Consider the following 56,148-nt stretch of genomic DNA (forward strand, 5'->3'; position numbering starts at 1 on the left):
GCCCGTGACCACTTCCCAGCCCCCCGCCGCCGCCCCGTTGACCTACCGCGACGCCGGCGTCGACATCGATGCCGGCAACGCCGTCGTCGAACGCATCAAGCCCCTGGTCAAGCGCAGTTTCCGCCCCGAGGTGATGGGCGGGCTGGGCGGCTTCGGCGCACTGTTCGACCTGTCCGGCAAGTACCGCGAGCCGGTGCTGGTGTCCGGCACCGACGGCGTCGGCACCAAGCTGAAGCTGGCGCAGCAGCTCGGCCGCCACGACACCATCGGCATCGACCTGGTGGGCATGTGCGTCAACGACGTGCTGGTGCAGGGCGCCGAGCCGCTGTTCTTCCTGGACTACTTCGCCACCGGCAAGCTCGACGTGGAGACCACCGTGGCGGTGGTCGGCGGCATCGCCCGCGGCTGCGAACTTGCCGGCTGCGCGCTGATCGGCGGCGAGACCGCAGAAATGCCCGACATGTACCCGCCGGGCGAGTACGACCTGGCCGGCTTCACCGTCGGCGCGGTGGAGAAGTCGCAGCTGCTCGACGGCGCCCGCGTGCGCCAGGGCGACGTGCTGATCGGCATCGCCTCCTCCGGCCCGCATTCCAACGGCTACTCGCTGATCCGCCGCATCTATGACCGCGCCGGGCGCCCGGCCGACCTGCAGGTCGGCGGCGTGGCCCTGACCGACGCGCTGATGGCGCCGACCGCGCTGTACGTCAAGCCGATCCTGTCGCTGCTGCGCGAACAGGGCGAAGCCATCCATGCCATGGCGCACATCACCGGCGGCGGCCTGACCGAGAACATCATCCGCGTCATCCCGGACGGCCTGGGCCTGGACATCCGCGCCAGTGCCTGGACCCTGCCGCCGGTGTTCGAGTGGCTGCAGCGCGAAGGCGCGGTGGCCGACAGCGAGATGTGGCGCACCTTCAACTGCGGCATCGGCTTCGTGCTGGTCGCCGCGCCGGAGCAGGTGGCCGCGCTGGAGCGCAGCCTGGACACCCTGGGCCTGGCGCACTGGCAGATCGGCGCGGTGGTGGCCGCCGCGGACGCCGGCGAACGCGTGCACATCGGCTGAGTCGCATGGCGGCGGCCAACCGCGCCTGGCTGACGCTGGCGCTGGCGGTGTTCGCCGCCAGTTGGCTGCGGCCGCTGTGGCCGGCGGAACAGGCCATGCACAGCTCCCTGGCAGTGCTGGGCCTGGTCTGGCTGGTCTGGCACGACCGGCGATGGCCGCTGCGCACCGGCCACTTCGCGGCTATCTGCCTCTTCATCAGCGTGCACAACGTCGCCGCGCACTGGCTGTATTCCAATGTGCCCTACGATCAATGGCTGCGCGCGCTGACCGGTGGCTGGTCGCCGAGTGCGGCGTTCGGCTGGCAGCGCAATCACACCGACCGGCTGATCCACCTGCTGTTCGGGGCGTGCTTCGCGCCGGCATTGCGCGATCACGCGCGCCAGCGCTGGCCGGCGCTGTCGGCGCGGCAGGCCTTCGTTTTGGCGACGATGGCGATCATGTGCGTCAGCCTGGTCTACGAATGGCTGGAATGGCTGATCGCGCTGCTGCTGTCGCCGGAGCAGGCCGAGTCCTACAACGGCCAGCAGGGCGATCCCTGGGATGCGCACATGGACATGCTGCTGGCCACGCTGGGCTGCGCCAGCGCCTGGCCGTGGCGGCGCACCCCGCGCCCGCTTCCCTCCACCCCGCGCTGAGACCGACGATGTCGCTGCCACCGCCTCTTCCCGCCCCCGGCGGCCATGTCGCCGACGTGGTGCGTGCCACCTCCGACCTGAACACCCTGGCGACGCTGTATGCCGTCATGGCGGGGCTGCAGGTCGTCGTGGTGCTACTGGTGGGCGCTTTGCTGGCCTACGGCGTGCACGAGGAGGCGCAGCTCAACGCCGTCGGCCAGAGCCCGGACCAGGCGCAGAGCGGCGTCATTGCGATCGTGATGCTGTCGATCCTGCTCGGCTTCGGCCTGCTCGCGCTGCTGCTCAAGGTGCTGGTTGCGCGCGCCTTGCGCCACCGCCGCCAGTTGGGGCTGTGCTACGCCGGCGCCGTGATCACCTGCTTCGGCTTCCCGCTGGGCACTGCGCTGGGCATCGCCACCTTGCTGACGCTGCAACGCCCCGCGGTGGACGCCCTGTTCCGGAATCCTGTCCGATGACGCTTCGCCTTGCCGTGCTCGCCTCCGGGCGCGGCTCCAACCTGCAGGCCATCCTCGCCGCGATCGCCGCCGGCACCCTCGATGCCGAGGTGGTCGGCGTGTTCGGCGATCGTCCGGAGGCGCCGGCGCTGGCGATGGTGGCGCCGGACCGGCGCTGGTCGGCGCGGCCCAAGGACTTCCCCGATCGCGTCGCCTTCGAGCAGGCGCTGGGCGACGCGGTCGTCGCGGCACGGCCGGACTGGGTGGTCTGCGCCGGCTACATGCGCATTCTCGGCGCCGGCTTCGTGCAGCGCTTCGGCGGGCGCCTGCTCAACATCCACCCCTCGCTGCTGCCCAAGTACCGCGGCCTGCACACCCATGCCCAGGCCTTGGCGGCCGGCGACGCCGAACACGGCGCCAGCGTGCATTTCGTGGTGCCGGAACTGGACGCCGGCGCGGTGATCGCGCAGGTGCGGGTGCCGGTGCAGCCCGGCGACGGTCCCGACGACCTGGCGCAGCGCCTGCTGCCGCGCGAACACCGGCTGCTGTGCGCGGTGCTGCGGCTGGCCGCGGCGGGCCGCCTGGCTGAACGGGACGGCAAGGTCTGGCTGGACGGTCAGTGCCGGTTTAGTCCGCTGCGCCTAGATTGCGACGACGTGCTGCTTCCCTGAATGCGCTGCCGCACTTTCCGCGGCCCCTCCCTCCCCCTCTTCCCTCCCGCTCACGCCAGCCGATCCCATGAAGCTCGCTCCGCGTCCGTTCGCCTTCCTCGTCGCGTCCGGCCTCGGCCTGCTGGCGCCCATCGTCGCTGCGCAGGTCGCGCCGGCGCCCGCCGCGCAGCCGGCGCCGCAGACCGCCCCCGCCCCGACCACGCCCGCCACCGCTGCCCCGGCACCGGCACCGGCCGCAGCAGCGGCGCCAGCGCTGCCGGCGGAGGCCTGGACGCCGCCGCCGCTGCAGCCGTTCGTGGCCACCTACGACGCCCTGTACAAGGGCAAGCCGGCCGGCGACGCGCGCATGGACGTGGTGCATACCGGCGGCGACCAGTGGCGGGTCGACCTGGGCGTGCATGGCCGCAGCGGCTTCGCCAGCATCCTCGGCCTCAACATCGAACAGAGCACGGTGTTCACCGTGCAGGACGGCCGCTACGTCCCGCAAAGCCAGAGCACGGTCAAGAAGGCGGTGTTCTTCGGCAAGAAGGTCACCGGCGTGTACGACTGGAAACAGGGCGTGGCGCGCTGGGACGGCGACCTGAAGAAGGACCGGCAGGCGCCGATCCCGCTGCAGCCCGGCGACCAGAGCGCGCTGCTGCTCAACCTCTCGCTGATGCGCGACGCACAACCCGGCAAGACCATGACCTACCGCTTCGTCGACGTCGGCCGGGTGCGCGAACATGTCTACCGCGCCGCCGACCAGACCGAGACCGTGCAGGTCGGCGACATCAGCTACGACGCATTGCGGGTGTCGCGCACCAATGGCGGCCGCAATGAGACCATCCTGTGGATCGCCAACGGCGTGCCGGTGCCGGTGCGCATCCTGCAGCGCGAGAACGGCCAGGACGCGCTGGACCTGACGATCAAGGCGTTGCGCTGAGAAGCCGGGATTGGGGAATGGGGATTCGGGAATCGTGAAAGCGGCTTCGCCGCGGGAATTGGGAATCGGGAGTGGGGAATCGTGAAAGCGGTTTCCCGCGCTTGATCGTTCCCGTGTGTGGGCTGGGATTGGGGAATCGCAACAGCAATTCCCTGCCCGTGGTGCTTCCCATGTGGGAGGGGCTTCAGCCCCGACGCGCTGAGCCGGGATTGGGATTTGGGATTTGGGAAAGCGCGGCAGCAGTTCCCAACGCAGCGCGTGGCGTCCCATGTGGGAGGGGCTTCAGCCCCGACGCGAGTACGCGAATCGCCCTGCGGAAACCGGCGAGCGATTGCAGAAGCTCCGAACGGCGCGAGTCAACGCCCATCCATGGAACATGCAACGAGGCGACAGGTAGCGCTCTCCCTTGGTGCACAGCCTAGGCGGGCGCCGCTCAGGCAGCGCCCTGCCCCACGCCGTTACTTCTTCTCCGCCGGCGCGGCCTTGAAGGTGGTGCGGCAATCCACGCGGATCTGCGCGCCGGTGCTGCGCCAGTAGAACGTGCTGCACTCGCGCGGGCCGTTCTGGGTGCGGCTGACGCCGACCGCGTAGAACGACTGCCAGATCTCGTCGCGGGTGACCTGGCCATCGCCGTTCCAGTCCATGTCGCGCTCCTCGATGCCCTGGGTGATGGCGATGCCGGTGTACCAGGCATAGCCGACCCAGGCCAGCAGCACCACCACGATCGCCAGCAACACCTTGCGCCGGCGGCTGAAGCGGCCGCTGAGGATCATGCGACGCGCCGGATGGACGCGCCCAGCGCCCCCAGCTTCTCCTCGATGTTCTCGTACCCTCGGTCCAGGTGGTAGATGCGGTCGATGGTGGTGTCGCCGTCGGCGACCAGGCCGGCCAGGATCAGCGAGGCCGAGGCGCGCAGGTCGGTGGCCATCACCGGTGCGCCGCTGAGCCGCTCGGCGCCGCGCACGATCGCGGTATGCCCTTCGATCTGGATGTCCGCGCCCAGGCGCAGCAGTTCGTTGACGTGCATGAAACGGTTCTCGAAGATCGTTTCGTTGATCACGCCGACGCCATCGGCCACGCAGTTGAGCGCCATGAACTGCGCCTGCATGTCGGTGGGGAACGCCGGATACGGCGCGGTGGTCAGGCTGACCGCGCGCGGGCGCTTGCCGTGCATGTCCAGGCGGATCCAGTCCTCGCCGGTCTCGATGCTGGCGCCGGCCTCGGTGAGCTTGTCCAGCACCGCGTCGAGGGTGTCGGCGCGCGCGCGGCGCACGGTCACGCTGCCGCCGGTCATCGCCGCGGCGACCAGGAAGGTGCCGGTCTCGATGCGGTCCGGCAGCACCGCGTGGCGACCGCCGGACAGGCGCTCCACGCCGTGCACGACGATGCGCGAAGTGCCGGCGCCTTCGATCTTCGCGCCCAGCGCGATCAGGCAGTCGGCCAGGTCGCTGACCTCCGGTTCCATCGCCGCGTTTTCCAGCACGGTGGTGCCGTCGGCCAGGGCCGCGGCCATCAGCACGTTCTCGGTGCCGGTGACGCTGACCATGTCGAACACGTAGCGGCCGCCCTTGAGCCGGCCGTTGCTGCTGGCCTTGATGTAGCCGTTCTCGACGCTGATCTCCGCGCCCAGCGCCTGCAGGCCCTTGATGTGCTGGTCGACCGGCCGCGAGCCGATCGCGCAACCGCCCGGCAGCGACACTTCGGCCGCACCGAACTTGGCCAGCAGCGGGCCCAGCACCAGGATCGAGGCGCGCATGGTGCGCACCAGCTCGTACGGGGCGACGTGCTGGTGGACCTTGCGCGGGTCGACGGTGATCGCGCTGCCGCGCGACAGCGTGCCTTCGTCGATGGTGACTTCCGCGCCCAGCTCGCCGAGCAGCTTCACCGTGGTGATCACGTCGTGCAGCTGCGGCACGTTGGTGATCTCCACCGGCGCATCGGCCAGCAGGGTCGCGCAGAGGATCGGCAGCACGGCGTTCTTGGCGCCGGAAATATTGACTTCACCGTGCAGCGCGTTGCCGCCGGTCACTACGATTTTGGCCATGGGTCTCGTGGGGGGAATTGAAAGGGGAGAAACGGGCGCGCGGCGGCTCAGCCGGCGGCGCGCCCGGCCTGCTCGGGGGTCAGGGTGGTCAGGGCCAGCGCGTGGATCGCCCCGCCCATCAGCTCGCCCAGGGTGGCGTAGACCATGCGGTGGCGGGCCAGCGGCAGCTTGCCGGCGAAGGCGGCGCTGACCACGGTGGCCTCGAAGTGCACGCCGTCGTCGCCCTGCACCTGCACCTGCGCGTCCGGTAGGCCGGCCTCGATGAGTTTACGGATGGTTTCGGCGTCCACCGGGCTTTCCTAATAAAATGATCGGCCATTCTACCCTCCGACCGGCACCCGCATGGATGTATCGCCCCTGTCTCCCACGATGCCCGACGACGCCGGCCTGGTCGCCAGCGGCCGTCGCGTGGTCGAGATCGAGCAGGCCGCGCTGGCGGCGGTCGGCGCGCGCATCGGCGCCGAGTTCGCGGCCGCCTGCCGGCTGATCCTGGGTTCGCGCGGGCGCGTGGTCGCCACCGGCATGGGCAAGTCCGGCCATGTGGCGCGCAAGATCGCCGCCACTCTCGCCTCCACCGGCACCCCGGCGTTCTTCGTGCACCCGGGCGAGGCCGGACATGGCGACCTGGGCATGATCACCGATGCCGATGTGGTCCTGGCGCTGTCCTACTCCGGCGAGTCCGACGAGATCCTGATGCTGCTGCCGGTGCTCAAGCGCCAGGGCAACGCGGTGATCGCGATGACCGGGCGCGCGCAGTCCACGCTGGCGCGCGAGGCCGACCTGCACCTGGACGTCAGCGTGCCGGCCGAGGCCTGCCCGCTGGACCTGGCGCCGACCTCCAGCACCACCGCCTCGCTGGCGCTGGGCGATGCGCTGGCGGTGGCGCTGCTGGACGCGCGTGGCTTCACCGCCGACGACTTCGCCCGCTCGCACCCGGCCGGCAGCCTCGGTCGCCGCCTGCTGCTGCACATCACCGACGTCATGCATCGCGGCGACGAACTGCCCAAGGTCCGCGAGGACGCCAGCCTCAGCGAAGCGCTGGTGGAGATGAGCCGCAAGCGCCTGGGCATGACCGCGGTGGTGGACGCCGACGACCGCCTGCTCGGGCTGTTCACCGACGGCGACCTGCGCCGGACGCTGGACAGCGCGCTGGACGTGCGCCAGACCCGCATCGCCGAGGTGATGACCCGGCAGCCGCGCACCATCGGCGCCGACCAGCTCGCCGCCGAGGCCGCCCGGCTGATGGAGACGCACCAGATCAACGGCCTGATCGTGGTCGACGCGGCCGGCCGCGCGGTCGGCGCGCTCAACATTCACGACCTGTTGCGCGCCAGAGTGGTTTAACAGGCTGAACCCGTTCACCGCCAGTGGCGCTCCACGCCGCTGGCCCTGGCCGCTGGAAAGCCGGCCTCCCCGCCCCGATATCCCGAACATGCCCTATTCCCCGCTGGCCGACCTTCCCGCCGACCTGATCGACCGCGCCGCCCGGATCCGCCTGGCGTGCTTCGACGTGGACGGCACACTGACCGACGGCCGCCTGTACTACGACCGCGACGGCAACGAGAGCAAGGCCTTCAACGTGCTCGACGGCCAGGGCCTGGTGCAGTTGCGCCGGCACGGCATCGACGTGGCGCTGATCACCGCGCGGCCCAGCCTGGCCGCGGAGAAGCGCGGCCAGGAACTGGGCCTGCTGGTGCAGATCGGGGTCAAGGACAAGCGCGCCGGGGTGCAGGCGCTGTGCGACGAGCGCGGCATCGGCCTGGAGCAGGTCTGCTTCATGGGCGACGACCTGCCCGACCTGGCGCCGCTGCGCGTGGTCGGCCTGGCGGTGGCACCGGCCAACGCCCATCCCTGGACCGCCGAACACGTGCACTGGACCACCCGCGCCCGCGGCGGCGAAGGCGCCGCACGCGAACTGTGCGACGTGCTGCTGGCGGCGCAAGGCCACGTCCCGTCCCTGCTGCAGGAGCATGGCGCATGAACTGGCGTACCACTCTCGGCGGCCTGCTGCTGGTCGGCGCCCTGATCAGCGGCTGGTCGGCCTGGAACCAGCGCAGCAAGCCCAGCCGCAATCCGTCCGACGAAGCCAGCGTGGACTACATCGCCCGCGACTTCGAGATCGTCAGCCTGGACAAGCAGGGCAAGGAAGCGATGACCCTGCGCGCGCCGCAGATGGAACGCAGCCGCACCGACCAGACCATGTCGATCGTGACTCCGCTGTTCCTGCTGCCCGACGCCAACGGCCAGCACTGGGAAATGCGCAGCAAGACCGGCTGGGTCAGCGCCAACGGCGACGAACTGCGCCTGCGCGACGACGTCGCCGGCGACAGCCCCAAGGTGCCCAGCATCCCGCCCACCACCTTCCGTACCCAGAGCCTGGACGTCTTCCCGCAGACCAACAGCGCACGCACCGCCGACCCGGTCACCATGACCCGGCCCGGTATGATGCAGACCGGCGTCGGCTTCCAGGTCGACTTGAAATCCCGGCAGTACAAGCTCCTTTCACAGGTCAAGTCCCGTTATGAACCGAATGCTGCCCGCTAAGCTCGCCCTGCTCGCCCTGCTGCTGCCGACCCTGGCGCTGGCCAAGTCGACCGACCGCAACCAGCCGATGGACATCAATTCTGACGCCAGCGATTGCAACCTGATTGACGATAACGGCAAGTGTCACTTGTCCGGGAACGTCGTCATCACCCAAGGCACGCTGGAAGTGCACGCCGATAGCGCCGACATCTTCCGCAAGAATGGGGAGATCGACCGCGTGCTACTCAAGGGCAAGCAGGCAACACTCAAACAAGAAATGGATGATGGTTCACCAATAGACGGTGTCGCCGACAATATTGACTACACGGTCTCCAACGACACCGTGATCCTGACGGGGAACTACCGCATGACCTCACCGAAGGGAACCAACGCTGGCCAGCGCATGGTCTACAACACTAAGACCGGAAACATGCAGGGTGGCGGTGACGGTACGCGTGTACATACAGTGATCCAGCCGAAGAACCCCGTCCCAGCCAATGGCGCCAAATCCGCCGCCAAGCCAGTTCCGGCAGCAGGCAAGCCGAAGCAAGGAGGCCAGTGATGTTACTCGTCGAAGGCCTGCGCAAGCGCTACAAGCAACGCGAAGTGGTGCGTGACTTCGCACTGACCCTGGAGGCCGGCGAAGTTGTTGGCTTGCTTGGCCCCAACGGTGCCGGCAAGACCACCTGCTTCTACATGATTGTCGGCCTGGTCGACGCCGATGCCGGGCGCATCGTGCTTGACGGCAACGACATCACGGCATTACCGATGTACAAGCGCGCCAAACTCGGCGTCGGCTACCTGCCGCAGGAACCGTCAGTGTTCCGCAAGCTCAGCGTCGCCGACAATATCCGCCTGGTGCTGGAACTGCGCGAGGATTTGGACGCCGCCGGCCAGGAACGCGAACTGGTGGCGCTGCTGGACGAACTTCAGATCAGCCACGTCGCCGACCAACTCGGCGCCAGCCTCTCCGGCGGCGAGCGCCGTCGTTGCGAGATCGCCCGCGCACTGGCGGCCAAGCCGCGGCTGATGTTGCTCGACGAGCCCTTCGCCGGCGTCGACCCGATCTCGGTCGGCGAAATCCAGCGCATCGTCACCCACCTCAAGCAGCGCGGCATCGGCGTATTGATCACCGATCACAATGTTCGCGAAACCTTGGGAATCTGCGACCGGGCTTATATTCTCAATGACGGCAGCGTATTGGCGCAAGGCTCTCCAGAGACCCTACTCGCAAATTCTGAAGTGCGCCGAGTATACCTCGGAGAAACCTTTAAGCTTTAGTTTCCACGATCATTGAACTTAATACCGGCTAATTTGAAGAAATCGAATTTACCTTAGGATCCACAGAGAAGGAAAATCTTTTTTCTATGACATCCCCAACTGCATCCGAAGTCTCCATAAGGCCATAGACTGGATTTGTTTTTCCAAGTGTAGATTCAACGAGATTAGGATCATCAACCCCGCCTTTCAGGCGCAGCGCCCCAATACACACCGTAGTTCCGCACTCAAAATCAACTCCACTTATATCACTACGCCCTGACAACTGACGCTTCATATCGGAGAAATACAACCTCTTCAAAGCTTGAGCCTCAGGATCGCCAGAGTATTTCCTCTCAAATCCATTCAGCAGGGACGGAAAATTTTCCCTATCGAAAAGAATCTTAGCTTTACCCAGCGACATACTATCCCCGCTCAGTAATACAGCTTCACCAGCAAAAGGTCCCGATCCAGTCTTCAGACCGCGCAAGGACGTCTTTGTTACATCCGCAACCTCTCCAGCACTCTCCCCATCATTGCCGCCTACGTTAACAGCTGTTTCGGTGGAACTCTTACCACTGGCGATGGGAGAACTCCTGAGCTGCGCACCATCTAATTTGCGCACACTAAAGTGCCCCTCCCCCACATAAAACGATGCCGCCACCACAATCAAAAGGGCTGCAATAAAGACACCAATTAACCTTAGATGACCAATCTTCATTGCAACCCCGATACAAAAATTAAATTATTGGAAGTTAAGCGCCAGGCTTGGTGCGCGGCATAATAACAGTTTCAATTCTCCCGCCACAGCAATCAGTAATCGAATAGCCGCCATTTCCAGTCAGAGTTACAACACAACTGTTCTCGCAAGTTGTGGTTGTACCGCCAATGGTTACAGAACTGCTAGCGGAAGCAGAATTACTGAAGGCCAGAAGAGCAAAAAAGGGGAGAACTTTGATGAAATTCTTGACACCGGGAACGACGAAAGCCATAGCACAAACTCCTTTTGTAATTTAGCCGTAGTTTTTGCGCCAACCTGAAAGAGCCGGCACCGGGATACTTATCACAAAAATTAACAAATCGTCAAGATGCACTATTGAGACGTCGCTTTGCCTGTTCCGCCAAGAGCAAGCAAGTAACCTCTGCCATACAGCGCTAAGATTCAGGGCCGTTTCCCTAATCACTTAAGACGGATGAAAGCACGGCTGCAGACATCGCTGGGACAGCACCTGGTCATGACGCCGCAGTTGCGGCAGGCGATCAAGCTGTTGCAGATGTCCAGCGCCGAGCTGGAGGTGGAGATCGCCGAGGCAGTGGAGAGCAATCCGCTGCTGGAGTGGTCCGAAGACGCTGCACCGGCGTTCGAACGCAACGAAGGCGCCGACCACGGCCTTGACCGCGACCACGCGGCAGGCGAGACACGTAGCAACGGCGATGGCGACCGCGGCGAAGCCACGCAGGCCAGCGACGGCGCCGACTGGGCCGACGCCGAGCCGGCCTGGGCCGGCGGCAGCGGCGGGTCGTTCGACGACGACGACCTGGGCAGCGCGGCCGAGCGCGTGGCCGAGCCGGATACCCTGATCGATCACCTGCTGTGGCAGTTGCACCTGTCGCCGCTGTCGGCGCGCGACCGCAGCATCGGCGCGGCGCTGATCGACGCCTTGGACGACGACGGCTATCTGCGCGAGCCGCTGGCCGCGATCGCCGAGACGCTGCGCCCGGACATCGCCGCCGAGGAGGACGAGATCCTCACCGTGCTGCACCAGATCCAGCGCTTCGACCCGGCCGGCATCGCCGCGCGCAGCCTGGGCGAGTGCCTGACCCTGCAGTTGGACACCCTGCCCGAGGACACGCCGGGGCTGGCGCTGGCCCGCATCATCGCCAACGGTCCGCTGGAGCGGTTGCCGCGCAGCGGCGTGGCCGGGCTGGCCCACGAACTCAAGCGCCCGGCCGCCGAGGTCGACACCGCGGTCGCGCTGCTGCGCTCGCTGGACCCGCGCCCGGGCAAGCAGATCGGCGAACTGGGCAGCGACACCTACGTGGTGCCCGATTGCGTGGTCTGGCGCCAGCGCGGGGTCTGGCATGCGGCGCTGTCCGCGCACGCGCAACCTAAGGTCACCATCCACCGTGGCTACGAGCGGCTGATCCGCCAATGCGGCGAAAGCGACGCCGGCTACCTGCGCGGGCAACTGCAGGAAGCGCGCTGGCTGCTGAAGAGCCTGGAGGCGCGCGGCGAGACCCTGCTCAAGGTGACCCGCTGCCTGCTCAAGCAGCAAGCCGGCTTCCTGGAGTTCGGCGAACAGGCGCTGCGGCCGCTGACCCTGCGCGAGATCGCCGGCGAACTGGGCCTGCACGAGAGCACCATCTCGCGCGCCATCGCCCGCAAGTACGTGCGCACCCCGCGCGGCACCATCCCGCTGCGCGCCTTCTTCGCCTCGGGCATCGACACCGACAGCGGCGGTGAGGCGTCCAGCACGGCGATCCAGGCGATGATCCGGCGGCTGATCGAGGCGGAAAATCCGCGCAAGCCGCTTTCTGACGCCAAGCTGGCCGACCTGCTGAAAAGTGCCGGCGTGCCTGTAGCGCGCCGCACCGTAGCGAAGTATCGTGAGGCCATGAACATTTCCGCCTCCCACGAACGCGTTCGAATCGGCTAGCGGCGGCGGCGATGGTTCATAGGTGTGAAACCCGAACCAAGGAGTATCCGATGCGTATCGAGACCTACGGCCAGCAGATCGAAGTCACCCCCGCCCTGCGCGAGTATGTGGAGACCAAGCTGCAACGGCTGAAGCGACACTACGAGGAAACCATCGAGGTCCGCGCCCAGCTGGCGCTGCGCAAGCCCGACCATCACGTCGAGGCCACGGTCAATGTCCCCGGCCGCACCCTGCACGCCGACGCCAGCGCGCAGACCATGTACGCGGCGATCGACCTGCTCGCCGACAAGCTGGACCGGCTGATCATCAAGCACAAGGAAAAGAAGCACGACCACCACGCGGCCGAGGTGCGCGACAATCTCGCGTGATCCTCCCCACGTTGCGCCGCCATGCCCTTGACCGATCTGATGGCGGCCGTCAGCACCCAGGTGCTTCCGGCCGCCGATCGCGACACCCTGCTGCACACCGCCGCCGGTCTGCTGGCCTGCCAGCAGGCCGGCGCCGATGAACTCTTCGCCAGCCTGCGAGAGCGCGAGCAGCTCGGCAGCACCGCCATCGGCCACGGCATCGCCATCCCGCACGGCCGCGCGCCGGACCTGGACGCCCCACGTGGCGCGCTGCTGCGCCTGCAACAGCCGATCGATTTCGACGGCCAGGGCACCCTGGTCGACCTGATCTTCGCCATGGCCGTCCCGGCGCACTACACCCACCAACACCTGATGCTGCTGTCCGAACTGGCCGAGCAGTTCTCCATCGAGGAATTCCGCGACGCCCTGCGCAATGCGCCGGACGCCGCCGCACTGTATGCGCTGCTCGGCGGCGCGCCACGGGCCGCCGCATGAACACCAGCATCGACGCACGCGAGCTGTTCGACCAGCAGCGCGACCGCCTGGGCCTGCGCTGGATCGCCGGGCACAAGGGCGAACACCGGGTGCTGGAGGCCGGCAATGCGGTCTCCCGGCGCCCGTCGCTGGCCGGCTATCTCAACACCATCTACCCCAACAAGGTGCAGATCCTCGGCACCGAGGAACTGGCCTGGCTGGACTCGCTGGACGCGCGCCAGCGCTGGGAGACCATCGAGAAGATCGTGCAGGTGCGGCCGCTGGCGCTGGTGGTCACCAAGAACCAGTCGTGCCCGGAAGACCTGCGCGCGGCCGCCGACGAATCCGACACGCCGCTGTGGGTCTCGCCCAAGCGCGGCCACGAACTGCTCAATCACCTGTCCTACCACCTGGCACGCACGCTGGCGCCGCGGGTGATCCTGCATGGCGTGTTCATGGAGATCTACTCGATCGGCGTGCTGATCACCGGCGAGGCGGGTTCGGGCAAGAGCGAACTGGCGCTGGAACTGCTCAGCCGCGGCCACCGCCTGGTCGCCGACGACGCCCCCGAATTCACCCAGATCGCCCCCGACGTGCTCGACGGCACCTGCCCGGAACTGCTGCAGGACCTGCTGGAAGTGCGCGGGCTCGGCGTGCTCAACGTGCGCGAGATGTTCGGCGACACGGCTGTAAAGAAGAACAAGTACCTTCGGCTCATCGTGCACCTGACCCGGCCCATGACCGAGCCCACGCCCCATGGCTACGAGCGCCTCACCGGCGATTCCGGGACCCGCCACGTGCTGGACCTGGACGTGCCGCTGATCACCCTGCCGGTGATGCCCGGCCGCAACCTGGCGGTGCTGACCGAGGCCGCCACGCGCCTGCACATCCTGCGCACCAAGGGCATCGATCCGGCGGCGATGTTCATCGCCCGCCACAGCAACCTGCTGGAGCGGCGCAGCCCATGACCGACGGCGCCCCCACCTCCACCCTGGTCATCGTCAGCGGCCTGTCCGGCTCCGGCAAGTCGGTGGCGCTGAAGACCTTCGAGGACCTGGACTACTACTGCGTCGACAACCTGCCGGTGGAACTGCTGCCGGCCTTCGTCAAGAGCCTGGTGCGCGAGGATGCCGGCCCCAGCAAGCTGGCGGTGGGCATCGACGTGCGCAGCCGCCACAGCGACCTGAGTCAGCTCTCGCGCTGGCGCGAGGCGGTGGCGCAGTTCGGCCTGGATGCGCGACTGCTGTTCTTCGACGCCAACGACGAGGCGCTGATCAAGCGCTACGCCGACACCCGCCGGCGCCATCCGCTGTCGCGCCAGGGCCTGTCGCTGCCGGAAGCGATCGAGCGCGAGCGCGCCCTCACCGAGCCGCTGCGCGAGGCGGCCGATGCGGTGATCGACACCAGCACGCTCAACGTGCACCAGTTGCGCCGGCGGGTCACCACCGAGTTCGCGCTGTCCAGCGAGAACACCCTGTCGCTGCTGTTCGAGTCCTTCGCCTACAAGCGCGGGGTGCCGGCCGAGGCGGATTTCGTGTTCGACGCGCGGGTGCTGCCGAATCCGCACTGGGACCCGGAACTGCGGCCGATGACCGGCCGCGACAGCGGCGTGCGCGAGTACCTGGACGCGCAACCGGACGTGCAGCGCTACACCGCGCAACTGATCGACTTCCTCGACACCTGGCTGCCGCGGCTGCGCAACGACACCCGCAGCTACGTGACCATCGCCTTCGGCTGCACCGGCGGCAAGCACCGCTCGGTCTACCTGGCCGAACGCCTGGCCCGCCACGCTCGCGAACAGGGCTGGCCGGAAGTGGCGACCTTCCATCGCGAGCAGGATTGATCGAAAAGCCGGGATTCGGGATCGGGGATTCGGGATTGGCAAAAGCGGCATTGCTCTGGCTCTTGCGAATCCCCAATCCCGAATCCCCAATCTCCGCTCCCCACAGGCATTCCCTGCGCCCTGCCTGACCTGTTAACGTTCTCCCATGGCCTGTGGCATTCTCCTCATCACCCACCCTGGGATCGGCGCCGCGCTGCTGAGCGTGGCGACCCGGCTGTTGCGGCAATTGCCGCTGAAAACCGAAGCCTTCGAGGTGCCGTTCGACGCCGACCTCGACGCGCTGCTACCGAACGCATCTGCCGCGTTGCGGCGGGTGGACGACGGCGATGGCGTGCTGGTGGTGACGGATCTGTACGGCGCCAGCCCGAGCAACCTCGCCGCGCGGCTGGCGCGCCTGGGCACGCCGGTGCGGCGCGTGTCGGCGTTGAGCCTGCCGATGTTGTTGCGGATCATGAACTATCCCGAACAAGGACTGGAGCAGTTGCCCGCGACCGCCGCCGCCGGCTCGCGCAACGGCGTGGTGATCGACGATGCTTGAACGCGAACTGCTGGTCTCCAACCGCCTCGGCCTGCACGCCCGCGCCACTGCCAAGCTGGTGCAGACGCTGTCCTCGTTCCGCTGCAACGCCACGCTGGCGGCCAAGGGCCGCGAGGTCAATGCCAAGAGCATCATGGGCGTGATGCTGCTGGCCGCCGCACAGGGCACGCCGGTGACGGTGCGGGTGGACGGCGCCGACGAAGCCGAGGCGCTCAAGGCCGTGGTCGACCTGTTCGAGCGGCGCTTCGACGAGGACAGCTGAGCATGCGCCGCCGGCGGCCGCAGGCAGGGACGCGGTGCCGCCGCACGGGGCACGCGCGGTGAGCGTGCGTATCGCCGGCCATGGCGCCTCGCGCGGCAATGCCCTGGGCCGGGCGCGGGTGCGCCTGCCGCATGCACTTGAGGTGGCCGAGCAACGCATCGGCGCCGCGCAGATCCCCGAAGAACTCGACCGCCTGCACCGCGCGGTGGACGCCGCGCGCGAGGAGATGCACGGCCTGCGCCAGCGCCTGCACGGCGCCCTGGCCAAGGAGGTCGGCGAATTCCTCGACCTGCACGCGCTGCTGCTCGACGACCCGGAACTGCTGCACGGCCTGGACGAACTGATCCGCACCGGCCGCTACAGCGCCGACTACGCGCTGCGCCTGCAGCGCGACCGCCTGGCGACCGTGTTCGACGACATGGAAGACGCCTACCTCAAGAGCCGCATGGACGATCTGGACCATGTGATCGGGCGGATCCATGCGTTCCTGCAGAAGCGCCAGCCGGACAGCGAAGGCCTGGCCGGCGAGATCCTGGTGTGCGAGAACGTGGCACCCTCGGAACTTGCGCAACTGCAGGCACAGGGCGTGGTCGGCATCGTCACCAGCGCCGGTAGCACGTTGTCGCACAGCGCGATCCTGGCGCGCAGCCTGCACCTGCCGCTGGTGGTCGGCGTCGCCGACGCGCTGCAGAAGATCAACGACGGCGACGTGCTGATCATCGACGGCACCCAGGGCGCGGTGCTGGTCGACCCGACCCCGGACGACCTGCGCGACTACCGCAGCCGCGTGCGCGAGCAGGCCAAGCTGCAGCGCAGCCTGGGCAAGCTGCGCTCCAAGCCCAGCCGCACCCGCGACGGCGTGGACATCACCCTGCTGGCCAATGCCGAGTCGCGCGACGACGTCACCCGCGCGCATGCGCTCGGCGCCGACGGCCTGGGCCTGTACCGCACCGAATTCCTGTTCCTGCAGCGCGACGCGCTGCCCGACGAGGAAGAGCAGTTCCACACCTACCGCGACGCGGTGCTGGGCATGAGCGGGCGGCCGGTGACCATCCGTACCCTGGACCTGGGCGCGGACAAGGCCGATCGCACCGGCCTGACCATGAGCAACGAAGAAAACCCGGCGCTGGGGCTGCGCGGCGTGCGCCTGTCGCTGGCCCGGCCCAAGGTCTCCGACACCCAGTTGCGCGCGCTGCTGCGCGCCTCCGCCTACGGCCCGGTGCGGGTGCTGGTACCGATGGTCAGCACGCGCGAGGAACTGCTGGCGATGCGCCGCCACCTCAAGCGCATCGCCGCGCAGTTGCGCCGCGACGGTCATGCCATCGCCGAACAGGTGCAACTCGGCGCGATGATCGAGGTGCCGGCCGCAGCACTGGCCCTGGATACCTTCATCGACACGATCGACTTCCTGTCGATCGGCACCAACGACCTGGTGCAGTACCTGCTCGCCGCCGACCGCAACAACGAAGCAGTGGCCGCACTGTATTCGCCGCTGCATCCGGCGGTGCTGCGGCTGATCGCGCAGGTGATCGCCACCGGCCAGGCCCATGGCAAGCCGGTGGCGGTGTGCGGCGAGATCGCCGGCGACCCGGCACTGACGCCGATGCTGCTGGCGCTGGGGCTGCGCGAGTTCAGCCTGCACCCGGCGACGATGCTGGAAGTACGCCAGGTGATCCGCGACACCGACCTGCAGACCCTGCGCCAGCGCGGCGCCAGACTGCTGCAGGCGCGCGATCGCAAGGGCATCGAGCGCTGGCTGGGCTGCGCGATCGGGTAGTTCCCGTGCGTGTTGCGGCATTGCCTTGTGGGAGGGACTTCAGTCCCGACGCCCGAACCCTTATCGCGTCGGGACTGAAGTCCCTCCCACAAAAAAACCGTCGCCCGCGTGCCGGCGTAGATGCGTCATTCCCATCGACATCCCTCTCCCTGGCTTTCTGCCTTCTTTTTTCCTGGCTTCTGCACTGCTCTCTGCTTCCTTCTCGGTGCTACCCATTCCCCTGCTCCCCTGTTCCTGCCCCCTGCCATTTGCCTCTCGCCCCCTTCCCCGAGAGCAGTTTTTCGCTTGCTACCCCGTCGCTTTTCTCCCCGCGCACTGACGCTGCTTCGCTCTGCACTTGCGATTCCCGATTCCCCATTCCCCACTCCCGGCTCCACCAACACTGTGCTTCCCGCAACATGCAGGCGATAATGTTGGGATGAACATCTGACCGACCGCGTTTCTCCGGAGCGCGGCCTCACCCGAAGGGAGCAGCGCATGGCCGACGCCGTCCGCCACGACAAGACCGCGCGGCAGCTGCGCATGCTGTCCGATGCGCTGGACAGCGGGCGCCTGGGCCCGGTGCGGCGCCTGGTCAATACGCTGGCGCCGGCCGAGATCGGCAACCTGCTGGAGTCGTTGCCGCCGGGCAAGCGCGAGGTGGTCTGGGGGCTGGTCGATCCGGAGGACGACGGCGAGGTGCTGGTCCACGTCGGCGAGGAAGTGCGCGAGAGCCTGCTCGCGGACATGGACCCGGACGAAATCGTCGCCGCGGTCGAAGACCTGGACATCGACGACCTGGCGAACCTGGTCGAGGACTTGCCGGACACGGTCATCGACGAAGTGCTCAAGTCGATGGACCGCGAGAACCGCGAGCGGCTCGAGCAGGTGCTGTCGTATCCCGAGGACAGCGCCGGCCGCCTGATGAATCCGGACGTGGTCACCGTGCGCGCCGACGTCAACGTCGACGTGGTGCTGCGCTACCTGCGACTGCGCGGCGAACTGCCGGACCACACCGACCACCTGTTCGTGGTCAGCCGCCGCCACCAGTACCTGGGGCGGGTGTCGCTGGCGGCGCTGGTCACCCACGAGGACTCCACCCCGATCAACCGGCTGATCGACGACGAGCAGCCGGCGATCGACGTCGGCGAAGGCGCCGACGAGGTCGCGCGGCAGTTCTCCGACCACGACTGGATCTCCGCGCCGGTGGTGGACGACAACAACATCCTGCTCGGCCGCATCACCATCGACGACGTGGTCGACATCATCCGCGACCAGGCCGAGCACCAGGCGATGAGCGCCGCCGGCCTGGACGAGGACGAAGACCTGTTCAGCCCGGTGCGGCGCGCGTTCCGGCGCCGCCTGCTGTGGCTGACGATCAACCTCGGCACCGCCTTCATCGCCTCCAGCGTGGTCGGCCAGTTCGAGGGCACCATCGCCAAGCTGGTGGCGCTGGCCGCGCTGATGCCGATCGTGGCCGGCATGGGCGGCAACGCCGGCACCCAGGTGCTGGCGCTGATGGTGCGCGGCCTGGCCCTGGGCCAGATCGGCGCCTCCAACGTGATCGTGCTGCTGCGCAAGGAACTGTCGGTGGCGCTGATCAACGGCCTGGCGCTGGGCATCGGCCTGGGCCTGATCGTGCTGCTGTGGTTCAAGCAGCCGCTGCTGTCGCTGGTGATCGGCTCGGCGCTGACCATCAACCTGCTCACCGCCGCGCTGGGCGGCGTGCTGGTGCCGCTGACGCTCAAGCGCCTGGGCTTCGATCCCGCGCTGGCCGGCGGGGTGATCCTGACCACGCTGACCGACGTGATGGGCTTCCTCAGCTTCCTCGGCCTGGCCACGCTGGTTCTGCTGTAGGGCGTGTGCGTACGGCGGGCGCGGTTCCCGCCGGCGCGCCGCACGGAGCGGCAGCAGCGCGCGTCGCCGCATCCACCGGTGCACGACGGGCACGCCACGCCAGCACGCGCCTTGGCCGCCGGCTGACTGGCGCATGTCCGCCGCCCCTGCCCGGGTTGTCGTGGAGACGTTCCGCCCACGATACTGCGGCCTTCCCATCCGAGGGCCGGCCATGTCGATGCGTTCGTTGCTGCTTCTGCTGTGCCTGTCGATGGTCGGCTGCAGCAGTCTGCCAAGCGACCCGGCCACCGGCCACTTCGTCAGCCGCCAGCTCAGCCTCGACGGACGCATCTACCGCTACCAGGTGTTCGTGCCGGCGCCGGCGCATCGCCAGGGCCCGGTGCCGGTGGTGCTGTTCCTGCACGGCTCCGGCGAACGCGGCGACGATGGCCGCGACCAGACCACGGCCGGCCTGGGCCCGTACCTGCGCCGCCACCTGGCCGATTTCCCGGCCCTGGTGGTGATGCCGCAGGCACCCGACGGCGAGGAATGGAACGGCGCCAACGCGACCATGGCGCTGCAGGCGCTGGACGACAGCAGTGCCGAGTTCAACGGCGACCCGCAGCGCACCTACCTGACCGGCATGTCGATGGGCGGCTACGGCACCTGGGAGATCGCCCTGAAGCAGCCGCAGCGCTTCGCTGCGCTGGTACCGATCTGCGGCGCGATCCTCTCCCCGCACGAAGACCGCGAGTACCTGGTGGTGACGCCGGTGGCCTATCTGGCCGATCCCTACAGCGCCCTGGCGCAGCGCCTGCGGCACGTGCCGGTGTGGATCTTCCACGGCGCCCAGGACGACGTGGTGCTGCCGCACGACGACCGCAAGATCGTCCGTGCATTCAAGAACCTCGACGCCGACGTGCGCTACACCGAATACCCGCAGGGCAACCACAACGCCTGGGATGCCACCTACCGCGATCCGAAGATGTGGCAGTGGCTGTTCGCGCAGAAGCGCAGCGACGCCGCCACGCAGACGACCGCCGACAACTGAGCGCGGCCCGCCCTGCGCCGCGCGCACCTGCGCGGCGGCGTAGCCGGCCTGTCCGCGCACTGCCGATCTTCGATCACCGTTCGATGCAGGGGGATGCATGCGACACAAGGGGATGCTGTGCGCCATCGTGTGCGCGCTGTTGGCCTGCGCCGGCCACGGCGCGACGGCACAGGCGCTGACCGAACCGGTCACCACCTACCTGCAGAGCAAGGCGGCGACCGCCCGCCCCGGCGTGGAATACCGCAAGGACATCGCCGCGCTGCAGACACGCTTGGACAGCATGGATGCGGCGGACATCGCCCTGCTGGACCGGATCATCGCCCATTGCAGCAGCTGGCAACGGCCCGGCCTGCGCGTGATCAGCGTCGCCGACGTGCACGAGTACGAGGCCTACATGGCCGCCCATGACGACGGCCAGCCGACCGAATGGATCGACCTCAGTTGCGCCAACGCACTGCAGATGCGTGGCTTTGCCGCCGCCGCACAACGGCAGTGGTCGGAGGCGCTGGCATGGCTTGATCAGGCCATCGCGCTCGGGCCGTATCTGTTCTCCGCCTACACCGAACGCGGCTATGCGTTGCGCAACCTCGGGCGCACGGACGAAGCGCTCGCCAGCTATCGGCAGGCGCTGGCCCTGGCCGACGTCTCGCCGCGGGCGCGGGCAGGCCGCGCGATCGCGCTACGCGGCATCGGCTCGCTGTTGATCGACACCCCGGACAAGGCCGGCGCCCGCGCGGCCCTGCAGCAGTCGCTGGAGCTTGAACCCGGCAATGCTGTCGCCCTGCACGAACTGCGGTATCTCGACCAGATGGAGGCGGCAGCGTCGCAAGCGCATTAGGCCCTGCCCACGCTTCCGCGCATGCCGCGCCGAGGTGATGCACGCCTCCGGCAGCGGCACCGCCACAGGCCTGTGTGCATGGGTCCACTGCCACGCCGATCGGCGCGGGCCTGGCAGGTGCGTCGCGGACACGCGCAGCGTACGTCGACGGCCGGCAACACCGACGGTGCGATCGGGTCCAACGCGGCGAACATGGCCGCTGCGCTGCAGGCAGTGCGCAGCGGCAGCGGCCCCGCGTGACGCGTCCGGTCGACGACGACAGTTCCAGCTGCGCGACGCCATCGGCTGTGCGGCGACGCGCCAAACCGCGTACAGTCCGCGCTTTCGTGCATAGGCCCGGCATGGCGACCGCCCCCTCTTCATCGCAGACCGCGTTCCACGCCCGCCTGCGCGCCCTGCAACCGAGCGCAGCGGTGGTCGCCGGCGCGGCGATTCCGCCACTGCTGGTGCCGGCACACGACGACGCCGCTGCGTTGCAGCTCAGCGACAGCGGACGCTGGCTGTTGCAGGTGCTGGATGCGCTGGACGCCCTGCATCAGGCAAGCCACGCCAGCCGCCTGTCCGCCGATGCGCTGCGCCGCGATCAGAAGTTCGCACCGCCCGGACGGCCGTCGCTGCATCTGGTGCAGTTGCGCCAGCAGCAGGCGACCGCGCAGCAGGCCGTGCGTCGTGCCAACCAGACGCTGGCGCAGGCCGCCGCCGGCTTCGTGCGCAGCGCCGGGCTGACGCCACCGCCGCGGACCGGGCCGGTGGCGTTCGTGCAAGGATGGCTCGCACGCCATCTGGGGTAGCGGCACCGCGGTGCCGCGCGGCCCGGGCGTGCATCGATATACGGCCCGCCACGCCGCGCGTGTCTACGCAAGCTAAACCGCGGGCGCCAGAGCGCCCATGCCTGCCCGGCTTGCACCTGCCCCGCTGCTATCCTGCACGCCCCTCGCACTCCGCTGCCCGACGCCCCATGCCCGTGCCCGCTCTCGTTGCCCTCCCCTGCCCTGCCACGGCGGCCTGCTCGCGCACGCGCCTCGGCGCCCGTGCCACGGCGGCGGCATGAGCATGCCCGGCGCGCACACGGCCAATTTCGCCACCTGGGGCATCTGCGCGCTGGCCACGGCCGGCGTGATCGCGCGGCCGTTCAAGCTGCCCGAGGCGTGCTGGGCGGTGGGCGGCGCGCTGCTGCTGATGGTGCTGGGGCTGATGCCCGGCGGCGAGGCCTGGCAGGCGGTGCTCAAAGGCCTGGACGTGTACCTGTTCCTGATCGGCATGATGCTGCTGTCGGAAACCGCGCGCGCCGAAGGCCTGTTCGACTGGGTGGCGATGCATGCGGTGAACCTGGCCAAGGGCTCGACCCAGCGCCTGTTCGCGCTGGTGTTCGGCGTCGGCATCGTGGTCACCGCGTTCCTGTCCAACGACGCCACCGCGGTGGTGCTGACCCCGGCGGTGTACGCGGCCGCGCGCAAGGCCGGCGCCAAGCCGCTGCCGCTGCTGTTCGCCTGCGCGCTGATCGCCAACGCCGCCAGCTTCGTGTTGCCGATCTCCAACCCCGCCAATCTGGTGCTGTACGGCGGCAAGATGCCGACCCTTGGCGCGTGGATGGCCGCGTTCGCGCTGCCGTCGCTGCTGGCGATCGGGGTGACCTTCGTGATGCTGCGCTGGGCCGAGCGCAAGGACCTGACCGGCCGCTGCGCCGCGCGCGTGGACACGGTGCCGCTGACCCGCGGCGGCACCTTCGCCCTGGTCGGCATCCTCGCCACCGCCGCGCTGCTGGTCGGCGTCTCCGCGCTCGGCCTGGACCTGGGCCTGCCGACCTGTCTGGCCGGCCTGGCGACGCTGGGCGTGGTGTGCCTGGGTGGCCGCCAGTCGCCGCTGCCGATGGCCAAGGCGGTGTCGTGGTCGGTGCTGCCGCTGGTGGCCGGCCTGTTCGTGCTGGTGGAGGCGCTGTCGCGCACCGGCGTGATCGGCCTGCTCGCGCGTACCCTGGCCGACGCCGCTGCGCACTCGCCGCAGGCCACCGCCGGCATCGCCGGCACCCTGCTGGCGTTCGGCTGCAACCTGATGAACAACCTGCCCGCCGGCCTGATCGCCAGCACCACCGTCGCCCAGGCGCAGCCGCCGCAACTGGTGGTGGACGCGCTGCTGATCGGCGTGGATCTGGGCCCGAACCTGTCGATCACCGGCTCGCTGGCGACCATCCTGTGGCTGACCGCGATCCGCCGCGAAGGCGAGGACGTGGGCTTCTGGCGCTTCCTTAAGGTCGGCGCGCTGGTGATGCCGCCGGCGCTGCTGTGCGCGCTGGGTGCGCGCCTGCTGCTGGGCTGAGTCGCGCGCGCCCACTTCGCGGATTGCCCATGGCGGCCAAGCCCGCGGGATGGGCACCCAGGCTCGGCCTGCAGCGACCGCTGGTCGGCCGCGGCGGCTTCTACCGCACCGCGTCGCGGCCGAAGCCGCTGCTACGAGGAAGTCTGCGAGCTGTCGGTGCCGTCATAGGAGCGGCTTCAGCCGCGACAGGCTTACCACGGCAACTGCCGCGGTTGATCCATGAAAAGCAACGAGCGCCGCTGTTACGGCAGCAGACATGACGCGTGCGGAGCCCCCGCCTGTGAGAGCGACGTCAGTCGCCACGAGCGAAGCCCGACGCCGTCCGACACCCTCGCGCGCCGCGAAGGAAGTCCCTCCCACAACGGCATGCCGCCACCGCTGGAGCGCGCGCCCTACCCCGCGCGCAGCCGCCGCGCCACGCCGCTGACCACGGCAATGACCGCGGTCAGCGCCGCCATCGACAGGAACTGCGTACGGGTGTCCGGCGAGGCCACCAGCAGGCCGAAGATCAGCGCCAGGATCGCCAGCGCCAGCACGGTGAGCACCGGATAGCCGCGCATGCGGAACGGCAGGCGGGTGCCGGCACGGTCGGCGCGCGCACGCAGGATCAGCTGCGACAGCAGCGAGATCGTCCACACCAGCAGGCAGGTGGCGCCGACGATGTTCAGCAGCACCGGCAGCACGCGGTTGGGATACAGCAGCTCCAGCACCGCAGCGACGAAGCCGAACAGCACGCTGGCCAGCACAGCCATCCACGGCACCTGCTGGCGGCTGGACGCGGCCAGCGCGCGCGGCGCTTCGCCGCGCTGGGCCAGCGAGAAGATCATCCGCGAGGCACCGTACAGATTGGCGTTGAGCGCCGACAGCAGCGCAATCACCGCGATCAGGGTGATGCCGGTGGCGGCGCCGGGAATCCGGGCCACCTGCAGCACCGCGGCGAACGGCGAACTCAGCGCCTCGCTCTGCCACGGCACCACCGCGATGATCACGCTCAGCGAGCCGATGTAGAACACCAGGATGCGCCAGGCGACGGTGCGGATGGCGCGGGCGATGCTGCGCTCCGGATCGGCGGTCTCGGCCGCTGCCACCGCCACGATCTCGGTGCCGCCGAACGCGAACACCACCACCAGCAGCGCCGCGCCGATGCCAGCCAGGCCCTTCGGCGCGAAGCCGCCGTTGCCGGTGACGTTGGACAGACCCGGCGAGGCCACCCCGGGCAGCCAGCCGGCCAGCAAGGCGATGCCGACCAGGATGAAGCCGACGATCGCCGCGACCTTGAGGATGGCGAACCAGAATTCGAACTCGCCGAAATTGCGCACGCCCAGCAGGTTGATCGCGGTGAACGCGGCCATGAACGCGATCGCGGCCAACGGCACCGGCAAGCCCGGCCACACCGTCGCCAGCAGGCCGGCGGCACCCACGGCCTCGGCGGCGATCACGATCACCAACTGCAGCCACCACAGCCAGCCCACGGTGGCGCCGGCAGTCGGACCCATCGCGTCGGCGGCGTACACCGAGAACGCACCGCTGGCCGGCTTGGCCGCCGCCATCTCGCCCAGCGCGTTCATCACGATGATCACCAGCGCGCCGGCGACCAGATAGGAAATCAGCACCGCGGGCCCTGCCGCGTGCACGCCGACGCCGGAGCCCAGGAACAGGCCGGCACCGATCGCGCTGCCCAATCCCATCATGATCAGTTGCCGCGGTTTCAGCGCATGGCGCAAGGCGGGTGCGGCGGCAGGCGGGACAGGCGCGGACGGATGCGGCATCGGCTCGGTCGGGTGCGGAAAACGCGACACGATACAGGCTGGCGACGATGCCGTGCGGCTGCGCGCGCGTTTGGCCGCCTGCGAGCGCGGATCGGCGCACAGCGGCGGCATGGCTGCTGCAACGCAGCGCGGATCCGCGCACGCGGCCGCGATGCACACCGCCGCGGCGGACGGCGAGCGCCTTGCTGGCGGCCCTCCCACGTCCTGCAAGACGACGGCACCGCTCGATGCTCGACAGGTACGGATTTGCCTTACCCGCAGCCATCGCCGACTTTTGCCCCATCTCGTTGATTTTGCGTATTGACAGCGATACTAACGTCAGAAATACTGAACTCGACGCCCACCGAATCTCCTATCTCCGTACCAGCCGATGAGGGCATGCACGCGGAGCCAGGAGGACGGCAGGCGACGACGGACCGGGAGACGGCCCGTTGCGGGCGCTCAGGCCGGAAAGGACCACGGCTGCCGCTCGTCCCATGGCGTACAGGTCCGTACCATCCAGACAAGGAGAGACACCATGATCAAACCGTTGCTGACCCTGACGGTGCTGGCGGCCGCGCTGGCCGTGCCCTGCCTGCAGGCCGCCGAGCGCGCCCCGCTCAACGCCGCCGATGCCATCCAGGGCATGGGCGAACGCCTGCCCATCGGCAAGAAGAACGTCAGCCTGTCGCCGCTGTTCAAGGTCTACACGTTCGAGAAGGCCGGCCTGCGCTTCGTACAGATCAACTCGTTGCGGGACGAGGTCATCACCGTGCTCACCGCCACGCCGGGCACCGAGGCACGGCTGCCGATCGGCAGCGCCGCCGAGGAGCAGATGATCGCGGTCAACGACGCGAAGAACCAGCCGCTGGGCATGGTCACCGCCGCAGCGAGTTGCCCGTGCAACGCCACCGTGGTCTACCGCGACGCCAACACCACCATCGTGGTGGTCTACGGCTCCAACGGCGAGTACATCACCTCGTACGTGATCAAGAGCCCGCAGACCAAGCCGCCGCAGTAAGTGCCGACCGCGCTGCGGCCGCGCCCGGCGGCCGCAGCGTGACCCATCGCCGTCGATCGGCGGACGCGGGTGCCCTGATCGGCCCCGTCGCCCGGCGAGCGATCGGCAAACGCGTGCGGCCGCCTTCCGAGGAAGGCGGCCGCACCAACGACAGTCCGGCGACCGGACCGCAGCGACTCAGAACTCCTGCCAGTCCTTGTCCAGCGCCACCGCAGCCGCGAACGACGGCGCGCGGCGTGCCGGTGCGACCGCGGCCTGCGGGCGCGGACTGCGCGTCATCGTCTGCGTCGCGTGCCTGCCGCGCGGCAACGGAGCCGGCATCGGCGCCGCAGCCGGCGCGCCGTCCAGCTTGAACAGCGCCACGGCCTGGGTCAGCTCCACCGACTGCTGCTCCATCGAGCGCGCCGCCGCCGTGGCTTCTTCCACCAGCGCCGCGTTCTGCTGCGTGCTTTCGTCCATCTGGGTGACGGTCTGGTTGACCTGCTCGATGCCGGCCGACTGCTCCTGCGAGGCCGCCGAGATCTCGCCCATGATGTCGGTCACCCGCTGCACCGACGCCACGATCTCCTGCATGGTGCTGCCGGCCCGGTCGACCAGCGCCGAGCCTTCGGCGACGCGGGTCACCGAATCGTCGATCAGCGTCTTGATCTCCTTGGCGGCATTGGCCGAACGCTGCGCCAGGGTGCGCACTTCGCTGGCAACGACCGCGAACCCGCGGCCCTGCTCGCCGGCACGCGCCGCTTCCACCGCCGCGTTGAGCGCCAGGATATTGGTCTGGAAGGCGATGCCGTCGATGACCGAGATGATGTCGGCGATCCTCTTCGACGAGGCCTCGATGCCGCTCATGGTCTCGACCACCTGACCGACCACGGCACCGCCCTGGGACGCGACCGACGCCGCGCCGCTGGCGAGCTGGTTGGCCTGGCGCGCGTGCTCGGCGTTCTGCTTGACCGTGGAGGTCAATTCCTCCATCGACGCGGCGGTTTCTTCCAGACTGGCGGCCTGCTGCTCGGTGCGGCGCGACAGGTCGTCGTTGCCGGTGGCGATTTCGCTGGCGGCGGCATTGATGCTGACCGCGGCGGTCTGGATGCGGCCGACGATGCCGGTCAACTGGTCGGCGGTGGCGTTGGCGTCGTCGCGCATCCGCGCGAACACGCCGTGGAAGTCGCCGTGCATGCGTGCGGTGAGGTCGCCGGCGGCGATCGCCTGCAGCAGGGCGGACAGCTTGCCCAGGTTGCGGTCGCTGACCTCCATCATCGCGTTGAGGTCCTGCACCATCAGCCGGAAGTCGTGCTGGAAACTGGCCGCATCGCCGCGGGCGCTGAAGTCGCCGGCCGCAGCAGCCGCCGCCAGGCGCTTGATCTCGGTATTGATCGCCAGCAGGCTGGCCTTGGCCGCATCCATCGACTCGTGCAGCACCGCACGGCTGCCGGGCAGCCGGCGCGCATCGCGGCGCAGATCGCCGTTGGCGTATTCGTTGAGGATCTCGACCGCCTCGACGATGGCGTCCAGGTGCTCGAACATCATGGTGTTGATGCCCTTGCTCAGTTCGCCGTACACGCCGGGGAAGTCCTGCGGCATGCGGTGGCTGATGTCCTTGTCGGCGTGCAGCTCGATCATCAACGCGGTTTCGCGGGAGAAGCGCTGCAACTGCGTCTGCATCCCACCCATCGCCAGCAGCAGGCGGCCGGGTTCGTCACGCGCGTCGGTGGCCACGTCGTTGTCCAGGCGGCCGGCTGCGATGGCCTCGGCGGCACGGGTGGCGCGATTCAGCGGCACGGTCAGGCTGCGGGTGATCAGCCACGCCAGCAGGCTGCTGACCAGCACCACCGCCAGTCCGCCGGCGATGAGCATGGCGCGCCCACGCGCCATCGCCGCCGTCGCTTCCGCATAGGCCTCGTTGCTGCGGGTGGCCTGCAGATCGGCATAGCGGGCGATGGCGTCCTGCCATTTCTGCGTCAGCGGCGCGGACTCCCGCATCAGCAGGGCCAGGGCCTCGTCCGGCTTGTCGTGCATGCCCAGATCCATCACCCGGTTGTTGACGTCCACGGTCATCTGCCGGGCGCGATCGACGTCCTCCAGCACGGCCTGGCTCTGCGCACCGCTGGGGATGGCGCCCGCCCGCTTGCGCGCCTCCTGGTAGCGTGCGCGCTGCTCGACGACGACCTTGGCGAAGCGGATGTTGTCTTCCTGGGAGGTCGGCAACACGATGTTGCGGACATTGATGGCCACGACCGAACTGGCGTTGAGCATGTCGCTGGACGCGCGGATGGCGGCGATGTTGCGGTTGACGATGCCGTCCAGTCGCTGGCGCGCCTGGAACAGGGTCAGCAGCCCGGCGACGACCAGCGCCGAGGACAACAGGATGAGGATGCCGAACGCGGTGGCGAGCCGGGCACCGACGTTGTAGCGCTGAAGGAATGCAATCATGGAATGGCCTTTGGGGGAATGAGAGGGGCGATGGAACGCCGCGGACCACGCACGCCGACCAGCCGCCGTTGTGCACGCCCGCATCGAACGAGATGAATGAGTCGTGAAAAAGCGTTTTGAATCAGACGCCTGATGACGCATCCCGCTCGATGTGCGGGCGATGTAACGGCGCCCCGCGCGGGGACTTGAGAGGCGATTGCACGGAATTTATTGAACACCCTCAGGCACATCACAGGGATGTGGAGAGGCCATTCGCACTGCGTCCGGATCGGCGTTTTCGCGTGAATACCGCGTGCACGTCATGTTGCAACGGCCGGCACGACGCTTGCTTGCGGCGCGAGGTCGCAGCGAGGAAAAAGTTTTCCGATTGGCCACACGGCGGCGACCTCAACACGCGGTGCGAAGACCAGGAACGCGATCGCCGTCACTTCGCAGCGTCGGCCGGCAACCCGCGGCCGCAGCCACGGCGGCAGCGATGCTGTCGTACAAGGGACGCGTCGCATCACGCGCACGGCGTCTGCCGCACAGCGGCGGCGCACGTGACGACGTGCTGGATGCTCACGCGGGCAACACGCGCGTAAGCCCCAGGCAGGCGTGAGGACGGAGCAGGACGCCCACGCGCGCGGCGTGGGCGTCGGTCAGAAACAGCGTGCCGCGCCAAGGCAGGCACGGCATCGCGACCGCAGTGGAACATCCTCGGATCTGCGGAATGCGGCACCGGCAGCCGCAAGGCAACCGCCACGCGACAGGCGAGCGACGCGCATTGCGCCGCTCGCCGATGACAAGCGCCGTGCGGCTCAGAACTCCTGCCAATCCTTGTCCAGCACCATCGCCGCCGCCGGCTGCGCCGCACGCCGCGCAGGTGCGGCCTTGGCCGCTGCCGGAAGGACGTTGCGCTTGCCCGCGGGCGTCGCGGTGGCCTGGTGCCGCGGCGCCTGCGCTACCGGCGTGGCCGCGGATGCGTCGAGCTTGAACAGCGCCACCGCCTGGCTCAGTTCCACCGCCTGCTGCTCCATCGAGCGCGCCGCCGCACTGGCCTCTTCCACCAAGGCCGCGTTCTGCTGGGTGCTCTCGTCCATCTGCGTCACGGTCTGGTTGACCTGCTCGATGCCGGCCGACTGCTCCTGCGAGGCGGCGGAGATTTCTCCCATGATGTCGGTGACACGCTGCACCGAGGTCACGATCTCGGTCATGGTCTTGCCGGCCTGGTCGACCAGGACCGAACCTTCGGCGACGCGGCTCACCGAATCGTCGATCAAGCTCTTGATCTCCTTGGCCGCGCTGGCCGAGCGCTGCGCCAGGGTGCGCACCTCGCTGGCGACCACGGCGAAACCGCGCCCCTGGTCGCCGGCACGCGCGGCTTCCACCGCCGCGTTGAGGGCCAGGATGTTGGTCTGGAAGGCGATGCCGTCGATCACCGAGATGATGTCGGCGATGCGCCGCGATGCATCCTCGATGCCGCTCATGGTGGTCACCACCTGGCCGACCACGTCGCCGCCCTGCGAGGCCACCGCGGCCGCGCCGGCGGCGAGCTGATTGGCCTGGCGCGCGTGCTCGGCGTTCTGGCGAACGGTGGAAGTCAGTTCCTCCATCGAGGCTGCGGTTTCTTCCAGGCTGGCGGCCTGCTGCTCGGTGCGGCGCGACAGATCGTCGTTGCCGGCGGCGATCTCGCTGGCCGCGGCATTGATCGACACCGCCGAGTGCTTGATGCGTCCGACGATGCCGGCCAGCTGCTCGGCGGTGGCATTGGCGTCGTCGCGCATCTGCGCGAACACGCCGCGGAAATCGCCGTGCATGCGCGCGGTCAGATCGCCCGCGGCGATCGCCTGCAGCAGGGTCGACAGTGCCTGCAGGTTGCCATCGGCGGTGGCCATCAGCTGGTTGAGGCTGTCCACCATCACCCGGAAGTCGTACTGGAAGCGCTCGGCGTCGCCGCGCGCGCTGAAGTCGCCGTCGGCCGCGGACGTCGCCAGCTGCTTGATCTGCCCGTTCATCGCCGACAGGTTGGCCTTGACCTCGTCCATGGTCTGGCTCAGCACCGCCTCCTCGCCGGGCAGGCGGTCCATGTCCTGCGACAGGTCGCCGATCGCGTAGCGGCCCATGATCTGCGCCAGGCGCGTCTTCACCGCCAGGTGCGAGGCCACCAGCGCATTGGTCTCGGCCGCCATGCGCCCGTAGTCGCCCGGGAAGGCCTGCGCTTCGATGCGGTGGCTGACTTCGCCCGCGTCGTGGCGCTTGGCCATTTCCAACTGCGCGCCGATCAGGTTGCTGACCTGTTGCTGCATGCCCTGCATCGCGACCAGCAGACGTCCGGTTTCGTCGCGGGCGTCGGTGCGTACGTCGTTGTCGAGCTTGCCGCTGGCGATGGCCTCGGCGACACGCGTGGCGCGGGTCAGCGGCACGGTCAGGCTGCGGGTGATCAGCCAGGCCAGCAGGCCGCTGACCAGCACCACCAGCACGCCACCGGCCACCAGCAGGCTGCGGCCGCGGTCCATCGCGACGTTTGCGCCGGCGTAGGCCTCGGCACCGCGCGTGCGCTGCCGGTTGGCATAGGTATTGATCGCCTCCTGCCATTGCTGCGTCGCCGGTCCGGCCTCCGCCATCAGGACTTTCAATGCCTCATCGGCCTTGTTGGCCATGCCCAGGTCCAGGACCTTCTGGTTGGCGAGACGGGTCCGATCGTAGGCGTCGTCGATGGCCTTGCGCATCTGCGCGCCGGTGGCATCGCTGACCGGGATCGCATAGAGCTTGTCGTGGACCTCGCCGTAGTAGCGGCGCTGCTGGTCGACGGCCTTGGCGAACCGCTCGTTCTCTTCCTGCGTCGTCGGCAGCACGATGTTGCGCAGATTGACCGCCACCTGTGCGCTGGCATTGCGCATTTCGCCGGTGTAATCGAGGATCTGCATGCGCCGGTTGACGATGGTGTCCATCATCTCGCGCGCCTGTTTCAGCGTCAGCAGCCCGGCGACGACGAGCGCACAGGAGAGCAGGATGAGGACGCCGAAGGCGGACGCGAGCCGCGTCCCGACGTTGTAGCGTTGCAGGATTCCGATCATGAGGGGCCACCAAGTAAGAAAAGGAGAGCAGCCCGCGCCACGACCTGGATCGCGCAGGACACCCTCGGGCCAACGGCCTGGGCGCGATGCGACGGAGAAGAAGGAAAAGACACTTCCAGCACCGGCCGCATCGGGGGTGTCCCATGCGGGTACTCGTACTAGGTAACGGCGACCCGCCCGGAATCTTGATGCGCAACTGCGCACAGTTTCCTGAATTTCCTCAGCATCGTGACTACGATGTACACGTTGCGCGTCTCCCTCACGCCACCGTTGCGCACCCGTAAATTCCATGTGAAACAAGGATTAGAAGACGCCCTATCGGCGCCGGCGCACGTCACACTTACCGCCACAGGCGTCGCCACGCGCACACCAAGAATGTCGTAAACGGCACATATCCGCGACCGCCCGGGCGACCGGCCTCCGCGCCGTCGGGCGCGGAGGCGGCGTGCCTCACTCGGCCAGGTTGGTGCCGGCACCGGCGGTGGCGATGACCTTGGCCTTGACCTGCGCGGCAGGGATCGCCGTGTACATGTAACCCAGCGACTCGGGATAGGTCTTGGAGGAGATCCAGGTGGTGGCGTTGGCGTAGGGCTTGCTGGTGCTCTCCGGCACCGTCCAGGTGATGCCGCTGCCGACGTAGTTGTTGATCAGGTCCCAATAGCCGATCTCGCTGCTGTCGCGCGAGGTCACCGGGTTCTTGATGTTCTCGAAGTAGTTGGCTTCGATCAGCGCCACCCCGCCCATGCGCACGTTGATGCCGGAGGTGAAGACGTTGTTGAAGTAGTTGTTGTAGATGTGGCTCAACCCGCGCCGCTGCAGCGGCAGGCGCGATTCCACGTTCTCGAAGCGGTTGTGATGGTAGGTGGTGCGCGCCGCGGCGTTCTGGGTATCGCTGTCGCTGTAGCCGTTGAGCGCGACCTTCTGGTAGTCGTGGATGTAGTTGTACGACACGGTGACGTGGTTGACGCCCTTCTTCATGTCGATGCCGCCGTCGAAGGACGCGTCGCCGGCGCCGGGGCATTTGGTCAGCGAGGCGAAGATGGTGTTGTGGTCCACCCAGATGTTGGACGGCTGGCCGCTGGAATTGCCTTCCAGCGAGATCGAATCGGCGTCCTCGCCGCCGGGCAGCAGGCCGATGGTCATGTTGCGGATGATGACGTTGTGCGCATTGCCGACCACGCGCACGCCGAAGTTGGCCGAGGAGCCGTTCGCCCCCTTGATGGTGATGTCGCGCTTGTTCTTGATCTGCACGGTCTTGGCCGGCAGCTTCCATTGCGTGCATACGTCGGTGATGCTGGCGTAGTTGAAGCTGCCGGTGTAGTTGAGCACCAGGCCGCCGGAGCCGGCGTAGTTGTCGATCGCCGCCTGCATCGCCTCCATAGTGGCGACGTTGACCGGAATGGCGTTGCCGCCACCGGTGGTGTTGGCGCCGTAGCCGACCGGGCCGGCGAAGGCCGGGGCGGCGCCGACGGCCAGAGCGAGCGCCAGTGCGCCCCTGCGGAACTGCTGCTGCATGATGTTTCTCCCATCTGTCGCGATGAGTGCAGGACGCATGACAGTGCATGCATGCGCCGGCACGGGGCGTGGGGGCCGGCGGCATTCTTGGAATGCACGCGGCGGCCCGCGCAATCGCCGCGACGCAGAACTGGAACCCTGCGCTCCGTTCGCCGCGCGGGACAGGACAAGCGGACACGCACGGTCCGCAGGAGACAGACAGCGACAGCCGGGGACAGGCTTCCCGCACGCACGCTGCCTTGGACGCACCTCGCCGGCAACGACGGCGAACGGCCGTGCATCGCGCGCATCGCCATCGCCGTCGGCACACCGCGCAGGGACAAGCGCACGCCGGCGCTGCGCGGCCGCGAATGTTGCGGCCGCAGCACGTTTGCGCGGGCCATCCGACGCCGAACAGGCGCCGGATGGCCGCAACGCGCTCAGCTCACCGTGTCCAGGCGGTTGTCGCTGCGGTCGGCGTCGGGCAGCACATGGTCCGGATCCAGGGTCACGTGCAGCACCTTCTGCGTACTCGGCACCCGGATCTGCGGCTGGGTCTGCTGCATCCAGGTCTCCACCGGCACGCGCTGATCGAGATGGCTGCCGTCGGCGAAGTCGATGCGCAAGGTCGCCGGCATCACCAGCTTCTGGCGGCTGCCCAAGGTCACCAGCAGGCCCTTGGCCGGATCATGGTCGACGTAAGCGGCGGCGCGCACGCCCATGTCCAACTGCCAGTTGTTGAAATACCAGCCGCGCCACCACCAGCTCAGGTCCTCGCCGGCCTCGCTCTCCATCAGCCGGAAGAAATCCGACGGCGTGGGGTGCTTGTAGGCCCAGGCGGCGATGTACTTGCGGAACGCCGGATCGAAGCGCGCCGGGCCGAGGATCTGTTCGCGCAGCAGCACCAGGCCCAGCGCGCCCTTGAAGTAGGTCAGCGGATGCCGGTATTTCTCGCTGGTGGCGTCGGCGCGATCGAGCAGGGTCGGCGCCTGCGCGTCGGCCAGCAGCGGCAGGATCTCGTCCACCGGGTTGCCGCCGCCGGGCGCGTACTCGCCATCGCGCTTGGGCGCGAATTCGCCATGGTTGATCGCGTCGGAGGCGTAGACGTCGATGAAGGTGTTGAAGCCCTCGTCCATGAAGGCGTGGCGGCGCTCGTTGGAGCCGACGATCATCGGGAACCAGCCGTGGCCCAGTTCGTGCGCGGTGATCCAGAACAGTTGCTTGCCGCCGTCCTCCATGTCGTCGAAGACGATGCCTGGGTACTCCATGCCGGCGCCGTGGCCGCCCAGGTTCACCGCCGCCGGCCACGGGTACGGATACCACTGCGAGAAGTGTTCGATCGAGGCTTTGACGAACTCGGTGGAGCGGCCCCACTTGTCGCTGCCGACCGCGCTGCGCGGATACACCGACATCGCCAGCGCATGCTTGCCCTCGGGCAGGTTGATCCGCGCCGCATCCCAGACGAACGCCGGCGAAGCGGCAAACGCGACGTCGCGGGTGTGGTCCATGTGGAAGCGCCAGGTCTGGGTGCCGCTGGCGCTGGGCCGACTGGCCGGCGTGCCCACCTCATCGGCGCCGCGGATGGTCACCGTGCTGTCGCTGGCGGCGGCTTGCGCGAGGCGCTGGCGCTGGGTGGCGGTGAGCACCTGCGCCGGGTTCACCAGCTCGCCGGACCCGGCCACCAGGTAGTCCCACGGCACCGTCACCGCGTAGTCGAAATCGCCGTACTCCAGGTAGAACTCCGCACCCAGGTAGGGCTGGGTGTCCCAGCCGCGCAGGTCGTCGTACACCGCCATGCGCGGATACCACTGCGCGATCTCGTAGATGTCGCCATCGGCGGTGGGCGTGACCGCGGTGCGGCCGCCCCAGGTACCGGGCACGGTGTAGGCGTAGTCGATGTGCAGCTTGAGCGCCTTGCCGCTGGCCAGCGGCTGCGGCAGATCCACGCGCATGCGTGTGTCGTCGATCAGGAAGGTCGCCGCCACGCGCTTGCCGCCCTGCTCCAGTTCCACCTTGGCGATGCGGTAGCCCTCGGTGCTCTGCGGCGCGGGCCGGTCGGCACGCGCGGCGCGCAAGTTGCGGGCGCGGGCATCGCTGCGGTACAGGTTCTGGTCCAGCTGCAGCCACAGCACGTCCAGCGTGTCCGGGCTGCGGTTGCTGTAGGTGATGGTCTCCTGGCCGCGCAGCGTGTGCGTGGCCGGTTCCAGGGTGGCGTGCAGGTCGTAGTCGGCGCGGTTCTGCCAGTACTGCGGGCCGGGCACGCCGCCGGCGCTGCGGTAGGCGTTGGCCGGCTGCGGCAACTGCAGCGGTGCGAACAGCGCCTGCGGATCGTAGGTGCCGGCACCATCCGCGGCGGCGGCAGTGGCGGCATCGGCCTGGGCGGCGGCGACAAGGGAAACACAAGCCGCGGCGAACGCAGCGCGGCGCAGGACAAGGATCATGGTGGCGTCCGTGGGGAGGATCGCCGCCGATGGTAGGCCGATTGGGGATGGCGCGAATGTGCCGTTCGCCACCTTCGGCAGCGGATGCTCGGCAAGACGGGGTAGCAGCGGCTTCAGCCGCGATGGGCATTCCCGGTAAAGCCCGTCGCGGCTGATCCCCGAAAAGGGGACAAGCGCCGCTCCGACGACGACAGGACGACGCGCGCCGGGCTCAGCCCAGCAAGGTCTCCAGCACCGCCATGCGCACCGCCACGCCGTTGGCGACCTGGCGCAGGATGCACGACTGCGCGCCGTCGGCGACTTCGTCGGTGATCTCCACGCCGCGATTGATCGGCCCCGGATGCAGCACCACTGCATCCTTCGACGCGCGGCGCAGCCGCTCGGCGGTGAGGCCGTACTGGCCGTGATAGTCCTCCAGCGAGGACACCAGGCCTTCCTCCATGCGCTCGCGCTGCAGGCGCAGCATCATCACCGCGTCCACGCCGTCGAGCATGGCGTCGAAGTCCTCGCCGACCACGCAGCCGTCCAGGGTGTCGTCGTCGGGCAGCAGCGCGCGCGGGCCGCACACGCGCACTTCGCCGGCACCGAGGGTACGCAGCGCGTGCAGGTCCGAGCGCGCCACCCGCGAGTGCTTGACGTCGCCGACGATGACCAGCTTGAGCTTGGAGAAGTCGCCGCCCTTGGCGTGGCGCAGGGTCAGCATGTCGAGCAGGCCCTGGGTGGGATGCGCGCTGCGGCCGTCGCCGGCGTTGATCAGCGCGGTGCCCTCACCCGCCGCCTCGGCCAGACGCTCCACTGCGCCATCCTCGGGGTGGCGCACGACGAAGCCGCGCACGCCCATCGCTTCCAGGTTCTTCAGCGTGTCGCGCGCGGTCTCGCCCTTGCGCGTGGACGAGGTGGAGGCGTCGAAGTTCAGCACGTCGGCGCCGAGCCGCTGCGCGGCCAGCTGGAACGAACTGCGGGTACGCGTGGACGGTTCGAAGAACAGCGTGCACACCGCGGTGCCGGCCAGCACGTTGCGCTTGCCGACCCGACCCACCGCCGCGTCACGGATCTGCCCGGCGCGGTCCAGCAGTTGCAGCAGGGTCGCGCGCGGCAGCCCTTCCAGGGTCAGCAGGTGGCGCAGGCGCCCGTTCGAATCGAGTTGCGGATCAGTCATGGCGGGTCCGGGCAGTGGATCAGGGAGGGGGAATGGCGTCGTCGGGCGCGGCCAGCCAGCGCTCCACGATCACCGCGGCGGCCACCGCGTCCAGCGCGGCGGCGTCGCGGCGGCGCTTGCGGCCGGCGGCACGGTCCACCGCGAAGCGTTGCGCGGCCTCGACCGAACTGGAGCGTTCGTCGACCAGCACCACCGGCAGGCGGTAGCGCGCGCCCAGTTCGCGGGCGAAGGCGTGCGCGCGCTTGCGGTTGGGCTGGTCGGCACCGTCGAGGGTGAGCGGATCGCCGACCACCAGGCCGTGCGGCCGCCATTCGGCATGCAGGCGGTCCAGCGCCGGCCAGTCCGGCCCCTGCGCATGCACGTCGATCACCGCCAGCGCGCGCGCGCCGTTGCCGAAACAACTGCCGACGGCCACGCCGATGCGGCGGTGGCCGACGTCGAAACCGAGCACGGTGCCGTCGCGGCGGATCGTCGCGGGCGCGGCGCTGGCGGGCGCGGACGCGCCAGGCGCAGGCAGGCCGGACTCAGGCATGCCCGCTGTAGTCGGTGAGGCGGAACAGGTCCACGCCGATGCGCCCGGCCGCGGTCTGCCAGCGCCGTTCCAGCGGCAGCTCGAACAGCAGTTCGGCATCGGCCGGCGCGGTCAGCCAGCTGTTCTCGCCCAGTTCGTATTCCAGTTGGCCGGCGCCCCAGCCGGCGCAGCCCAGCGCGACCACCGCGTTGCGCGGTCCCTCGCCGCGCGCCATCGCCTCGAGCACGTCGCGCGAGGTAGTCAGGTACAGGCCGTCGGCGAACGCCAGGCTGGAATCCCAGCCGTGCGCGCCGTCGTGGATGACGAAGCCGCGCTCCGGATGCACCGGGCCGCCGCTGAGCACCACCTGCTCGCGCAGCGTGGCGTCGATGGTCTCGATGCCCATCTGCTCCAGCACTTCGCCCAGGGTGTATTCGGAGGCGCGGTTGACCACCACGCCCATCGCGCCGTTCTCGTCGTGCTGGCAGATCAGCGCCACGCTGCGGGCGAAGTTGGGATCGGACAGCGCCGGCAGCGCGATCAGCAGTTGGTTGGCCAGAGGCGTGGGCAAAGCGGACATGGCCCCATTCTATCGTCCCTCCCGCGTGCGCGCTGCCCGGGCTGCGGCGGGCTGCCATAATCCGCCCGACCGCGGCCGCGACCGGTCGCCCAGGAGCACGCACGCATGGACACGCCCCCCGACCTGCCACGCCAGACCCGCGCCTTCATCGTGCTGGTGGCCCTGCTGCAGGGCGCGCTGCTGTACCTGGCGCAGCGCGGCGCCGAGCGCGGCCTGTGGCCGTTCGGCTCCCTGGGCGGTCAGGTGTGCTGGTACACCCTGGTGCTGACCGTGCCGACCATGACCCTGCTGTCGGTGCGGCACCTGGGCGCGCTGCGCCTGTGGCAGCACACCATCGCAGTGGCGGTGCTGGTGGCGGCCGTGTCCGCCTGGGCGGTGTGGAACGCCACCGGCGCGCCCGGCCTGCGCCCCGGCCAGGTGCTGGGCCCGTTCGCTGCGACCCTGGCGCTGGCGATGTTCGTGCTGCTGCCGTGGCTGCAGTGCCGGCTGCAGCACGGGCGCTGGCAGGCGCCGTACCGCGACCTGTTCGAGCATGCCTGGCAGAACGCGCTGACCCTGGCGCTGGCGCTGCTGTTCGTGGGGATCTGCTGGCTGGTGCTGTGGCTGTGGGGCGCGCTGTTCGCGCTGGTCAAGCTGACCCTGTTCCGCGACCTGTTCCGGCAGACCGCCTTCGTCTACCTGGCCACCGGCACCATGTTCGGCCTGGGCATCCTGATCGGCCGCACCCAGCAGCGCGCGGTGCAGGTGATGCGGCAGATCCTGTTCGCGATCTGCACCGGGCTGCTGCCGCTGCTGGCGTTCGTGGCAGTGCTGTTCGCGCTGAGTCTGCCGTTCACCGGCCTGCAGCCGCTGTGGGAGACCCGGGCTGCGGCCAGCATCCTGATCGCCGTGGTGGCCACGCTGGTGGTCTTCGTCAATGCGGTGTACCAGGACGGCACCGCCGACGCGCCCTACCCGGCCTGGCTGCAACGGGTGATCGACGCCGGGCTGCTGAGCCTGCCGCTGTACGCAGGGCTGGCGCTGTACGCGCTGTGGCTGCGCATCGGGCAGTACGGCTGGAGTACCGAGCGCTTTGCCGGGGTGCTGGTCGCGGTGGTCGCCTGCGGCTACGCATGCGGTTATGCCTGGGCGGTGCTGCGCCCGGGCGCGCGCTGGCTGCAGCCGCTGGCGCCCGTGAACCGGGTGTTGTCGTGGGTGGTGATCGGCCTGGCGCTGGCGGCCAGCTCGCCGCTGCTGGATCCGTACCGCCTCGTCGTCGGCGACCAGTTGCAGCGCCTGGCCGACGGCCGCACCAGCGCCGCGCAACTGGACCTTGCCTACCTGCGCTTCGACAGCGGCCGCCGCGGCTACCGCGCGGTACAGGCGCTGCGCGAGGTGCCCGCGTTCGCCGACGACCCGGTGCAGCGCGAACGCCTGCAGCGGATGCTGCAGCGCCAGCAGCGCTGGGGCGGCGACAACGAGGATGCGCCGCGCAGCACCGATCCGCTGCAGGTGCGCCAACGCATCGTGCCGGCCGCCGGCAGCGCCGAGCCCGACGCCGCGTGGTGGCAGGCGCTGCTGGCCGGCAAGATCGAGGACGGCAATTGCCGGCGCGAGGGCGCGCAGTGCGTGGCGCTGCGCCGCGACCTGGATGGCGATGGCCACGACGACGTGCTGCTGTGCAATGCCAGCGCCGGCTACGGCGTCGAATGCCGGATCCACACCGACCCGGGCAGCGGCTGGCGCGACGTGGCGCGGACGCATTTCTTCCCGCGCCACGGCGACAACGCCGAGGCGCTGTACCAGGCACTGCGCGACGGCAAGCTGCAGGTGCTGCCGCGGCGCTGGCCCGACCTGCAACTGCCCGGCACCCAGCGGACCGAGCTGTACCCCGCCGACCCCAACGACCAGATCGACTGACGGACACCCGCCGCATGAGCAGCTACTGCGATATCGCCCCCGGGCACCCGGTGCACGGCCACTACCACGACCACGAGTACGGCGTGCCGCAACGCGCCGAAGCCGACCTGTTCGAGCGGCTGGTGCTGGAGATCAACCAGGCCGGTCTGAGCTGGGAGCTGATGCTGAAGAAGCGCGCCGGCTTCCGCGCCGCCTACGCCGGCTTCGACGTGGACACGGTGGCGGCCTTCGGCGAGGCCGACGTGCTGCGCCTGCTCGGCGATGCCGGGATCATCCGCAACCGGCTCAAGGTGCAGGCGGCGATCCACAACGCGCAGGTGATCCAGCGCCTGCGGGCCAGCCACGGCAGCTTCGCCGCCTGGCTGGACGCGCAGCATCCGCGCAGCAAGGTCGAGTGGATCAAGCTGTTCAAACGCACCTTCCGCTTCACCGGCGGCGAGATCACCGGCGAGTTCCTGATGAGCCTGGGCTACCTGCCCGGCGCGCACCGCGAAGATTGCCCGGCGTTCGCGCGCATCGCGCAGCTGGATCCGCCGTGGATGCGCAGCGCATGAACGGCGCCGCAGCACCTGCTGCGCCTGCACGCTTCGCCGCCGCACCACGGTGGATGCCACGGATACGGCCGACATCGTGGGCGACGGCGGCGCTGCTCGCACTGGCCGCATGCCCGGCGCCCGCGCATGCGGCCGCCCCCGGGACGGCGACGCTGCCGCAGGTACTCGAGCAGCTGCGCCGCGAGATCGAGGCCGAACCGGCCAGCAACCCCACGCCGATCGACACGGTGCTACAGCGCCATGAGGACACCACTGGCGTGAGCTTCGACCTCGCCGCAGCGGGCGCCGCAGCCGCGCCACTCGTGCAACCGGCCGGCGTCACCGCAGACGAATGGCAAGCGGTGCGCACATACATGGGTGACGCCGGCACCGCGCAGGACGACGTTTCCGAAAACGGCGACGACCACTACACCCTGCTCGATCTTGACGAAGACGGGCAACGCGATCTGGTGATCACATCCTATGTCGGCGGCACTGGCCTGTTCACCGAGATCACCGTGCTGCGCCGCGACCCCGTACACGGCTTCCTTGCCCTGCCCAACACCGCACCCGACACAGCGCCGGCGACAGGCACCTTCAGCATCAACGGCCGCGGCAGCGATCAGACCCTGTACTGGCTGCGCATCGACGGCCGCAGCTATGCCGCCTATCGCGACGGCGACTACTTCCAGGACACGCTGACGCTGTCGCGCCCGCTATCGCCGCTGCCGCAAGAGCACAGCAGCTCCCGCGTGCTGCAGGTGCGCTACCGCTATCGGCATACGCTGGCGCCTGCGCCAGATACTGCGAACGCCACGACCGAAGAGCAGGACGCCGCACGCTGGCTGACGCAGCACCCGCAACTGCGCGCGGTCGCGGACCGGGAGTTGCAGCGCCTCGGCTTCGACGCACAGGGCCGGCAACGCCGGCCGAACCCGGACGCGCGCTGCCCGGTTCCAGCAGCGACCAGCGACCCCGAAGAACGCGCGCAATGGCCGTGGCACGGGCCCGGTCACTATACGTTCGACTATGTCGCCGACATACGCCTGCGGCACGGATCGGATTGCTACAGCGCCAGCATCGTCGCCTTCCGCAGCAGCAACCTGACCTCCTACGCTGCCTGCTGTGCGCTGTGGCTGTACGCCGCGCCCGGCGAGCAGGCGGTGACCTTGCCGCTGCTGTCCAAGCGCGAGCGCAGCAGCGTCAGGCTGACCACGGCGGCACCGCCCGCGCAGTGAACGTGGGCGGATTACCGCGGCTCCGTCGCCACCTGCTCGCGCGCGATGCAACGGAAATGCGCCCCCGCTGGGTCACGCCGGAAACGGCGGCGTTGGCAAGCGAGCACGGATGGTGCGGGGGGCAGCCCCATACCGCCGGCAAGTGGTTGGCGTTGAAGGAATCTGAGCGCCGGCGTCCTCTACCGCTCGCGCACGGCGTGGCGGTCGGCATCACCCCGCCAGCCGCGCCTGCCAGAACGGCGCCTGCGCCCAACGCCGCTCGCGCGCGTACAGCGCCCCGCGTTCGCGCAGGTAGGCGCGGAAGCGCGCGAACACGCCCTCCTGGTACGCCGCCAGCGGCGCCGGGCCGGCACCCTGCAGATGCGCTGCCAGTGCGTGCGCGGCGGCCTCGCCGTCCTGCAGGGCCTTGACGATGCCGTGCGCGGTCAGCGGATCGTAGGCGCTGGCCGCGTCGCCCACTGCCAACCAGTCGGCGCCCACCACGCGGCTGAGAATCGCCGACGGCCCCAGTGCGGCGATCAGGCCATCGGCCTCGGGTGCGCACGCCGCGCCCTGCGCCAACCACTGCGCGACATGCCGGGTCTGGTGCGCCACCCCCAGCCACACGTCGCGGTCCAGGTACTGCCGTTGCCGGCGCGGCTCCAGCGCCAGGGCCAGCATCAAGCGCTCATGCGGCAACTTCGCCGCATACCACCAGCCGTCGGCGCAGGCCTCCAGCAAGGCCTGCGACGGAATCGCCTCGGCCCGCTCCAGCGCGAACACACCGGCGACGAAGGCCAGGCAATCCACCTCGTTGCGGGCAACGCCCAGCCGCCGCACCGCCGCGGCGGCGATGCCGCTGGCGTCCACCAGGAACCCGGCGCGCAGCCGGCGCACGCCGCCCTGCTCTTCGTGCAGTTCCAGCACGTGATCGCCATCGGCGGCGCGGCCGACCGCGCCCAGGCGCAGGCCGCGCAGCAGCGTGCCGCCCTGCGCCGGCACCGCCGCGGCCAGCATCGCGTCGAAGGCGGCGCGGTCCACGTGCCAGCCCTTGCCCTGGCCGGCGACGATGAAATCGTTGTAGCCCAGCTCCGGCCGGCCCCAGCTGGCGCAACTGCCGGCCGAGGCCAGCGGCCGCTGCGCCAGGAACGCGTCCCACACGCCCAGCCGCTGCAGCGCCGCACTGGCGGTCGGCGCCAGCGCCTCGCCCAGCCGCCAGCCTGCGGCGCGGCCCATGTCGACCACGACCACGTCCCCGACCCCGCGCGCGGCCAGCGCCAGCGCCGTGGCGCAGCCGGCCGCGCCGCCGCCGACGATGGCGACGGCGCAGCGGTCGTGCGCGCTCATCGGCGTGTCCCGTCCAGAGACGTCCATCTGCTCCCGAGGTCCGGGCTCATCACACCTTCGGATCGACCGGCATGTTCGCCATCGGCCACGGCGCCACGAACTCCTGGCCCGGATCGAACTGGCTCGCCACTTCGAGGAACAGCTCGGCCGGGTACGGCGGCTTGCCGGAAACCTGCGCGATCTGCGCGCCACTGATGACGAAGCCCACCTTGGACCAGTTGGCGACGAAGTCCGCGTACGCCTGGAAGCGTCCGGCCCTGGTCGGATACGGACTGTCGGTGCCTTCGCCACGCACCGAATAGACCTGCGGCCCCAGGTACCAGGTGTCGTCGTCGGGGTCGACCTGGCACAGCGCCGCCGGGTAGACCGCGAACGGCCGCTCGGCCGGCCACGACCAGAACAAGGTGTTGTTCGGATTGACGGTCTGCTGCCCCGGATTGGGATCGGGCAGATGGGTGGCGCAGGAGTTGTAGTCGGTGTGCCAGGGCACCGACATGAACTTGGACAGGTCGCCCGGCTCCACCGGATGCGTTTGCAGCGGCACATAGCCGAAGCTCAGGAACGCGCTGCCCTGATTCGCTTTGCTGTAGTCCAGCGGCGCCTGGTTGATGCGGAACGGCCCGCAATCCTGGGCCTTCCAGTCCTGCACGTAGAGATTGACGTCGCGGATCGGGAACGACACCTCGATGCCCGGGCTGTAACGCCCGCCCAGGCAGTTCTGCAGGGTGACCCGGTCCAGCGCTTCGCCAGGGCCCAGCACAGGTGCGCCGCCCTGCACGTAGTTCTTGCCGTGCCACTGGCTCAGCAGGAAGTACTGGGTGGAACTGACGCTGAGAAAGCTCTTCTGCGCATCGCCCAGCGACAGCGGCATCATCGGCGAGCCGGTCTCGGTGTCGGCGGCGGAGGCCGGGTCGCGGATCAGCGTCTTCAGGTTGGGAATCTTCGCGCTCGGATCGTCGGTGGGCTGGATCTGCCCGATCATGTCGTGGCCCTTGACCGCTCCCGACGGCAGATTGGTGTTCCAGCGCTGCAGCATCGCCGCGTGGAAGATCGGCTGGATGTCGTCGCTGAAGGATGGCTGGTAGGTGGCGACGAACGCGTTGTTGGCATACAGCGACGGCACCAGGCCCAGTGCGCGCACCCACACGTCGTAGACGTCGTCCCAGGTGGACACCACGTTGCGGGTCTGCGGCGCATAGCCCGGATCGCCGGTGACGTACCAGGCACCCTGCACGCTGGCGGTGGATCCGTCGTTGAAGATCAGCACGGCATTGACCGGGCCATCGGCCGCGTCGTCGTACCACAGGCCGTTCTCGGTCGCGTCCTCCAGCGGCGGATAACTGCCATCGGCCCCGATCACTGCCGAGGTGCGGGCGAAGCCGCCGGCCACGATCAGCGCACCGTTGGCCTCCACGCGCATGTCGCCCAACGAATCGAGTTTGCCGAGCGGTTCGTGCAGCGTATGGAACATCGAGGGAAAGCTGACCGGATAGGCCGGCTGGGGGTGGATCGTGCCGCTGGCATCGGCGTAGCTGGCGGTGCTGGTCATGTCGAAGCCAACCACGGCGCTGCCCGCCGCGGCGGCGCTGAGCGCGCGCGGACCCGGATCGATCACCAACTGCCGCAGGCGCGTCGGATCGTTGGGATCGGCCGGATCGGCCGCGCCCGGGTAGTCCGGATTGCGCAGCTCCAGCACGCCGGGCTCCTCGTAGGCGCCGATGCCGCGAAACTGGCCACCCTGGCTCACCGTCGAATAGTTGTTGAGCTTCTTGTTGGCCAGATGCACGGTCCACACGATGTCCTTGACCGTCTTGCCGTCGATCGTGCTGCCGACGTCCACGCGCACGCCGCCGCCATTGGGATAGCTGCCGGAACTGCCGCTGGGGTAGGCGTAGATGTGGAAGCGTGCGGCCTGGCGCTTGACGTTGCCGGCGGCGTCGCGGAACTGCTCGGCGGTGATCGGCGTGGACTCGGTGCCGGGCTGCACCGGCAGCCCGCCCATCAGCCCGTCGGCACCGCGGGTGCCGGCCGCGGTCACCGGTGCGAGATAGAACTCCTGGCTGTCGCCAACGCGGCCGATGCCGATTGCCGGATGCACGCGAAACACGTTGCTGGTCATGGTGACTTGCTCCTGATCCGGATGAGAGGGGCGCGCCTCAGCGCGGCGTGGCCGGCCGCGCCGCCGGCGGGGCCTTCTGCGGCAACTGCGCCTGGAAGTAGTCGTTGATCACCACATGGCTGATGTTGACGTTCAGCCCCGGCAACGACTGCGCGCGCGGATCGGGCGAAATCACCTGGGTGGTGTTGTGGCAGGCGAAGCAGTTGTTCTGCGTGCTCTGCACCTGGGTGAAGGTCTCGATGGTGGAATTGGACAGCTTGATCGAGCCGGTGAGCAGCGGCGGCGCACCTTCGGGTGTCGGCGAGGGAATGCATTCCAGGGCCGAACCCGGCTGGAACGTGCAGTTGGGCGCCAACGCATCCTTGGCCACGAACCAGATCGCGCCGACCTCGAAGTAGTTCTTCCACACGTCGTTCAACTGGCTCTGCACCGAGGTGTTCATCGACTGGATGTTGGCGATGTTGCAGTCCTGGCCGCTCGGGCACGGCTTCTGCCCGCCGTACGGCACCATGCGGCAGACCTGGGTCACCGGGCTCAGGGTCTGGGTCTGCGCGTTCAAGGTCAGCGCACCGGCACCGGCGGCGTTGACGTTGCACTGTTCGATCGGGGTACCGGCCTTGTAGAAGGTCCAGTCCTTGTCGGAGACGGGCTGGCCCGGATTGAGCGACGTGTCCACATCCGGTGCATTGTCGCGGTGCTCGAACGTGGCCCAGATCATCTCCGGATGGCCGGCGACCGTGCCGCCGATGTGGAAGCCGACCAGCGCCACGGTCTGGGTTTCGGTGTCGCCGGTGGCGATGATCTTGCCCTTGCGCATGCCCAGCTTGGCGATCTGCGCCTGGCGGGTATAGAACGTGGATACGTCCTCGCCCGGCTGCACCACTTTCCACGCTGCCTTCAGGGTCATGCTGCCGACCGGAAATGCCGCCGTCGGATCGAAGGCACGCAACGCCTTCGGATCCTGCAGGTGATTGCTGGCGATGAACTGGCCGAACACGTCGTTGGAATGGATCGAGTAATAGACCGCGCGCCCATGCCGATCCACCAGCACGCCGTCCGGGCCCGCCTGATCGATCAGTTCGACGGTGCGCGCCTGCTGCGAGCGGCCGATCAACGGATCGAGGACGCCGTCGGCAACGCCGCCGATGCCGTCGCTGGACATGCTCAGGAAGCGCGGCTGCCCGCCCACGTCCTGGGTCAGCCACAGGAACGTATTCCACGACCACTGATGGAACTCGCAATTGCTGCTGGACGCGAAGCCCGCCGAATCCGGCGCCGGCGTTTGCGCATGCGGGAACCACGACGGCGCAGGCGGCCCCGGCGGCGTGCAGGCCGCTGCGCCTGGCGCGGGTCCCGATCCGGATCCCGCCACCGGCATGGGTGTCGGCGTGACCGTCCCGCCACCGCTGCCGGGCTTCGATCCCGACCCAGGATTCACGGCAGAGCACGCCGCGACCACCACACAGACCAATGCTGCGAATCCCGCACGTTTCATCGCACTGCCCCTCGTTCCGTGGAAAAGCTGTAAGCGCCGGCATCCGTCGCGGCGCGCCGGACAGGCGGCACCGCGCCGCCGCGCAAGCGCGGCGTCGAACATCGTGGTGAACGTCATGCAGGTGGGATCGCGCTCCCCGCGATCGCCTTGCGCCGTCCGTGCGCACTCATCCTTTCTTCGACAGCAGCATGCGCTGCGTCACACTTGGACAGCAAGGCTGTTTCGTAGACACCGCGGCAATTCCGTAGACACTTGCCGTCATGCACGGGCGACGCCGTGCCCAGCACAGTGCAGCGGCACGCCGATGGACGGCAGGCATTGCATGCATGTCCTGCATGACCAAGCGCAACACGGGCAGATCGCGCGACGTTCGCGCCCCCGCAAGGAACCCCGCGTGCTGCGATGCGCGGGTTGCCGATCGCGCGACGGCGACCGGCGGCGGACCTCACACGCCCATGTAGCGTCCGGCGCGGTGGTTGAACATCAGCACCAGGCTCAGCACCACCGCGCCGATCGCCGAGTACAGCACCTGCTGCGGCGCCAGCAGCCAGAACGCCACCGCCATCAGCGCCGCGTCGAAGCTCATCTGCACCTTGCCCGCGCTCCAGCCGCGGCTGCGTTGCAGGTAGACCGCGAGGATGCCGACGCCGCCGAGGCTGGCGCGGTGGCGGATGAAGAACAGGATGCCCAGGCCGACCAGCGCGCCGCCGACCAGTGCCGAGAACAGCGGCGTCATCGTCGCCCATTGCGCCCAGCGCGGCAGCAGGTCGGTCAGCAGGCCGCAGGCGGCGACCGCGACGAAGGTCTTGAGCGTGAATTCCCAGCCCATGCGCCGCACCGCCAGCCAATAGAACGGCAGGTTGACCAGCACGAACATCAGCCCGAAGTTCCAGCCCAGCGCGTAGTGCAGCAGGAAGGCTACGCCGGCCATGCCGCCGATCATCAGCCCGCCATGGGCGAACACCGCCAGCCCCAGCGAGGCCACCAGGGTCGCCAGCAGCATACCCTGCACGTCCTCGGCCACGCTGTGGCGCAGCGCGCGCGCATCCTGCACGGTGCCGGCCGAATCCGGCGGCGGGGTCAGCGGTCCGGCGGTGACGACGGTGCCGTCGTCGGGCAACGGGTCCAGGTCCGGACGCAGATCGGAATCGGGAAGGCTCACGGGAGGGGGCACAGCGTGGGGGGCGGTATTAGACACCAGGCGAGGGGTGGTTGCATATGAAACTTTGAAGACTCGCAGCGGATCGCCCCTGCCGCGTGTCGATGCCGGATGCCGCCCCTGTGGCCTCCCCGATTCCGCCTGGCGTTCGTGACCTATCGCTGCGGCAGAGCGATGTGGACGGGGAGGCCGACGGTCACCGCCCTCACCATCGAGATCACCACCAGCAGCACCACCGGCCCGGCGATGGCCAGCCACGTCCACGTCCAGGCGTTGAACCGCTCCGCCGCGCTGCGCGGCAGCCCGCGCGCCTGCTTGAACCGCGCCAGGCGCTGGTTGACCAGCACGACCGGCGTCCACGTCAGCAGCGTCAACAGCGACAACGCGGAGGGCCACGCGCCCAGCAGGCTCAGGCAGACATAGGCCAACGCCGGCCCCAGCCAGCCGACCAGTGCGCCACGCTGCGCGCCGACGATGCGTTCCAGCTCGCGAAAGCAGGCGAATACCCAAAGCAGCGAGAACACCGAGCGCCACACCGGCGAGATGCGTCGTCGCCCGGACAGCAGGCGCAAGGCGCGCCAGTTGCGGTAGAACCAGTACAGCGCATACCAGCCGAAGCTGGTCGCGCACAGCAGCGCCAGCTTGGCCGCCGAGGGCGCGAACAGCGTGGACAGCGGGTCGGCGGGTGCCGCAGCGGCCGCGGTGTCAGGCAGCGCGGCGACCGGGGCGGCGTAGGGGTTGTCGGTTTGCATGGCTCGCATTCTGGCGCACCGTCCCCTCATCCGCCCCTTCGGGGCACCTTCTCCCGGTGGGAGAAGGAACAGCTAAAGCCCCTCTCCCACCGGGGCGACAGGGTGCGGCCTGCGCGCCACTGGCGCGCGCCCGCTGGAGCGCCCGCGCCGCAAGCGCGGGCCGGGGCGCGGAGCGGGGGTTGGGGTGAGGGTACGGCGCGAAGCGTCTCGCAGCGCCAGGACGCACGAGGCTGCGCCCGTACCCTCATCCGCCCCTTCGGGGCACCTTCTCCCGGTGGGAGAAGGGAGCAATCAGCGCACAGCCACCGCGCGGCGCTGCCGCTTGTCCGCGTACATCTCCGCATCGGCGCGTTCGAGAAGTTCCTCCAGCGCCTCCGCGTCCAGATCCCGGCGGTGGCACAGGGCCAGGCCGAAGCTGGCCGACAGTGCGGTTGCGAATCCGTCGTCGTCGCCGGGCTTGGCAAGCGCACCGCGCAACGCGTCGATCAGCCCCTGCGCCCTCTCCGGCGTAGTCAGCGGCAGGTAGAGCGCGAACTCGTCGCCGCCCCGGCGCCCCAGCAACTGGCCCGGCCGCAGGCAGCGCCGGCAGCGCTTGACGAAGGCACGCAGCGCCGCATCCCCGGCGGCGTGTCCGAACTGGTCGTTGATCGCCTTGAGGTTGTCCATGTCGGCGACGATCACCGCCAGCGGACGCGGGTCCTGCGCGGCCAGTTGCAGATCGTTGAGCACCTGCTCCAGGAATCCGGTGCGCGACAGCGCCGCGGTCACCGGATCGCGCACCAGCGCATGGCGCAGCCGCGTGTTGTCGGCATAGAGCCCGGGGACGGCCAGGCCGAAGTAGCTGTTCGCCGCCAGGCTGATCATGGCGAACTGCAGCGCGAGCGCCTGCGCCTCGAGCCGCAGCAACGGCGTGGCCACGGCAATCAGCAGGCTGAAGGCCGCGATCGCCACCAGCGCCTGCAGCATCCCGTGGGTATGCACGATCCACAACTGGATCACCACCACCACGAACAGCGCGAACACCACGGCCGGCTGCCGCGGCAACGCCGCCGCCAGCGCCATCACCGCCAGGGTGACGCCGAGCAGCAACGCGAGCTTGACCAAGTAGGCAGAGACGCTTCCGGCCGGCGCGACCATCCCCGACAGGCGCGGGATACCCGGCTGCGGCACGATCTGCAGCCACTCGGCCAGGCGCAGCACCCCGACGATCGCCAGCGGGCCGAGCGCCAGCAGGCCGGCGTAGTCGCCGATCGCCCACGGGATCAACTGCGCCAGCATGCTCGGCAAGTCGATGGCGCCGGTGACGGCCAGCCCCGCGCCGCCCAGGCAGGCAGACAGCAGCGACGCCACACCGCCCCCCAGGATGAAGCAGGTGACCACACGTGGCAGGCTGCTCGAGGACACCCCGCGGCCGACCAGGCGCAGCAGCCAGGCCAGGCCGCCCCAGACGCAGAACTGCTGGGCGGTGAACAACAGCGCGTATCCCAGCACCGCCCGACCGGGGACGACGGGATGGCCGCTGGTGCGATAGAAGCTGAGCAGCGTGGCCAGCACGCAGGCAATGGCGATCGCCGGCGCACCGCGCCAGCCCAGCACCATGAACGTGGCCAGCGTCACCGCCACCGGCGGGAACCACAGGCTCGCATGCGGCTGATAGTCCAGGACCCGCGCCAACTCGAAGACCGCCAGCCACGCCCCCACCAGCACCACCGACAGCACCAGCAGCGCGCCGGGACGGCGCGGCGCCGCGACGCGCGTACGAAACGGCGCCTCGGCGTCCCTGCCTGTCATCCATCCGACTCCGCACGGCCACGGCCGATCGCCGAACCGGGGCCGACGAAGGCGGTGACCGAGCCGTCGTCGCTGCCGCCCACCACCACGGTGGCACCGCTGTTCAGCCGGATCGGCCAGCTCATGTTGTCCGTGCCATAGGACCAAAGCGCCGTGCCGTCGACCGCGTTCCATAGGGTGAACCCGCCGGGCGTCCCATCGGGATGGCCATCGGCCAGCCCCAGCCAGCGCCCGTCAGGGTCGAACGCCAGGCAGTTGGGCGAGTGCGCGCTGTGCGCGGTCCACTGCAGCGTCGCAGCGGTGCCGGCATCGGCGTACACGGCGACGACGCCACCGCCCTTGAGATTGCCTGCGATCGCGGCCTTGTTGCCGGCGCGATCGCAGGCCACCCCGTAGATGGTGGTGGCGCCCTCGGGCACCGTCTCGGTCCAGGCCGGCCCAGGCGTTTTCTGGAACGCCGCCACGTCGAACGCGTACAGCGTGCCGTCGCTGGCGCCGGCATAGGCCCTGCGCCCATCGCCGGACAGCACCGCGCCGTGGGTGTAGGCGCCGTTGGGCAACTGCCAGCGCGCCAGGGCCGTCGCTTGTCCGGACGTGATCGAGAACAGGACGATCTCGCCGTGATAGCTGGCCACAAGCCCGGTGGCACCGTCTGCGGCGATGCCCGTGGCGACCACGGTGTCGCCCTTGCCGCTCAGGGCGATGCACACGGGCGCACCGAAGGACGCGTCGCCCTCGCGGCAGAACAGATAGCCCTGCTCGGCCCCGGCCAGCAACGTTTGCCCACGCGCGTCCAGCGACACCATGTTGCCGCGACCGGGGAGCGCATAGGACAGCAATTCCTTCCCGCCCGAGACCGCCCAGGCACCGATGAAGCCGGCGTACGGTTGCTGGCTCTTCCAGCCACAGCTGGCCATGGTGCCCCCGTCCCCCGCGACATCGACCCAGTACACGCCCTGCCAGCCTTCGAATTCCTTCTTCAGCAGCAGGTTGCCGGCCCCATCCCAGGCGTAGGTGCCGTAACACCCTTGCTGATCGTTGCCGACGTCGCTGCGCGTGGCAGCAGGCGCGATACGCTCGAAGACCTTGCGCTGCTCGACAGGCACTGCGTCCAGCCCGGACGTCTGCGTCGTATCGCTGTAATCGTGGAAGAAGGTGCCGGCGACGATGACATTGCCATCGTCGGACACCGCCACGGAATTGATGTAGTCGCCGGCATGCGGCTCGTTCGACCAAAGCACTTCAGGCAGTTCGTTCATGGCGGCTTCCCTCCCTTCGGCTGACGCGTCCACGATGGACCGACGACGGACGCTTGATTGAAAACTCGACACCCGCACAAGAACGCGAGACAACTGGCGCGATCCTGGTTCCGCACCGGCGCACCCTGCGGCCGGCCCTGCGCTCGCCCACCAGGCTCAGCGCACCTCGGCGATCTCGACCCCGTCCAGGCCCTGCGCCAGGGTGCGCGCGTCGCCGCCCTGCGCCAGCTTGATGCGCAGGCGCACCTCGTTCTGCGAATCGGCGTGGCGCAGCGCATCCTCGTAGCTGATCTCGCCGGCCTGGTACAGCTCGAACAGGCTCTGGTCGAAGGTCTTCATGCCCAGGTTGGTGGACTCCTTCATCACGTCCTTGAGCTTGTGAATCTCGCCCTCGCGGATGTAGTCCTGCACCAGCGGCGTACCGAGCATGATCTCCATGGCCACGCGGCGGCCCTTGCCGTCCGGGGTCGGGATCAGCTGCTGCGCGACCACGCCGCGCAGGTTCAGCGACAGGTCCATCAGCAGCTGGCTGCGGCGGTCCTCGGGGAAGAAGTTGATGACGCGGTCCATCGCCTGGTTGGCGTTGTTGGCGTGCAGGGTGCACAGCACCAGGTGGCCGGTCTCGGCGAAGGAGATGGCATGGTCCATGCCCTCGCGGGTGCGCACCTCGCCGATCATGATCACGTCCGGCGCCTGGCGCAGGGTGTTCTTCAGCGCGTTCTCCCAGCTGTCGGTGTCGATGCCGACCTCGCGCTGGGTGATGATGCAGCCCTCGTGCTTGTGCACGAACTCGATCGGGTCCTCGATGGTGATGATGTGCCCGGTGGAGTTCTGGTTGCGGTAGCCGATCATAGCCGCCAGCGAGGTCGACTTGCCGGTGCCGGTGGCGCCGACGAAGATGATGATGCCGCGCTTGGTCATCGCCAGGGTCTTGATCACCGGCGGCAGGTTCAGCTCGTCCACGCTGGGAATGCGCGTCTCGATCCGGCGCAGCACCATGCCGACCTGGTTGCGCTGGTAGAAGCAGCTGACGCGGAAGCGCCCGACCCCGGCCACGCCGATGGCGAAGTTGCACTCGTGGGTCTTCTCGAACTCCTCGCGCTGCGCCGGCGTCATCACGTTCAGCACCAGGTCGCGGCTCTGCTGCGGGGTCAGCGGCGTCTGCGTGATCGGGGTGATCTTGCCGTGCACCTTGATCGCCGGCGGCATGCCCGAGGTGATGAACAGGTCCGACGCCTTCTGGTGCGCCATCAGTTTCAGGAAGGAGGTGAAGTCGATGGTGCTCATGGTCGGCTCCTTCGGAGCTGAGAATCGGGAATGGAGAATCGGGAATCGCAGCAGCGGGCATCCGGAAGCGGGAAGGATGGGGCGGTTGCTCTTCCCATTCCCGATTCCCTATTCCCGATTCCCGGCCTCACTCGAACAATCGTTTGTCCTTGGCGTACTCGCGGGCCTGGTTGCGGGTGATCAGGCTGCGCTTGACCAGGTCCTGCAGGTGCTGGTCCAGGGTCTGCATGCCGTTCTGCTGGCCGGTCTGGATCGCCGAGTACATCTGCGCGACCTTGTCCTCGCGGATCAGGTTGCGGATGGCGGGGGTGCCGACCATGATTTCCCAGGCCGCGGTGCGGCCGCCGCCGACCTTCTTCAGCAGCGCCTGCGAGATCACCGCGCGCAGCGACTCGGACAGCATCGAGCGCACCATCGGCTTCTCGCCGGCGGGGAACACGTCGATGATGCGGTCGATGGTCTTGGCCGCCGAGCTGGTGTGCAGGGTGCCGAACACCAGGTGGCCGGTTTCCGCCGCGGTCAGCGCCAGGCGGATGGTTTCCAGGTCGCGCAACTCGCCGACCAGGATGATGTCCGGGTCTTCGCGCAACGCCGAGCGCAGCGCCTCGTTGAAGCCGTGGGTGTCGCGGTGCACCTCGCGCTGGTTGATCAGGCACTTCTGCGAGGTGTGCACGAATTCGATCGGATCCTCGACGGTGAGGATGTGGCCGTACTCGTTCTTGTTGATGTAGTCGATCATGCCGGCGAGCGTGGTCGACTTGCCCGAGCCGGTCGGCCCGGTGACCAGGATCAGGCCCTGCGGCTGGTCGATCAGCTGGCGGAAGATCGGCGGGCAGCCGAGGTCTTCCAGGGTCAGCACTTCCGAGGGAATGGTGCGGAACACCGCGCCGGCGCCGCGGTTCTGGTTGAACGCGTTGACGCGGAAGCGCGCCAGGCTGGGAATCTCGAAGGAGAAGTCGACCTCGAGGAACTCCTCGTAGTCGCGGCGCTGCTTGTCCGACATGATGTCGTAGACAAGCGCATGCACCTGCTTGTGGTCCAGCGCCGGAATGTTGATGCGGCGGACGTCGCCATCGACCCGGATCATCGGCGGCAGGCCCGCGGACAGGTGCAGGTCGGACGCCTTGTTCTTGACCGAGAACGCCAATAGTTCAGCGATATCCATACGCTGCTTTTCCCCTTGGGCTGCGACTGGAAGGATGATTCCCCGGCCGGCAGTATAGCGCCCTTCCCTTTGCCGGAACGCCGCCGTGCCCCTCTCTCCGCTGCAACAGATTCGCCTGGACATGGACCGTGCCGCCGACGCCGCAGGGCGCCCGCACGCGCAGTTGCTGGCGGTGTCCAAGACCCAGCCGGCCGAGGCCGTGGCGGCGCTGGCCGCGCAGGGGCAGCGCGCCTTCGGCGAGAACTACGTGCAGGAAGCGGCGGCCAAGATCGCCGCGCTGGCCGAGGCCGGACTGGAATGGCATCTGATCGGCCACCTGCAGTCGAACAAGGCCGAACAGGCGGCGACGCTGTTCGACTGGGTGCAGACCGTGGACCGGCCCAAGCTGGTCGCCGCCCTGGCCAAGGGCCGCGCGGCAGCACCCGAACGCGCGCCGCTGAACGTGCTGATCCAGGTCAACATCGACGACGAGGCCAGCAAGCATGGCTGCCAGCCCGACGCCGTGGACGTGCTGGCCGCGGCCATCGCCGCGCAGCCGGCGCTGTTGCTGCGCGGGCTGATGGCCATTCCCGCGCCATGGCCGGAGGCCGAACGCCGCATCGACGCGTTCGCGCGCATGCACGCCCTGTTCGCGCGGCTGCGCACCGCCCACCCGCAGGTCGACACCTTGTCGATGGGCATGAGCGGCGACTTCGCCGACGCCATCGCCGCCGGCGCCACGATGGTGCGGGTCGGCACCGCCCTGTTCGGCGCGCGCGGTCCGCGCGCTTCCGGCTGAACCGGCTGCTGCCGCGCCGCATTACCGCAGTGCCCGTGACACCGTGATGATTTGTCTACGGCCGCTTCAAAAACGATTCACCAACATCGGAATTCTGTCGTAGGCGATCTCGTTGAAAACCATAGAATTTCGGGATGAATGAAAGGTTCGCGCCGACAGCGCTTCCTGAACCATGCGACACGGTTGCAAACCGTTAATTCAGTCACGTTTCAGACGCACGCGCTTCGCTTCCATGGCGGCCGACCGCGGGTACTCCGCAGTCCATTGCCGAATGCGCTCGGCTCGAACGAGGTCACAGATGCAAGCATCCACCCGATTGCTGTTCGCCTCCTGCGTCATTGGTCTGCTGCACGTCCCCGCGGCCATGGCCGCGCCGACGGCGACGCCGGCCTGGACCAACGAAGAAGCGATGATGTCGCCCGCGGAAGTCCAGGCACGCACCGCCTGGCGCGAAACCATGGCGCATCAACCAACGCCGGCGGAAGGCTGCTTCCATGCCAACTTCCCCGATACGCAGTGGCAAACGGATGTCTGCAAGACCCTGACCCGCCGCGTGCATCCGATCCCGCACAAGATCCTGTTCGGCGCCACCGAGACCACCGGCAACGGCTACGACTACGCGCTGCGTTCCAGCAGCCTGATCAGCAAGGTCGTGGGCAGCTTCCCGCAGGTGACCGGCGTGACCTCGGAGAAAGGCGTGGGCGTGGCCTCCTTCGGCGGCGGCGGCATCCTCGGCCCGAACGAGTACTCGCTGCAGATCAACTCCAACTACAACGCCACCACCAGCGTCTGCGGCGGCCGCTCCGGCTGCACCGTGTGGCAGCAGTTCGTCTACGCCACCGACTACGAGACCCAGGGCCAGGCCGCGGTGTTCATGCAGTACTGGCTGATCGGCTACGGCAGCAGCTGCCCGAGCGGCTGGATGAGCGGCGGCGGTTCGGACTGCTACCGCAACAGCAATGCGGTCAGCGCGCCGGACGTGCCGGCCACGCAACTGGCCAACCTCAAGCTGACCGGTTCGGCCACCGCCAACGGCAACGACACCATCACCTTAACCAACAACGGCACCGCCTACAGCGTCAGCGCCAGGGACAGCGTGGTCAAGCTGGCCACCGTGTGGAAGGACGCCGAGTTCAACGTGGTCGGCAACGCCGGCGGTTCCAGCGCCAACTTCAACTCCGGCTCGTCGATCACGGTGAAGGTGGCCGCCACCAACGGCTCCACCGCCGCCCCGACCTGCGCGGCCAATGCCGGCAGCACCGGCGAGACCAACAACCTCAACCTGGGCAGCTGCTCGACGGCCGGCGGCAGCACGCCGTCGATCACCTTCACCGAGTCCAACTGAGTCCGTCGCGCCGGTCCGCATGGCGGCCGGCGCGTTCTTCCGCAGCGTGACCCGGACTGCGCCGCACCGCAGCAACGCGGCGCGGCGCAGCCGCT

51 protein-coding genes are annotated in these 56,148 nt (G+C 68.9%); 29 read left to right on the plus strand and 22 right to left on the minus strand.

What is annotated here, in order from left to right; translation table 11 throughout:
- The first annotated feature begins 4 nt into the window (after positions 1-4).
- From purM to CEK69_RS08260, 5 genes are all read left to right on the plus strand, one after another.
- Positions 5-1,063, plus strand: a complete 1,059-nt coding sequence (purM, locus tag CEK69_RS08240; RefSeq protein ID WP_152245120.1) for a phosphoribosylformylglycinamidine cyclo-ligase — start codon at positions 5-7, stop codon at positions 1,061-1,063.
- Positions 1,064-1,068: 5 nt separating this feature from the next.
- Positions 1,069-1,698, plus strand: coding sequence for a DUF2238 domain-containing protein (locus tag CEK69_RS08245; RefSeq protein WP_152244974.1), 630 nt, complete (start codon positions 1,069-1,071; stop codon positions 1,696-1,698).
- Between the two features lie 8 nt (positions 1,699-1,706).
- On the plus strand, positions 1,707-2,153 hold the full coding sequence (locus tag CEK69_RS08250; RefSeq protein WP_152244976.1) for a hypothetical protein: 447 nt from the start codon (positions 1,707-1,709) through the stop codon (positions 2,151-2,153).
- Entirely contained in the window at positions 2,150-2,803 is a 654-nt protein-coding gene (purN, locus tag CEK69_RS08255; RefSeq protein ID WP_152244978.1) for a phosphoribosylglycinamide formyltransferase, read from the plus strand. The genes CEK69_RS08250 and purN overlap by 4 nt, the downstream gene beginning before the upstream one ends.
- Before the next feature lie 67 nt (positions 2,804-2,870).
- A complete protein-coding gene (locus tag CEK69_RS08260; RefSeq protein WP_152244980.1) occupies positions 2,871-3,725 on the plus strand; it encodes a DUF3108 domain-containing protein in 855 nt (284 codons plus the stop codon).
- Between the two features lie 458 nt (positions 3,726-4,183).
- On the opposite strand, the gene CEK69_RS08265 is transcribed toward CEK69_RS08260, so the two are convergent.
- From CEK69_RS08265 to CEK69_RS08275, 3 genes are read right to left on the minus strand one after another with little or no spacing between them, the layout of a single operon-like run.
- Entirely contained in the window at positions 4,184-4,498 is a 315-nt protein-coding gene (locus CEK69_RS08265) for a hypothetical protein (protein WP_010344096.1), read from the minus strand.
- Positions 4,495-5,769 (minus strand): UDP-N-acetylglucosamine 1-carboxyvinyltransferase, encoded by a 1,275-nt coding sequence (gene murA / locus CEK69_RS08270; protein ID WP_010344097.1) that lies wholly within the window; start codon positions 5,767-5,769, stop codon positions 4,495-4,497. The genes CEK69_RS08265 and murA overlap by 4 nt, the downstream gene beginning before the upstream one ends.
- 47 nt (positions 5,770-5,816) lie before the next feature.
- A complete protein-coding gene (locus CEK69_RS08275; RefSeq protein WP_017910668.1) occupies positions 5,817-6,059 on the minus strand; it encodes a BolA/IbaG family iron-sulfur metabolism protein in 243 nt (80 codons plus the stop codon).
- 52 nt (positions 6,060-6,111) lie between these two features.
- Between CEK69_RS08275 and CEK69_RS08280 the strand changes: the two genes are divergently transcribed.
- The 5 genes from CEK69_RS08280 to lptB all read left to right on the plus strand — a co-directional run bounded on the left by CEK69_RS08280 (position 6,112) and on the right by lptB (position 9,573).
- Positions 6,112-7,113, plus strand: coding sequence for a KpsF/GutQ family sugar-phosphate isomerase (locus CEK69_RS08280; protein WP_152244982.1), 1,002 nt, complete (start codon positions 6,112-6,114; stop codon positions 7,111-7,113).
- Positions 7,114-7,201: 88 nt separating this feature from the next.
- Positions 7,202-7,750 (plus strand): HAD hydrolase family protein, encoded by a 549-nt coding sequence (locus CEK69_RS08285; RefSeq protein ID WP_017910666.1) that lies wholly within the window; start codon positions 7,202-7,204, stop codon positions 7,748-7,750.
- Positions 7,747-8,313, plus strand: coding sequence for an LPS export ABC transporter periplasmic protein LptC (gene lptC / locus CEK69_RS08290; RefSeq protein WP_148827758.1), 567 nt, complete (start codon positions 7,747-7,749; stop codon positions 8,311-8,313). The genes CEK69_RS08285 and lptC overlap by 4 nt, the downstream gene beginning before the upstream one ends.
- On the plus strand, positions 8,291-8,854 hold the full coding sequence (lptA, locus tag CEK69_RS08295; protein WP_150410486.1) for a lipopolysaccharide transport periplasmic protein LptA: 564 nt from the start codon (positions 8,291-8,293) through the stop codon (positions 8,852-8,854). Before lptC ends, lptA begins: the two co-directional genes overlap by 23 nt.
- Positions 8,854-9,573: an LPS export ABC transporter ATP-binding protein gene (lptB, locus tag CEK69_RS08300; RefSeq protein WP_150410487.1), complete on the plus strand. Its 720-nt coding sequence runs from the start codon at positions 8,854-8,856 to the stop codon at positions 9,571-9,573. The genes lptA and lptB overlap by 1 nt, the downstream gene beginning before the upstream one ends.
- 28 nt (positions 9,574-9,601) lie before the next feature.
- On the opposite strand, the gene CEK69_RS08305 is transcribed toward lptB, so the two are convergent.
- Both CEK69_RS08305 and CEK69_RS21025 read right to left on the minus strand, forming a co-directional pair.
- Positions 9,602-10,270 carry a hypothetical protein gene (locus CEK69_RS08305; RefSeq protein ID WP_152244984.1) on the minus strand — a complete coding sequence of 223 codons (669 nt, stop codon included), beginning with the start codon at positions 10,268-10,270 and terminating at the stop codon, positions 9,602-9,604.
- 34 nt (positions 10,271-10,304) lie between these two features.
- On the minus strand, positions 10,305-10,541 hold the full coding sequence (locus tag CEK69_RS21025) for a hypothetical protein (protein WP_191091431.1): 237 nt from the start codon (positions 10,539-10,541) through the stop codon (positions 10,305-10,307).
- A 201-nt stretch (positions 10,542-10,742) separates the two neighbouring features.
- Between CEK69_RS21025 and CEK69_RS08315 the strand changes: the two genes are divergently transcribed.
- The 13 genes from CEK69_RS08315 to CEK69_RS08375 all read left to right on the plus strand — a co-directional run bounded on the left by CEK69_RS08315 (position 10,743) and on the right by CEK69_RS08375 (position 23,467).
- Complete coding sequence (locus CEK69_RS08315; protein WP_152244986.1) at positions 10,743-12,206, plus strand: RNA polymerase factor sigma-54; 1,464 nt, start codon at positions 10,743-10,745, stop codon at positions 12,204-12,206.
- 50 nt (positions 12,207-12,256) lie between these two features.
- On the plus strand, positions 12,257-12,574 hold the full coding sequence (gene raiA, locus CEK69_RS08320) for a ribosome-associated translation inhibitor RaiA (protein ID WP_010344105.1): 318 nt from the start codon (positions 12,257-12,259) through the stop codon (positions 12,572-12,574).
- A 21-nt stretch (positions 12,575-12,595) separates the two neighbouring features.
- Positions 12,596-13,048, plus strand: coding sequence for a PTS sugar transporter subunit IIA (locus CEK69_RS08325; protein WP_017913815.1), 453 nt, complete (start codon positions 12,596-12,598; stop codon positions 13,046-13,048).
- Positions 13,045-13,995: an HPr(Ser) kinase/phosphatase gene (gene hprK, locus CEK69_RS08330; RefSeq protein ID WP_017910661.1), complete on the plus strand. Its 951-nt coding sequence runs from the start codon at positions 13,045-13,047 to the stop codon at positions 13,993-13,995. The genes CEK69_RS08325 and hprK overlap by 4 nt, the downstream gene beginning before the upstream one ends.
- Entirely contained in the window at positions 13,992-14,870 is an 879-nt protein-coding gene (gene rapZ, locus CEK69_RS08335; RefSeq protein ID WP_017913816.1) for an RNase adapter RapZ, read from the plus strand. The genes hprK and rapZ overlap by 4 nt, the downstream gene beginning before the upstream one ends.
- A 145-nt stretch (positions 14,871-15,015) precedes the next feature.
- A complete protein-coding gene (locus CEK69_RS08340) occupies positions 15,016-15,408 on the plus strand; it encodes a PTS sugar transporter subunit IIA (protein ID WP_017910659.1) in 393 nt (130 codons plus the stop codon).
- Entirely contained in the window at positions 15,401-15,670 is a 270-nt protein-coding gene (locus CEK69_RS08345; RefSeq protein ID WP_010344110.1) for an HPr family phosphocarrier protein, read from the plus strand. The genes CEK69_RS08340 and CEK69_RS08345 overlap by 8 nt, the downstream gene beginning before the upstream one ends.
- A gap of 58 nt (positions 15,671-15,728) precedes the next feature.
- A complete protein-coding gene (gene ptsP, locus CEK69_RS08350) occupies positions 15,729-17,447 on the plus strand; it encodes a phosphoenolpyruvate--protein phosphotransferase (RefSeq protein WP_152244988.1) in 1,719 nt (572 codons plus the stop codon).
- 477 nt (positions 17,448-17,924) lie between these two features.
- Positions 17,925-19,283, plus strand: a complete 1,359-nt coding sequence (gene mgtE, locus CEK69_RS08355; protein ID WP_010344112.1) for a magnesium transporter — start codon at positions 17,925-17,927, stop codon at positions 19,281-19,283.
- Between the two features lie 211 nt (positions 19,284-19,494).
- Positions 19,495-20,313 carry a prolyl oligopeptidase family serine peptidase gene (locus CEK69_RS08360; protein ID WP_043095733.1) on the plus strand — a complete coding sequence of 273 codons (819 nt, stop codon included), beginning with the start codon at positions 19,495-19,497 and terminating at the stop codon, positions 20,311-20,313.
- A 97-nt stretch (positions 20,314-20,410) separates the two neighbouring features.
- Positions 20,411-21,151, plus strand: a complete 741-nt coding sequence (locus CEK69_RS08365) for a tetratricopeptide repeat protein (protein WP_225851535.1) — start codon at positions 20,411-20,413, stop codon at positions 21,149-21,151.
- A 341-nt stretch (positions 21,152-21,492) separates the two neighbouring features.
- Positions 21,493-21,942, plus strand: a complete 450-nt coding sequence (locus tag CEK69_RS08370) for a hypothetical protein (RefSeq protein ID WP_152244990.1) — start codon at positions 21,493-21,495, stop codon at positions 21,940-21,942.
- A gap of 256 nt (positions 21,943-22,198) precedes the next feature.
- Positions 22,199-23,467, plus strand: a complete 1,269-nt coding sequence (locus CEK69_RS08375; RefSeq protein WP_152244992.1) for an arsenic transporter — start codon at positions 22,199-22,201, stop codon at positions 23,465-23,467.
- A gap of 392 nt (positions 23,468-23,859) precedes the next feature.
- On the opposite strand, the gene CEK69_RS08380 is transcribed toward CEK69_RS08375, so the two are convergent.
- A complete protein-coding gene (locus tag CEK69_RS08380) occupies positions 23,860-25,236 on the minus strand; it encodes an amino acid permease (protein ID WP_152244994.1) in 1,377 nt (458 codons plus the stop codon).
- A 517-nt stretch (positions 25,237-25,753) separates the two neighbouring features.
- Between CEK69_RS08380 and CEK69_RS08385 the strand changes: the two genes are divergently transcribed.
- Complete coding sequence (locus CEK69_RS08385) at positions 25,754-26,236, plus strand: hypothetical protein (protein ID WP_043095737.1); 483 nt, start codon at positions 25,754-25,756, stop codon at positions 26,234-26,236.
- 177 nt (positions 26,237-26,413) lie between these two features.
- Here the strand turns inward: CEK69_RS08385 and CEK69_RS08390 are convergent, their stop codons facing one another.
- The 7 genes from CEK69_RS08390 to CEK69_RS08420 all read right to left on the minus strand — a co-directional run bounded on the left by CEK69_RS08390 (position 26,414) and on the right by CEK69_RS08420 (position 37,907).
- Positions 26,414-28,666 carry a methyl-accepting chemotaxis protein gene (locus tag CEK69_RS08390; protein WP_152244996.1) on the minus strand — a complete coding sequence of 751 codons (2,253 nt, stop codon included), beginning with the start codon at positions 28,664-28,666 and terminating at the stop codon, positions 26,414-26,416.
- A gap of 797 nt (positions 28,667-29,463) precedes the next feature.
- Positions 29,464-31,722 (minus strand): methyl-accepting chemotaxis protein, encoded by a 2,259-nt coding sequence (locus CEK69_RS08395; RefSeq protein WP_152244998.1) that lies wholly within the window; start codon positions 31,720-31,722, stop codon positions 29,464-29,466.
- Positions 31,723-32,172: 450 nt separating this feature from the next.
- Positions 32,173-33,237: a polysaccharide lyase family 1 protein gene (locus CEK69_RS08400; RefSeq protein ID WP_017910646.1), complete on the minus strand. Its 1,065-nt coding sequence runs from the start codon at positions 33,235-33,237 to the stop codon at positions 32,173-32,175.
- Between the two features lie 419 nt (positions 33,238-33,656).
- Positions 33,657-35,657, minus strand: a complete 2,001-nt coding sequence (locus tag CEK69_RS08405) for a M1 family metallopeptidase (RefSeq protein ID WP_152245000.1) — start codon at positions 35,655-35,657, stop codon at positions 33,657-33,659.
- A 211-nt stretch (positions 35,658-35,868) separates the two neighbouring features.
- Positions 35,869-36,816, minus strand: a complete 948-nt coding sequence (locus CEK69_RS08410) for an aspartate carbamoyltransferase catalytic subunit (RefSeq protein WP_017910644.1) — start codon at positions 36,814-36,816, stop codon at positions 35,869-35,871.
- 19 nt (positions 36,817-36,835) lie between these two features.
- Complete coding sequence (gene ruvX, locus CEK69_RS08415) at positions 36,836-37,333, minus strand: Holliday junction resolvase RuvX (RefSeq protein ID WP_148827717.1); 498 nt, start codon at positions 37,331-37,333, stop codon at positions 36,836-36,838.
- 7 nt (positions 37,334-37,340) lie between these two features.
- Positions 37,341-37,907 (minus strand): YqgE/AlgH family protein, encoded by a 567-nt coding sequence (locus CEK69_RS08420; protein WP_010344126.1) that lies wholly within the window; start codon positions 37,905-37,907, stop codon positions 37,341-37,343.
- Between the two features lie 105 nt (positions 37,908-38,012).
- Here CEK69_RS08420 and CEK69_RS08425 point away from each other — a divergent pair, with 105 nt between their 5' ends.
- Genes CEK69_RS08425 through CEK69_RS08435 form a run of 3 tightly spaced genes read left to right on the plus strand, consistent with a single transcriptional unit; the run spans position 38,013 to position 41,577 of the window.
- Complete coding sequence (locus CEK69_RS08425) at positions 38,013-39,806, plus strand: DUF4153 domain-containing protein (protein ID WP_152245002.1); 1,794 nt, start codon at positions 38,013-38,015, stop codon at positions 39,804-39,806.
- Between the two features lie 14 nt (positions 39,807-39,820).
- Positions 39,821-40,360, plus strand: a complete 540-nt coding sequence (locus CEK69_RS08430) for a DNA-3-methyladenine glycosylase I (protein WP_152245004.1) — start codon at positions 39,821-39,823, stop codon at positions 40,358-40,360.
- Positions 40,342-41,577, plus strand: coding sequence for a hypothetical protein (locus CEK69_RS08435; RefSeq protein WP_152245006.1), 1,236 nt, complete (start codon positions 40,342-40,344; stop codon positions 41,575-41,577). Before CEK69_RS08430 ends, CEK69_RS08435 begins: the two co-directional genes overlap by 19 nt.
- Before the next feature lie 210 nt (positions 41,578-41,787).
- Here CEK69_RS08435 and CEK69_RS08440 read toward each other — a convergent pair whose 3' ends face one another.
- The 9 genes from CEK69_RS08440 to CEK69_RS08480 all read right to left on the minus strand — a co-directional run bounded on the left by CEK69_RS08440 (position 41,788) and on the right by CEK69_RS08480 (position 53,930).
- A complete protein-coding gene (locus tag CEK69_RS08440; RefSeq protein ID WP_152245008.1) occupies positions 41,788-42,903 on the minus strand; it encodes an FAD-dependent monooxygenase in 1,116 nt (371 codons plus the stop codon).
- 49 nt (positions 42,904-42,952) lie between these two features.
- On the minus strand, positions 42,953-45,022 hold the full coding sequence (locus CEK69_RS08445) for a LodA/GoxA family CTQ-dependent oxidase (protein WP_152245010.1): 2,070 nt from the start codon (positions 45,020-45,022) through the stop codon (positions 42,953-42,955).
- 37 nt (positions 45,023-45,059) lie between these two features.
- The gene (locus CEK69_RS08450; protein WP_226975095.1) at positions 45,060-46,400 is read right to left on the minus strand and encodes a hypothetical protein; all 1,341 of its coding nucleotides are present in this window, start codon (positions 46,398-46,400) and stop codon (positions 45,060-45,062) included.
- 562 nt (positions 46,401-46,962) lie between these two features.
- Positions 46,963-47,679 carry a YitT family protein gene (locus CEK69_RS08455; RefSeq protein ID WP_053069717.1) on the minus strand — a complete coding sequence of 239 codons (717 nt, stop codon included), beginning with the start codon at positions 47,677-47,679 and terminating at the stop codon, positions 46,963-46,965.
- Between the two features lie 152 nt (positions 47,680-47,831).
- Entirely contained in the window at positions 47,832-48,428 is a 597-nt protein-coding gene (locus CEK69_RS08460; protein ID WP_152245012.1) for an MFS transporter permease, read from the minus strand.
- A gap of 291 nt (positions 48,429-48,719) precedes the next feature.
- Positions 48,720-50,219: a diguanylate cyclase gene (locus CEK69_RS08465; RefSeq protein WP_152245014.1), complete on the minus strand. Its 1,500-nt coding sequence runs from the start codon at positions 50,217-50,219 to the stop codon at positions 48,720-48,722.
- Positions 50,216-51,478: a WD40 repeat domain-containing protein gene (locus tag CEK69_RS08470; RefSeq protein WP_152245016.1), complete on the minus strand. Its 1,263-nt coding sequence runs from the start codon at positions 51,476-51,478 to the stop codon at positions 50,216-50,218. The genes CEK69_RS08465 and CEK69_RS08470 overlap by 4 nt, the downstream gene beginning before the upstream one ends.
- Positions 51,479-51,634: 156 nt before the next feature.
- Positions 51,635-52,765, minus strand: coding sequence for a PilT/PilU family type 4a pilus ATPase (locus CEK69_RS08475; protein WP_010344137.1), 1,131 nt, complete (start codon positions 52,763-52,765; stop codon positions 51,635-51,637).
- Between the two features lie 127 nt (positions 52,766-52,892).
- On the minus strand, positions 52,893-53,930 hold the full coding sequence (locus CEK69_RS08480; protein ID WP_010344138.1) for a type IV pilus twitching motility protein PilT: 1,038 nt from the start codon (positions 53,928-53,930) through the stop codon (positions 52,893-52,895).
- 100 nt (positions 53,931-54,030) lie between these two features.
- Here CEK69_RS08480 and CEK69_RS08485 point away from each other — a divergent pair, with 100 nt between their 5' ends.
- Entirely contained in the window at positions 54,031-54,708 is a 678-nt protein-coding gene (locus CEK69_RS08485) for a YggS family pyridoxal phosphate-dependent enzyme (protein ID WP_255424814.1), read from the plus strand.
- Between the two features lie 316 nt (positions 54,709-55,024).
- The gene (locus CEK69_RS08490) at positions 55,025-56,053 is read left to right on the plus strand and encodes a hypothetical protein (RefSeq protein ID WP_152245122.1); all 1,029 of its coding nucleotides are present in this window, start codon (positions 55,025-55,027) and stop codon (positions 56,051-56,053) included.
- The last annotated feature ends 95 nt before the right edge of the window (positions 56,054-56,148 follow it).

The sequence above is a fragment of the Xanthomonas sp. LMG 12462 genome, assembly GCF_009192885.1.
GTDB classification, from domain to species: Bacteria; Pseudomonadota; Gammaproteobacteria; order Xanthomonadales; family Xanthomonadaceae; genus Xanthomonas_A; species Xanthomonas_A sontii.

What these genes read in the sequence shown, in the direction of transcription:
- CEK69_RS08245 (WP_152244974.1), top strand. Translation starts at nt 1,069, where the DNA reads ATGGCGGCGGCCAACCGCGCCTGGCTGACGCTGGCGCTGGCGGTGTTC.
- CEK69_RS08250 (WP_152244976.1), top strand. Translation starts at nt 1,707, where the DNA reads ATGTCGCTGCCACCGCCTCTTCCCGCCCCCGGCGGCCATGTCGCCGAC.
- purN (WP_152244978.1), top strand. Translation starts at nt 2,150, where the DNA reads ATGACGCTTCGCCTTGCCGTGCTCGCCTCCGGGCGCGGCTCCAACCTG.
- CEK69_RS08260 (WP_152244980.1), top strand. Translation starts at nt 2,871, where the DNA reads ATGAAGCTCGCTCCGCGTCCGTTCGCCTTCCTCGTCGCGTCCGGCCTC.
- CEK69_RS08265 (WP_010344096.1), bottom strand. Translation starts at nt 4,498, where the DNA reads ATGATCCTCAGCGGCCGCTTCAGCCGCCGGCGCAAGGTGTTGCTGGCG.
- murA (WP_010344097.1), bottom strand. Translation starts at nt 5,769, where the DNA reads ATGGCCAAAATCGTAGTGACCGGCGGCAACGCGCTGCACGGTGAAGTC.
- CEK69_RS08280 (WP_152244982.1), top strand. Translation starts at nt 6,112, where the DNA reads ATGGATGTATCGCCCCTGTCTCCCACGATGCCCGACGACGCCGGCCTG.
- CEK69_RS08285 (WP_017910666.1), top strand. Translation starts at nt 7,202, where the DNA reads ATGCCCTATTCCCCGCTGGCCGACCTTCCCGCCGACCTGATCGACCGC.
- lptC (WP_148827758.1), top strand. Translation starts at nt 7,747, where the DNA reads ATGAACTGGCGTACCACTCTCGGCGGCCTGCTGCTGGTCGGCGCCCTG.
- lptA (WP_150410486.1), top strand. Translation starts at nt 8,291, where the DNA reads ATGAACCGAATGCTGCCCGCTAAGCTCGCCCTGCTCGCCCTGCTGCTG.
- lptB (WP_150410487.1), top strand. Translation starts at nt 8,854, where the DNA reads ATGTTACTCGTCGAAGGCCTGCGCAAGCGCTACAAGCAACGCGAAGTG.
- CEK69_RS08305 (WP_152244984.1), bottom strand. Translation starts at nt 10,270, where the DNA reads ATGAAGATTGGTCATCTAAGGTTAATTGGTGTCTTTATTGCAGCCCTT.
- CEK69_RS21025 (WP_191091431.1), bottom strand. Translation starts at nt 10,541, where the DNA reads ATGGCTTTCGTCGTTCCCGGTGTCAAGAATTTCATCAAAGTTCTCCCC.
- CEK69_RS08315 (WP_152244986.1), top strand. Translation starts at nt 10,743, where the DNA reads ATGAAAGCACGGCTGCAGACATCGCTGGGACAGCACCTGGTCATGACG.
- raiA (WP_010344105.1), top strand. Translation starts at nt 12,257, where the DNA reads ATGCGTATCGAGACCTACGGCCAGCAGATCGAAGTCACCCCCGCCCTG.
- CEK69_RS08325 (WP_017913815.1), top strand. Translation starts at nt 12,596, where the DNA reads ATGCCCTTGACCGATCTGATGGCGGCCGTCAGCACCCAGGTGCTTCCG.
- hprK (WP_017910661.1), top strand. Translation starts at nt 13,045, where the DNA reads ATGAACACCAGCATCGACGCACGCGAGCTGTTCGACCAGCAGCGCGAC.
- rapZ (WP_017913816.1), top strand. Translation starts at nt 13,992, where the DNA reads ATGACCGACGGCGCCCCCACCTCCACCCTGGTCATCGTCAGCGGCCTG.
- CEK69_RS08340 (WP_017910659.1), top strand. Translation starts at nt 15,016, where the DNA reads ATGGCCTGTGGCATTCTCCTCATCACCCACCCTGGGATCGGCGCCGCG.
- CEK69_RS08345 (WP_010344110.1), top strand. Translation starts at nt 15,401, where the DNA reads ATGCTTGAACGCGAACTGCTGGTCTCCAACCGCCTCGGCCTGCACGCC.
- mgtE (WP_010344112.1), top strand. Translation starts at nt 17,925, where the DNA reads ATGGCCGACGCCGTCCGCCACGACAAGACCGCGCGGCAGCTGCGCATG.
- CEK69_RS08360 (WP_043095733.1), top strand. Translation starts at nt 19,495, where the DNA reads ATGTCGATGCGTTCGTTGCTGCTTCTGCTGTGCCTGTCGATGGTCGGC.
- CEK69_RS08365 (WP_225851535.1), top strand. Translation starts at nt 20,411, where the DNA reads ATGCGACACAAGGGGATGCTGTGCGCCATCGTGTGCGCGCTGTTGGCC.
- CEK69_RS08370 (WP_152244990.1), top strand. Translation starts at nt 21,493, where the DNA reads ATGGCGACCGCCCCCTCTTCATCGCAGACCGCGTTCCACGCCCGCCTG.
- CEK69_RS08375 (WP_152244992.1), top strand. Translation starts at nt 22,199, where the DNA reads ATGAGCATGCCCGGCGCGCACACGGCCAATTTCGCCACCTGGGGCATC.
- CEK69_RS08380 (WP_152244994.1), bottom strand. Translation starts at nt 25,236, where the DNA reads ATGCCGCATCCGTCCGCGCCTGTCCCGCCTGCCGCCGCACCCGCCTTG.
- CEK69_RS08385 (WP_043095737.1), top strand. Translation starts at nt 25,754, where the DNA reads ATGATCAAACCGTTGCTGACCCTGACGGTGCTGGCGGCCGCGCTGGCC.
- CEK69_RS08390 (WP_152244996.1), bottom strand. Translation starts at nt 28,666, where the DNA reads ATGATTGCATTCCTTCAGCGCTACAACGTCGGTGCCCGGCTCGCCACC.
- CEK69_RS08395 (WP_152244998.1), bottom strand. Translation starts at nt 31,722, where the DNA reads ATGATCGGAATCCTGCAACGCTACAACGTCGGGACGCGGCTCGCGTCC.
- CEK69_RS08400 (WP_017910646.1), bottom strand. Translation starts at nt 33,237, where the DNA reads ATGCAGCAGCAGTTCCGCAGGGGCGCACTGGCGCTCGCTCTGGCCGTC.
- CEK69_RS08405 (WP_152245000.1), bottom strand. Translation starts at nt 35,657, where the DNA reads ATGATCCTTGTCCTGCGCCGCGCTGCGTTCGCCGCGGCTTGTGTTTCC.
- CEK69_RS08410 (WP_017910644.1), bottom strand. Translation starts at nt 36,816, where the DNA reads ATGACTGATCCGCAACTCGATTCGAACGGGCGCCTGCGCCACCTGCTG.
- CEK69_RS08420 (WP_010344126.1), bottom strand. Translation starts at nt 37,907, where the DNA reads ATGTCCGCTTTGCCCACGCCTCTGGCCAACCAACTGCTGATCGCGCTG.
- CEK69_RS08425 (WP_152245002.1), top strand. Translation starts at nt 38,013, where the DNA reads ATGGACACGCCCCCCGACCTGCCACGCCAGACCCGCGCCTTCATCGTG.
- CEK69_RS08430 (WP_152245004.1), top strand. Translation starts at nt 39,821, where the DNA reads ATGAGCAGCTACTGCGATATCGCCCCCGGGCACCCGGTGCACGGCCAC.
- CEK69_RS08440 (WP_152245008.1), bottom strand. Translation starts at nt 42,903, where the DNA reads ATGAGCGCGCACGACCGCTGCGCCGTCGCCATCGTCGGCGGCGGCGCG.
- CEK69_RS08445 (WP_152245010.1), bottom strand. Translation starts at nt 45,022, where the DNA reads ATGACCAGCAACGTGTTTCGCGTGCATCCGGCAATCGGCATCGGCCGC.
- CEK69_RS08450 (WP_226975095.1), bottom strand. Translation starts at nt 46,400, where the DNA reads ATGCCGGTGGCGGGATCCGGATCGGGACCCGCGCCAGGCGCAGCGGCC.
- CEK69_RS08460 (WP_152245012.1), bottom strand. Translation starts at nt 48,428, where the DNA reads ATGCAAACCGACAACCCCTACGCCGCCCCGGTCGCCGCGCTGCCTGAC.
- CEK69_RS08465 (WP_152245014.1), bottom strand. Translation starts at nt 50,219, where the DNA reads ATGACAGGCAGGGACGCCGAGGCGCCGTTTCGTACGCGCGTCGCGGCG.
- CEK69_RS08470 (WP_152245016.1), bottom strand. Translation starts at nt 51,478, where the DNA reads ATGAACGAACTGCCTGAAGTGCTTTGGTCGAACGAGCCGCATGCCGGC.
- CEK69_RS08475 (WP_010344137.1), bottom strand. Translation starts at nt 52,765, where the DNA reads ATGAGCACCATCGACTTCACCTCCTTCCTGAAACTGATGGCGCACCAG.
- CEK69_RS08480 (WP_010344138.1), bottom strand. Translation starts at nt 53,930, where the DNA reads ATGGATATCGCTGAACTATTGGCGTTCTCGGTCAAGAACAAGGCGTCC.